The sequence below is a fragment of the Tsukamurella serpentis genome (genome assembly GCF_054780975.1).
On sequence record NZ_BAAGVH010000003.1, the window covers coordinates 676,699 to 734,369 of the forward strand.

At 68.5% G+C, this 57,671-nt stretch carries 52 protein-coding genes and 1 tRNA gene (2 of these 53 only partly in view); 34 read left to right on the forward strand and 19 right to left on the reverse strand.

Going from position 1 to position 57,671, the window contains the following annotated elements:
* The 8 genes from ACYVHG_RS11510 to ACYVHG_RS11545 all read left to right on the forward strand — a co-directional run.
* Positions 1 to 352, forward strand: the 3' portion of a protein-coding gene (locus tag ACYVHG_RS11510) for a YflT domain-containing protein (protein WP_461167568.1). Its footprint begins 167 nt before the window's first position; the window shows 352 of its 519 coding nt (coding positions 168-519); the start codon falls outside the window, past its left edge; its stop codon occupies positions 350 to 352.
* A gap of 118 nt (positions 353 to 470) precedes the next feature.
* The gene (locus ACYVHG_RS11515; RefSeq protein WP_461167569.1) at positions 471 to 1,919 is read left to right on the forward strand and encodes an extracellular solute-binding protein; all 1,449 of its coding nucleotides are present in this window, start codon (positions 471 to 473) and stop codon (positions 1,917 to 1,919) included.
* Positions 1,916 to 2,848: a carbohydrate ABC transporter permease gene (locus ACYVHG_RS11520; RefSeq protein ID WP_461167570.1), complete on the forward strand. Its 933-nt coding sequence runs from the start codon at positions 1,916 to 1,918 to the stop codon at positions 2,846 to 2,848. Before ACYVHG_RS11515 ends, ACYVHG_RS11520 begins: the two co-directional genes overlap by 4 nt.
* 9 nt (positions 2,849 to 2,857) lie before the next feature.
* On the forward strand, positions 2,858 to 3,691 hold the full coding sequence (locus ACYVHG_RS11525; RefSeq protein ID WP_461167571.1) for a carbohydrate ABC transporter permease: 834 nt from the start codon (positions 2,858 to 2,860) through the stop codon (positions 3,689 to 3,691).
* A gap of 28 nt (positions 3,692 to 3,719) precedes the next feature.
* Positions 3,720 to 4,901, forward strand: a complete 1,182-nt coding sequence (locus tag ACYVHG_RS11530) for an ABC transporter ATP-binding protein (RefSeq protein WP_461167572.1) — start codon at positions 3,720 to 3,722, stop codon at positions 4,899 to 4,901.
* Positions 4,902 to 4,911: 10 nt separating this feature from the next.
* Complete coding sequence (locus ACYVHG_RS11535; protein WP_461167573.1) at positions 4,912 to 5,595, forward strand: metallophosphoesterase family protein; 684 nt, start codon at positions 4,912 to 4,914, stop codon at positions 5,593 to 5,595.
* Complete coding sequence (locus tag ACYVHG_RS11540) at positions 5,585 to 6,451, forward strand: chromosome partitioning protein ParB (protein WP_461167574.1); 867 nt, start codon at positions 5,585 to 5,587, stop codon at positions 6,449 to 6,451. The genes ACYVHG_RS11535 and ACYVHG_RS11540 overlap by 11 nt, the downstream gene beginning before the upstream one ends.
* 15 nt (positions 6,452 to 6,466) lie before the next feature.
* Positions 6,467 to 7,084 (forward strand): suppressor of fused domain protein, encoded by a 618-nt coding sequence (locus tag ACYVHG_RS11545; RefSeq protein WP_461167575.1) that lies wholly within the window; start codon positions 6,467 to 6,469, stop codon positions 7,082 to 7,084.
* A 4-nt stretch (positions 7,085 to 7,088) separates the two neighbouring features.
* On the opposite strand, the gene corA is transcribed toward ACYVHG_RS11545, so the two are convergent.
* Positions 7,089 to 8,174 carry a magnesium/cobalt transporter CorA gene (corA, locus tag ACYVHG_RS11550; protein WP_461167576.1) on the reverse strand — a complete coding sequence of 362 codons (1,086 nt, stop codon included), beginning with the start codon at positions 8,172 to 8,174 and terminating at the stop codon, positions 7,089 to 7,091.
* 85 nt (positions 8,175 to 8,259) lie between these two features.
* Between corA and ACYVHG_RS11555 the strand changes: the two genes are divergently transcribed.
* Positions 8,260 to 9,213 carry a glycine betaine ABC transporter substrate-binding protein gene (locus ACYVHG_RS11555; RefSeq protein WP_461167577.1) on the forward strand — a complete coding sequence of 318 codons (954 nt, stop codon included), beginning with the start codon at positions 8,260 to 8,262 and terminating at the stop codon, positions 9,211 to 9,213.
* A 4-nt stretch (positions 9,214 to 9,217) separates the two neighbouring features.
* Here ACYVHG_RS11555 and ACYVHG_RS11560 read toward each other — a convergent pair whose 3' ends face one another.
* A complete protein-coding gene (locus tag ACYVHG_RS11560; RefSeq protein ID WP_461167578.1) occupies positions 9,218 to 10,048 on the reverse strand; it encodes an SDR family NAD(P)-dependent oxidoreductase in 831 nt (276 codons plus the stop codon).
* Between the two features lie 117 nt (positions 10,049 to 10,165).
* Here ACYVHG_RS11560 and ACYVHG_RS11565 point away from each other — a divergent pair, with 117 nt between their 5' ends.
* Entirely contained in the window at positions 10,166 to 10,813 is a 648-nt protein-coding gene (locus ACYVHG_RS11565) for a TetR/AcrR family transcriptional regulator (RefSeq protein WP_461167579.1), read from the forward strand.
* Between the two features lie 50 nt (positions 10,814 to 10,863).
* Here ACYVHG_RS11565 and ACYVHG_RS11570 read toward each other — a convergent pair whose 3' ends face one another.
* Both ACYVHG_RS11570 and ACYVHG_RS11575 read right to left on the reverse strand, forming a co-directional pair.
* Positions 10,864 to 14,646: a multifunctional oxoglutarate decarboxylase/oxoglutarate dehydrogenase thiamine pyrophosphate-binding subunit/dihydrolipoyllysine-residue succinyltransferase subunit gene (locus ACYVHG_RS11570; RefSeq protein ID WP_461167580.1), complete on the reverse strand. Its 3,783-nt coding sequence runs from the start codon at positions 14,644 to 14,646 to the stop codon at positions 10,864 to 10,866.
* 114 nt (positions 14,647 to 14,760) lie between these two features.
* Positions 14,761 to 15,528, reverse strand: a complete 768-nt coding sequence (locus ACYVHG_RS11575; protein ID WP_461167581.1) for a hypothetical protein — start codon at positions 15,526 to 15,528, stop codon at positions 14,761 to 14,763.
* A 132-nt stretch (positions 15,529 to 15,660) separates the two neighbouring features.
* Between ACYVHG_RS11575 and ACYVHG_RS11580 the strand changes: the two genes are divergently transcribed.
* From ACYVHG_RS11580 to ACYVHG_RS11605, 6 genes are all read left to right on the forward strand, one after another.
* Positions 15,661 to 16,089 carry an acyl-CoA thioesterase gene (locus tag ACYVHG_RS11580; protein ID WP_461167582.1) on the forward strand — a complete coding sequence of 143 codons (429 nt, stop codon included), beginning with the start codon at positions 15,661 to 15,663 and terminating at the stop codon, positions 16,087 to 16,089.
* 9 nt (positions 16,090 to 16,098) lie between these two features.
* Entirely contained in the window at positions 16,099 to 16,722 is a 624-nt protein-coding gene (locus ACYVHG_RS11585; protein WP_461167583.1) for a GNAT family N-acetyltransferase, read from the forward strand.
* A gap of 11 nt (positions 16,723 to 16,733) precedes the next feature.
* Positions 16,734 to 19,622 carry a DEAD/DEAH box helicase gene (locus tag ACYVHG_RS11590; protein WP_461167584.1) on the forward strand — a complete coding sequence of 963 codons (2,889 nt, stop codon included), beginning with the start codon at positions 16,734 to 16,736 and terminating at the stop codon, positions 19,620 to 19,622.
* The gene (locus ACYVHG_RS11595) at positions 19,623 to 20,420 is read left to right on the forward strand and encodes a hypothetical protein (RefSeq protein ID WP_461167585.1); all 798 of its coding nucleotides are present in this window, start codon (positions 19,623 to 19,625) and stop codon (positions 20,418 to 20,420) included. It begins immediately after the preceding gene.
* Between the two features lie 103 nt (positions 20,421 to 20,523).
* The gene (locus tag ACYVHG_RS11600; protein WP_461167586.1) at positions 20,524 to 21,660 is read left to right on the forward strand and encodes a metallophosphoesterase family protein; all 1,137 of its coding nucleotides are present in this window, start codon (positions 20,524 to 20,526) and stop codon (positions 21,658 to 21,660) included.
* A complete protein-coding gene (locus ACYVHG_RS11605; protein WP_461167587.1) occupies positions 21,657 to 24,290 on the forward strand; it encodes an AAA family ATPase in 2,634 nt (877 codons plus the stop codon). Before ACYVHG_RS11600 ends, ACYVHG_RS11605 begins: the two co-directional genes overlap by 4 nt.
* A 25-nt stretch (positions 24,291 to 24,315) precedes the next feature.
* Here ACYVHG_RS11605 and ACYVHG_RS11610 read toward each other — a convergent pair whose 3' ends face one another.
* The 4 genes from ACYVHG_RS11610 to ACYVHG_RS11625 all read right to left on the reverse strand — a co-directional run bounded on the left by ACYVHG_RS11610 (position 24,316) and on the right by ACYVHG_RS11625 (position 26,970).
* On the reverse strand, positions 24,316 to 24,903 hold the full coding sequence (locus ACYVHG_RS11610) for a DUF3558 family protein (protein WP_461167588.1): 588 nt from the start codon (positions 24,901 to 24,903) through the stop codon (positions 24,316 to 24,318).
* Complete coding sequence (locus tag ACYVHG_RS11615; RefSeq protein WP_461167589.1) at positions 24,900 to 25,277, reverse strand: hypothetical protein; 378 nt, start codon at positions 25,275 to 25,277, stop codon at positions 24,900 to 24,902. The genes ACYVHG_RS11610 and ACYVHG_RS11615 overlap by 4 nt, the downstream gene beginning before the upstream one ends.
* A 70-nt stretch (positions 25,278 to 25,347) precedes the next feature.
* Positions 25,348 to 25,809, reverse strand: a complete 462-nt coding sequence (locus ACYVHG_RS11620; protein WP_461167590.1) for an SRPBCC family protein — start codon at positions 25,807 to 25,809, stop codon at positions 25,348 to 25,350.
* A 15-nt stretch (positions 25,810 to 25,824) separates the two neighbouring features.
* On the reverse strand, positions 25,825 to 26,970 hold the full coding sequence (locus tag ACYVHG_RS11625) for an MFS transporter (protein WP_461167591.1): 1,146 nt from the start codon (positions 26,968 to 26,970) through the stop codon (positions 25,825 to 25,827).
* Between the two features lie 66 nt (positions 26,971 to 27,036).
* On the opposite strand from ACYVHG_RS11625, the gene ACYVHG_RS11630 reads away from it, so the two are divergent.
* From ACYVHG_RS11630 to ACYVHG_RS11640, 3 genes are all read left to right on the forward strand, one after another.
* Positions 27,037 to 29,496, forward strand: a complete 2,460-nt coding sequence (locus ACYVHG_RS11630; protein ID WP_461167592.1) for an HAD-IC family P-type ATPase — start codon at positions 27,037 to 27,039, stop codon at positions 29,494 to 29,496.
* Positions 29,497 to 29,589: 93 nt separating this feature from the next.
* Positions 29,590 to 31,191, forward strand: a complete 1,602-nt coding sequence (locus ACYVHG_RS11635) for an HNH endonuclease signature motif containing protein (protein WP_461167593.1) — start codon at positions 29,590 to 29,592, stop codon at positions 31,189 to 31,191.
* A gap of 52 nt (positions 31,192 to 31,243) precedes the next feature.
* Positions 31,244 to 31,696 carry a hypothetical protein gene (locus ACYVHG_RS11640; RefSeq protein WP_461167594.1) on the forward strand — a complete coding sequence of 151 codons (453 nt, stop codon included), beginning with the start codon at positions 31,244 to 31,246 and terminating at the stop codon, positions 31,694 to 31,696.
* A gap of 23 nt (positions 31,697 to 31,719) precedes the next feature.
* Here ACYVHG_RS11640 and ACYVHG_RS11645 read toward each other — a convergent pair.
* Positions 31,720 to 31,792: transfer RNA gene (locus ACYVHG_RS11645), tRNA-Arg, on the reverse strand.
* 77 nt (positions 31,793 to 31,869) lie between these two features.
* Here ACYVHG_RS11645 and argS point away from each other — a divergent pair.
* The 6 genes from argS (at position 31,870) to rho (ending at position 40,548) form a co-directional block, all read left to right on the forward strand.
* Positions 31,870 to 33,522 carry an arginine--tRNA ligase gene (argS, locus tag ACYVHG_RS11650; protein WP_461167595.1) on the forward strand — a complete coding sequence of 551 codons (1,653 nt, stop codon included), beginning with the start codon at positions 31,870 to 31,872 and terminating at the stop codon, positions 33,520 to 33,522.
* Positions 33,523 to 33,535: 13 nt separating this feature from the next.
* Complete coding sequence (lysA, locus tag ACYVHG_RS11655) at positions 33,536 to 34,897, forward strand: diaminopimelate decarboxylase (RefSeq protein WP_461167596.1); 1,362 nt, start codon at positions 33,536 to 33,538, stop codon at positions 34,895 to 34,897.
* A complete protein-coding gene (locus ACYVHG_RS11660) occupies positions 34,897 to 36,240 on the forward strand; it encodes a homoserine dehydrogenase (RefSeq protein ID WP_461167597.1) in 1,344 nt (447 codons plus the stop codon). Before lysA ends, ACYVHG_RS11660 begins: the two co-directional genes overlap by 1 nt.
* The gene (gene thrC, locus ACYVHG_RS11665; protein ID WP_461167598.1) at positions 36,233 to 37,330 is read left to right on the forward strand and encodes a threonine synthase; all 1,098 of its coding nucleotides are present in this window, start codon (positions 36,233 to 36,235) and stop codon (positions 37,328 to 37,330) included. The genes ACYVHG_RS11660 and thrC overlap by 8 nt, the downstream gene beginning before the upstream one ends.
* Positions 37,331 to 37,338: 8 nt before the next feature.
* On the forward strand, positions 37,339 to 38,340 hold the full coding sequence (gene thrB / locus ACYVHG_RS11670; protein WP_461167599.1) for a homoserine kinase: 1,002 nt from the start codon (positions 37,339 to 37,341) through the stop codon (positions 38,338 to 38,340).
* Positions 38,341 to 38,664: 324 nt separating this feature from the next.
* Entirely contained in the window at positions 38,665 to 40,548 is a 1,884-nt protein-coding gene (gene rho, locus ACYVHG_RS11675) for a transcription termination factor Rho (RefSeq protein ID WP_461167600.1), read from the forward strand.
* Between the two features lie 4 nt (positions 40,549 to 40,552).
* Here rho and ACYVHG_RS11680 read toward each other — a convergent pair whose 3' ends face one another.
* Entirely contained in the window at positions 40,553 to 42,100 is a 1,548-nt protein-coding gene (locus tag ACYVHG_RS11680; protein ID WP_461167601.1) for a serine/threonine-protein kinase, read from the reverse strand.
* A gap of 201 nt (positions 42,101 to 42,301) precedes the next feature.
* Here ACYVHG_RS11680 and rpmE point away from each other — a divergent pair, with 201 nt between their 5' ends.
* From rpmE to ACYVHG_RS11700, 4 genes are all read left to right on the forward strand, one after another.
* On the forward strand, positions 42,302 to 42,544 hold the full coding sequence (rpmE, locus tag ACYVHG_RS11685; protein WP_461167602.1) for a 50S ribosomal protein L31: 243 nt from the start codon (positions 42,302 to 42,304) through the stop codon (positions 42,542 to 42,544).
* Between the two features lie 88 nt (positions 42,545 to 42,632).
* Positions 42,633 to 43,721, forward strand: coding sequence for a peptide chain release factor 1 (prfA, locus tag ACYVHG_RS11690; protein WP_461167603.1), 1,089 nt, complete (start codon positions 42,633 to 42,635; stop codon positions 43,719 to 43,721).
* 2 nt (positions 43,722 to 43,723) lie between these two features.
* A complete protein-coding gene (gene prmC / locus ACYVHG_RS11695; protein ID WP_461167604.1) occupies positions 43,724 to 44,563 on the forward strand; it encodes a peptide chain release factor N(5)-glutamine methyltransferase in 840 nt (279 codons plus the stop codon).
* Positions 44,560 to 45,210 (forward strand): L-threonylcarbamoyladenylate synthase, encoded by a 651-nt coding sequence (locus tag ACYVHG_RS11700; protein WP_461167605.1) that lies wholly within the window; start codon positions 44,560 to 44,562, stop codon positions 45,208 to 45,210. The genes prmC and ACYVHG_RS11700 overlap by 4 nt, the downstream gene beginning before the upstream one ends.
* A gap of 45 nt (positions 45,211 to 45,255) precedes the next feature.
* On the opposite strand, the gene ACYVHG_RS11705 is transcribed toward ACYVHG_RS11700, so the two are convergent.
* From ACYVHG_RS11705 to ACYVHG_RS11745, 9 genes are read right to left on the reverse strand one after another with little or no spacing between them, the layout of a single operon-like run.
* On the reverse strand, positions 45,256 to 46,044 hold the full coding sequence (locus tag ACYVHG_RS11705; RefSeq protein ID WP_461167606.1) for a hypothetical protein: 789 nt from the start codon (positions 46,042 to 46,044) through the stop codon (positions 45,256 to 45,258).
* A 51-nt stretch (positions 46,045 to 46,095) separates the two neighbouring features.
* Positions 46,096 to 47,058 (reverse strand): MlaD family protein, encoded by a 963-nt coding sequence (locus ACYVHG_RS11710; RefSeq protein WP_461167607.1) that lies wholly within the window; start codon positions 47,056 to 47,058, stop codon positions 46,096 to 46,098.
* Positions 47,055 to 48,104 (reverse strand): MlaD family protein, encoded by a 1,050-nt coding sequence (locus tag ACYVHG_RS11715; protein ID WP_461167608.1) that lies wholly within the window; start codon positions 48,102 to 48,104, stop codon positions 47,055 to 47,057. Before ACYVHG_RS11715 ends, ACYVHG_RS11710 begins: the two co-directional genes overlap by 4 nt.
* Positions 48,104 to 49,177 carry an MlaD family protein gene (locus ACYVHG_RS11720; RefSeq protein WP_461167609.1) on the reverse strand — a complete coding sequence of 358 codons (1,074 nt, stop codon included), beginning with the start codon at positions 49,175 to 49,177 and terminating at the stop codon, positions 48,104 to 48,106. The genes ACYVHG_RS11715 and ACYVHG_RS11720 overlap by 1 nt, the downstream gene beginning before the upstream one ends.
* Positions 49,178 to 49,206: 29 nt before the next feature.
* Complete coding sequence (locus tag ACYVHG_RS11725) at positions 49,207 to 50,226, reverse strand: MlaD family protein (RefSeq protein ID WP_461167610.1); 1,020 nt, start codon at positions 50,224 to 50,226, stop codon at positions 49,207 to 49,209.
* Positions 50,211 to 51,239: an MCE family protein gene (locus tag ACYVHG_RS11730; RefSeq protein ID WP_461167611.1), complete on the reverse strand. Its 1,029-nt coding sequence runs from the start codon at positions 51,237 to 51,239 to the stop codon at positions 50,211 to 50,213. Before ACYVHG_RS11730 ends, ACYVHG_RS11725 begins: the two co-directional genes overlap by 16 nt.
* Positions 51,240 to 51,255: 16 nt before the next feature.
* Positions 51,256 to 52,473, reverse strand: coding sequence for an MlaD family protein (locus ACYVHG_RS11735; RefSeq protein ID WP_461167612.1), 1,218 nt, complete (start codon positions 52,471 to 52,473; stop codon positions 51,256 to 51,258).
* A 3-nt stretch (positions 52,474 to 52,476) separates the two neighbouring features.
* Positions 52,477 to 53,340, reverse strand: coding sequence for an ABC transporter permease (locus ACYVHG_RS11740; protein WP_461167613.1), 864 nt, complete (start codon positions 53,338 to 53,340; stop codon positions 52,477 to 52,479).
* A 5-nt stretch (positions 53,341 to 53,345) separates the two neighbouring features.
* Positions 53,346 to 54,203: an MlaE family ABC transporter permease gene (locus tag ACYVHG_RS11745; RefSeq protein ID WP_461167614.1), complete on the reverse strand. Its 858-nt coding sequence runs from the start codon at positions 54,201 to 54,203 to the stop codon at positions 53,346 to 53,348.
* 324 nt (positions 54,204 to 54,527) lie between these two features.
* Here ACYVHG_RS11745 and ACYVHG_RS11750 point away from each other — a divergent pair, with 324 nt between their 5' ends.
* The 5 genes from ACYVHG_RS11750 to ACYVHG_RS11770 all read left to right on the forward strand — a co-directional run.
* Positions 54,528 to 55,685 carry a glycosyltransferase family 4 protein gene (locus tag ACYVHG_RS11750; RefSeq protein WP_461167657.1) on the forward strand — a complete coding sequence of 386 codons (1,158 nt, stop codon included), beginning with the start codon at positions 54,528 to 54,530 and terminating at the stop codon, positions 55,683 to 55,685.
* 221 nt (positions 55,686 to 55,906) lie between these two features.
* Positions 55,907 to 56,320, forward strand: coding sequence for an ATP synthase subunit I (locus tag ACYVHG_RS11755; protein WP_461167615.1), 414 nt, complete (start codon positions 55,907 to 55,909; stop codon positions 56,318 to 56,320).
* Complete coding sequence (gene atpB / locus ACYVHG_RS11760) at positions 56,317 to 57,066, forward strand: F0F1 ATP synthase subunit A (protein ID WP_461167616.1); 750 nt, start codon at positions 56,317 to 56,319, stop codon at positions 57,064 to 57,066. The genes ACYVHG_RS11755 and atpB overlap by 4 nt, the downstream gene beginning before the upstream one ends.
* A 75-nt stretch (positions 57,067 to 57,141) precedes the next feature.
* Positions 57,142 to 57,387, forward strand: coding sequence for a F0F1 ATP synthase subunit C (locus ACYVHG_RS11765; RefSeq protein ID WP_220658371.1), 246 nt, complete (start codon positions 57,142 to 57,144; stop codon positions 57,385 to 57,387).
* 33 nt (positions 57,388 to 57,420) lie between these two features.
* On the forward strand, positions 57,421 to 57,671 hold the beginning of the coding sequence (locus tag ACYVHG_RS11770) for a F0F1 ATP synthase subunit B (RefSeq protein ID WP_461167617.1). 262 nt of this gene lie beyond the right edge of the window; 251 of the gene's 513 nt are visible here — the first part of the coding sequence; the start codon lies at positions 57,421 to 57,423; the stop codon falls past the right edge of the window.

Below are 57,671 nucleotides of genomic sequence, written 5' to 3' on the forward strand. Positions count from 1 at the left end.
GACCATCGTGGGAGTGGACCTGATGCAGGTCGAGCGGATCACCGGACGGCTCACCTGGGGCCGGGTGCTCAGTGCCGGCGCGGCTTCCGGTGCCTGGCTGGGCCTGTTCCTGGGTCTGCTGGTGGGCCTGTTCGTCAGCGGCGGAAGTGCGCTGCTGTCCACCGTGATCGCCGGTGTGATCGGCGGTGTGGTCTTCGGCCTGATCTCCGCGGCGGTGCCGTACTGGGCCTCCCGCGGCACCCGCGATTTCTCCTCGACCATGCAGCTGGTGGCCGGCCGCTACGACGTGCTCTGCGATCCGCAGGTCGCCGAGCGCGCCCGCGACATGCTCGCCCGCTTGAACATCCAGTAGCGGTTCCGAGAGACCGGTCTGGCACGATAATGCCGAATGTGGTTCACCTCACCGGTCGAGTCGGCTAACTTTGCGCGGAAGCCTCTCGGTCGAGGGCGGCGAAGGAGGCGGCGTGAGGATGCGACGGAGAACGCGGATCGGCACGGCTGGAAGCGTGCGCCGCGGCGCCGCACTGGGTCTGACGGCCACCATGGCGGCGACGGTGCTCGCCGGTTGCGGCACCGACTCCGGCGGCACCACGCTCAACGTGCACACCCCGGCCGACGGTGCCACCGTGGTCAAGGAGGTCGCGCAGCAGTGCTCGACCGACCGGTACAAGGTGGTCGGGCACGCCCTGCCCAAGCAGGCCGACGACCAGCGCCTGCAGATCGCGCGCCGCGCCAACGGCAACGACCGCACCATGGACATCGTCGGACTGGATGTGAACTGGACCGCGGAGTTCGCCGAGGCCGGGTGGATCCTGCCGCTACCGGCCGCGTTGTCCGACGGTGCCAAGAAGACGGTGCTGGCCGGTCCGCTCAAGACCGCGATGTGGAAGGACGTCCAGTACGCGGCACCGGCGTGGACCAACACCCAGTTGCTCTGGTACCGCAAGGACGCGCTGTCGAAGGTGCTCGGCCGGCCGATCGGTAACACCCCGCCGAGGCTCACCTGGGACCAGGTGGTGCAGTACGCGGTGAAGTCCGGTGAACTCGGCGGACCCACCCAGATCGAAGCGCAGGCCGCGCAGTACGAGGGTCTGGTGGTGTGGTTCAACACTCTGCTCGAGAGCGCCGGCGGTGCGATGGTCGCCGAGGACGGCAAGACCGTCACGCTCACCGACACCCCCGAGCACCGGGCGGCCACGGTCAAGGCGCTGTCGGTGATCAAGTCCGTCGCCACCGCACCGGGACGGGACCCGTCGTTCACCCAGCTCGATGAGGGCGCCTCCCGCCTGGGGATGGAGAAGGGCGATGCGATCTTCCAGGTCAATTGGCCCTTCGTGTTCGCCAGTGCGCAGAAGAACGGCGCCGCCGGCGACGTGCCGTACCTGACCGATCTCACCAAGTTCAAGGATCTGCTCAATCCGCCGAAGGACGCCGAGAACCCACCGGAGCCGACGGTCGGGCAGCTCAACGAGATCAACATGCTCACCCGGCAGAAGTTCGACTTCGCGCCGTATCCGTCGATCGTGCCCGGTAAGCCCGCCAAGACCACCGTCGGCGGAGTGAACTTCGCGGTCGCCAAGACCACTCGGTACGAGAAGCAGGCCTTCGAGGTACTGGCGTGCCTGACCAGTGAGTCCGCGGAACGCAAGTACGCGACCAAGGGTGGAACGCCACCGGTGCTGCCCAAGCTCTACGACGATCCCGAGTTCCGCAAGGCCTACCCGATGGCGTCGCTGATCCGGGATCAGTTGCAGGAGAACACCGCTGCGGTGCGTCCGATCACTCCGCAGTACCAGGCGATGTCGACACTGCTCGCGGCCACGCTCTCACCCGCCGGTTCGTGGGATCCGGAGAAGCTGGCCGACGATCTCACCGCGGCCGCGCAGAAGGCCATGGATGGAAAGGGGCTGGTGCCATGACGTCCACGGCCACGGTCGCCGTACCGGAGCCGCACACCGGAGGGGAGAGCGCGGGCCGGCGCGCCGAGCGCAAGCTGGGCCTGCTGCTGATCGCTCCGGCGGCGCTGGTGATGTTCGCCGTCACCGCGTACCCGATCCTGTACGCCTTCTGGCTGAGCCTGCACAAGTCGTCGCTGGCCGCCCCCGGTCAGGAGCAGTTCATCGGCCTGTCGAACTACGTGACCGTGCTCAAGGACGGTTACTGGTGGCAGTCGCTCGGCATGACCTCACTGATCACCGTGATCTCGGTGGCGATCGAATTCGTGCTGGGCCTGGCCATCGCGCTGGTCATGCACCGCACCCTGGTGGGGCGCGGCGTGGTGCGCACCCTGGTGCTGATCCCGTACGGCATCGTCACCGTGGTGGCCGCGTTCTCCTGGTACTACGCCTGGACTCCGAAGACCGGTTACCTGGTGGGGCTGCTGCCCGAGGGCAGTGCGCCGCTCACCGAGCAGTGGCCGTCGGTGGCGATCATCATCCTGGCCGAGGTGTGGAAGACGACGCCGTTCATGGCGCTGCTGCTGCTCTCCGGCCTGGCCCTGGTACCGGACGATCTGCTCAAGGCCGCCGCGCTCGACGGCGCCGGACCGTGGACCCGGCTGACCCGCATCATCATTCCGCTGATGAAGCCGGCGATCCTGGTGGCGCTGCTCTTCCGCACCCTGGACGCGTTCCGGATCTTCGACAACATCTACATCCTGACCAAGGGCAGCAACGGGACCGGGTCGGTGTCGATCCTCGGTTACGACAACCTGTTCAAGGCGTTCAACCTGGGGGTCGGTTCGGCGATCTCGGTGCTGATCTTCCTGTGCGTCGCGGTCATCGCGTTCATCTTCGTCAAAGCCTTCGGCACCTCCGTGCCCGGCTCCGACTCGACTGATCGACGGTAGGGGGACGGCATGGCTCAGGGTACTGCCGGTAAGAAGCTCGGCTGGAGCATCATCGATCTGCTGGTGATCTGCTACGCACTGATCCCGGTGCTGTGGATCGTCTCGCTCTCGCTCAAACCGGTCTCGTCGATCACCGACGGTAACTTCATCCCGCGCAGCTTCACGCTGGACAACTACACCGCGATCTTCGAGGGCGCAGGCTTCGTCCGCCCGCTGATCAACTCGATCGGCATCGCCCTGATCTCCACCGCGATCGCCGTGGTGATCGGCATGTTCGCGGCCTACGCGGTGGCCCGGCTGGACTTCCCGGGTAAGAAGCTGTTCGTGGGTGCGGCACTGCTGATCGCGATGTTCCCGCAGGTCTCGCTGATCACCCCGCTGTTCAACATCGAGCGCAAGGTGGGACTGTTCGACACCTGGCCCGGACTGATCCTGCCGTACATCACGTTCGCGCTGCCGCTGACGGTGTACACGCTCTCGGCGTTCTTCCGCGAGATCCCGTGGGAGCTGGAGAAGGCCGCCAAGATGGACGGTGCCACCCCGGCGCAGGCCTTCCGGCGGGTGATCGCTCCGCTGGCCGCGCCCGGTGTGGTGACCGCCGCGATCCTGGTGTTCATCTTCTGCTGGAACGACCTGTTGTTCGCGCTCACCCTCACCGCGACCGACGCCTCCACCACCGCACCGGTGGCGATCACCAACTTCACCGGCAGCTCCGAGTTCGAGGAGCCCACCGGATCGATCGCGGCGGCCGCCGTGATCGTGACCATTCCCATCATCGTGTTCGTGCTGATCTTCCAGCGACGGATCGTGGCCGGACTCACCTCCGGCGCGGTCAAGGGCTGACGCCGGAAAGTACTCGAGGAGCAATCACATGGCCGACATCGTCCTGGACCACGTACGCAAGACCTACCCCGACGGTTCCACCGCCGTCAGCGACATCGACCTCGAGATCGCCGACGGTGAATTCGTCATCCTGGTGGGGCCGTCGGGCTGCGGGAAGTCCACCACCTTGAACATGATCGCGGGGCTGGAGGACATCTCCGACGGTGAGCTGCGGATCGGCGGCGAGCGCGTCAACGAGAAGGCCCCCAAGGACCGCGACATCGCGATGGTCTTCCAGTCGTACGCGCTGTACCCGCACATGACGGTGCGCGAGAACATCGCCTTCCCGCTCAAGCTGGCGAAGATGTCCAAGTCCGACATCACCACCAAGGTCGAGGACGCCGCGCGCACCCTGGACCTCACTGCGCACCTGGACCGCCGGCCGAGCCAGCTCTCCGGTGGCCAGCGTCAGCGCGTCGCGATGGGCCGCGCCATCGTGCGTAGTCCCAAGGCATTCCTGATGGACGAGCCGCTGTCGAACCTCGACGCCAAACTACGGGTGCAGATGCGCACCGAGGTGAGCCGGCTGCAGAAGCGCCTGGGCACCACCATGGTGTACGTGACACACGATCAGACCGAGGCCATGACCCTCGGGGACCGGGTGGTGGTGCTCAAGAGCGGTGACGTGCAGCAGATCGGCGCCCCGCAGGACCTCTACGACCGGCCGTCGAACCTGTTCGTGGCGGGTTTCATCGGCTCGCCGGCGATGAACTTCGTACCCGGTCGCCTCACCTCCGTCGGAATCGCCACCGCGCTCGGTGAGATCCTGCTGCTGGATGCGCCGCAGCTGGCGGAGAAGGCCTCGGCCGCCGGTAACCGCAGCGGCGACGTGGTCGTGGGCATCCGCCCCGAGCACTTCGAGGACGCCCGGCTGCTCGACCCGAACCAGCGGCTGGGCGGACTGACCTTCACCGCCACCGTCGACGTGCTGGAGTCGATGGGCTCGGACAAGTTCGTGCACTTCTCGATCCCCGAGGAGGGGCCGCGCAGCGACGCCTTGGCCGATCTGGCGCCGGGGGAGCAGCAGGCACCGCTGGCCGGGGCCGACGAGATCGTGGCGCGACTGTCGGCCGACTCCACCGCCGCCCGCGGATCGAAGGTCGATCTCTACTACGACCCGGCGAAGATCGCCGTCTTCGACGCCTCCTCCGGCGTGAACCTGGCGCTCTGATCCCGCTGTCGTGCGGGTGCTCGCGGTCAGCGACGAACCGGTGCCGGGGCTGGCCCTGGCATCGTCGACGCTGGCACCGGAGCTGATCCTCGGTGCCGGTGATCTCCCCGGCGACTACCTGGAGGAACTGGTGGACCGGTACGGCGCACCCTGCGTCTTCGTGCCGGGCAATCACGATCCGGACTACTCGGGATACCGCCGCACCCGCGGCGGCTACGTGCGCGGCGGACTGCCCTGCGAGCCACCACGCCCGCGCGGTGGGGTCAACGCCGACGGCCGGGTGGTCACCGTCGCCGGACTGACGGTGGCCGGACTCGGCGGCAGCATCCGGTATCGGGGCGGCCCGAACCAGTGGACCCAGGCGCAGGCCGCGCGGCGCGGCTGGCGGGTCGCGCTGGCGGCCCGCAGCCGGGCGGTCGACATCGTGCTCGCGCACTCCCCGGCGGCCGGGGTCGGTGATCATGAGACGGGGCCGCACCGCGGCCTGCGGGCGGTGGGAACCCTGGTGCGGCAGGTTCGGCCGCAGGTCCTGGTGCACGGGCACGTCCATCCGTACGGGCGGCCCGGCCCCGATCTGGAACTCGCCGGGGTGCCGGTACTCAACACCGTGGGGTACACCTATTTCGAGATCAGTCCGCGTGGCTCCGGTACCGACGGGGCCCTGAGCATCCTGGAGCGACGACGTGGCGCGTGACACCGGCTTCCCCGACGAGGACGCCCGCTCGGACTTCGAGCGTTCGCGTCGCCGCGCGAACATCGCCCGACTCGCGTCCTGGGTGAGCCGCCGTCCCGACGACGTCAACGACGTGCTGCCCTACGACGAGGTGGTGGCCGCGCTCGGCCTGGTCCGGGAGCGGAACCTGGGGCTGCAGGTGATCGAGGTGAACCGGATCGTGGGCAGCGTCGACCGAACCCGCGATTTCGACCGGTACTTCCGGCCCCGCTCGCCGGCGCTCCGAGCCCGCTGGCAGCGGCTCGCAGCGGCGCAGCGGCGCGGTGAGGCGATGCCGCCGATCGAGGTCAAGCAGGTCGGCGACATGTACTTCGTGGTGGACGGGCATCACCGTGTGTCGATCGCCTTCGCCCGCGGCTTCGCCACCATCGACGCCTACGTCACCGAGGTGATCACCCGGGTCGGGGCGGGCGGTATCACGGTGCGCTCGGACCTGCTGATGAAGGATCACCGGCGATTGCTGCTGGAACGGGTACCGCTGACCGGGCGCGCCCGCGAGCGGATCTCCTTCGCCAACCCCTGGGACTACTCCCGTCTTGCGGAATCGGTGGAGGCCTGGGGTTTCCGGCTGGTACAGGACCTGGGGGAGTTCCTCTCGCGCGAACAGGTCGCGCAGCGCTGGTACCGCGACGAGTTCACGCCGGTGGTGGCGATGGCCCGCGACGCCGGGATCATGCAGAGCTCCTCCGATGCCGAGGTGTACCTGTTCGTCGCGTGCGAGCGGTACCGGTTGATCCGCCGGCACGACTGGAGCCCCGAGATCATCGGCGAGGTCTCCGAGCAGAACAAGCCCTGGCAGCCCGGCCGGTTCTTCTGAGTACCATCGATTCTCGTGGGTCCCGCGGTTGACGTTGTCCAGGCTGTCCAGGCGCACCTCGCCGAGCACTACGCCGGGCGTGGTTTCGCCCCTCCGGTGTCGGCGTCGGTCACCTTCCTGGGGCTGGAACCGATGACGGTGCAGCGCTGGGTGACCGACGAACTGGTGGTCTTCGCCTCCCTCGGTTGCTCGCGGCACCCGATGACCGACCCGAACGCTCTGGTCACCGTCGACGACGGGCCACGGGCCGAGGTCCTGATGGAACTCCGGCACGGCGCCGGCGGTCCCGGCGGGGCGCTCGACGGGGTGCACCGGTCGCTGGCGATCCTGGCCGCCACGCCCGCGGTCGAGGGCCTGGTGCTGGCGCCGGACGCCCTGGTCGATCTGGGGGCGCCGCTGTGGACCGGGGCGCCGTTCTCGGCGGTCCTGCTCGGGGCGTCGACGGTGCCGGACCTCGCGCGCGGCGCGGACGGTGGACCGTCCGAACCGGTGCGGTTCCTGCGAGCCGATCCGATCACCGCGAACGAGGCGGCGTGGGTGCGGCTCAAGGGTGCCGCAGCGTTGCGGGATGCCTGGTCCGAGGCCGGTATCGACCCCGCCGATCCGGCCCGCCCGGCCGCCCGAGAGGTCTAGCGGCTCACAGCCACTTGATCCTGCGGAAGGCGATGAACAGGCCGAAACAGACCCCCACCATGATCGCCAGCACCGCGTAGTAGCCGTACTTCCAGTGCAGTTCGGGCATGTTGTCGAAGTTCATGCCGTAGATCCCGGCGATCATGGTGGGCACCGCCACGAGGCCGATGATCGCGGACATCTTGCGCATGTCCTCGTTCTGCTGCATCCCGATCTTGGCGACGGCCGCGTCGATCAGCGAGCTCAGCACGTCGTTGTAGGTCTCCACGTGGTCGGCGACCATCGCCTGGTGGTCGAGCACGTCGGAGAAGTAGCGCTGGATCTCGTGCGGAATGATGTCCGCGAAATCGCAGGTCAGCCGCTTGAGTGCGTGTGAGAGCGGGTGGATGCCGCGGCGCAGCTCCACGATGTCGCGCTTGAGCTGGTAGATCTCGTCGACCTGGGTGCGGGTGCCGGCCCGGAAGACGTCCTCCTCGACCCGGTCGATGTCGTCCTCGAGCAGGTCCGAGACCGCCACGTAGGTGTCCACCACGTGGTCGGCCACCGCGTGCATCACCGCCGACGGGCCCAGCGTGAGCAGTGCCGGGTTCGACTCCAGGTTGCGCCGCACCCGCCGGAGGCTGCCGTGATCGCCGTGTCGCACCGTGATCACATGGTCCGGTCCGACCAGCACCATCACCTCTCCGGTCTCGACGATGCGGGCCATCGGATCGGTGCGGTCGTGGCCGACGTAATTGACCGTCTTGAGGATCAGGAACAGGGTGTCGTCGAACCGGTCGACCTTGGGCCGGGTGTGGGTGACCAGGGTGTCCTCGACGGTGAGCGGGTGCAGTCCGAAGACCCGTGCCACCTCGTCCATCTGGTGCTGGTCCGGGTCCAGCAGGCCCACCCAGACGTAGCCCTCGCCGCGCGAACGCACCTCCTCGATCGCCTCGGCGTAGCCGAACCGACCGGGCAGCCGCTCCCCGTCGACGTACACACCGCAGTCCACGACGGCCCGCGCCACCGGGACGGGGACGCGCGGGACCGCGGCGTCCTTCCCGTCGCGACGGATGGCACCGGGCCGGGGCATGGACGGCATCGACGGCATGGGGAAATGATATGTCGCCCGCGCCGGCGGGGCAGTGACCCGCGCCGTGCGCGGCCCGGGGACTGCGGCAGGGTAGAAAGTAGACGTGAGTCCGACCTTCTTCCGTGTGAGCGCGGCCGTGCTGGTGGCGGGCGCCGTGGCCGGCTGCTCGGGTCCCGGTGACGGTGCCGACACCGGTCCGCGCACCTCGCCGGGCACCGTCACCGTCGGGTCCTCCGACGATGCGGCCTCCCGGATCGAGGCGTTGATCTACGCGAACGCCCTGAGCGCAGCGGGGACGCCGGTGCGGACCCGGCTCGGGCTCGGGCCGGGGGATGCCGCGGTCGCCGCGGTCGAACGCGGCGACATCACGGTGGTGCCCGCGCTGACCGGCGCACTGTGGGAGCGGTACCGGCCCGGTGCCGCGCAGCCGTCCTCGGCGCGGCAGTCCACCTCGGCTCAGGGGTCCGCCGCGGCGCGGGCCGATCCACGCGAGCAGTGGGATGCACAGTTCGTCGCGCTCAGCGCGGTACTGCCGGAGGGGCTGGGCCTGGGGGATCCGACGCCGGCACTCGATCAGCCGATGCTCTTCGTGTCCAAGGACGCACCCCCGGCCACCCTGCGCGGCTGCGAGGGGGTCTCGGGCAGTGTCGCGGTTACAGCGGACTCGCAGCGCTCAGCGGGCGCGCCGCCCTCTCCGGCGGAACTGACGGCCCGCTACGGCTGCCCGGTCGGACCGGTGATCGTGGTGACCGATGAGGCTGCGGCCGCCGCCGCCGTGCAGGACGGACGCGCGCGGATCGCCCAGCTGGGCACGCTGTCGCCGGCGTCCCGCGATCTGACGCAGGTGGCCGACCCGGAGGAGACGGTGCCCGCCCGCGCGGTGGTGCCGCTGGTGCGACGGGACGGTTTGACGGTGGCGCAGACCCGCCGGCTCTCGGCGATCGCCGGTGAACTCACCACCACCGATCTGGCGGCGATGGTGGCGAAGGTCGCCGCCGGGGAGCGCACGCCCGAGCAGGTGACCGCGGACTGGGCCGCGGAGCACCCGCTGCGCTGATCGCTCAGCCCAGGCGCTTGGCCACCTGGGTGTCGATGATCGCGTTGACCCGCTGGTAGGCGGAGCCGCCGAGGCGCACCAGCACGTCGATGATCTTGGCGTCGGCGCCGATCAGCACTCGGCCGCGGTTGCGCTTGACCCCGCCCAGGATGGTGCGCGCAGCATCGTCTGCCTCGGTGCGCGCGAGGTGCTTGTCGAACAGGGTCGCGAAGCCGGCCTGGTCCTTGCCGTCGGCGACGGTGGCGTTGCGGGCGATCGCGGTCTTGATCCCGCCGGGGTGCACGCAGGTCACGCCCACGTTGTGGCCGCTGGAGAGCATCTCGATGCGCAGCGCCTCGGTGAAGCCGCGGACCCCGAACTTCGAGGCGTTGTACGCGCTCTGGCCGCCGATGCCGAGCAGACCGAACAGCGAGCTGGTGTTGACGATGTGCGCATCGCCGGAGGCGATCAGGTGCGGCAGGAAGACCTTGGTGCCGTTGATGACGCCCCAGAAGTTGACGTCCATGATCCGGTCGTAGTCCTTGAAGGACGTGGTCTCCACCGGCTCGTGGTGCGCGATACCGGCATTGTTGAACAGCAGATTGACGGTGCCGTAGTGCTCGACGACGTCCTCGGCGTAGGCGATCAGCTGCTCGCGCTCACCGACGTTGACCACCTTGGTGTGCACCTGCGCACCGGCCGCGCGGGCGGCCTCGGCGGTCTGCTCCAGGCCGGCCGGATCGTAATCGCACAGGGACAGTTTGGCGCCCTCCTGCGCGAGTTGCAGGGCCAGTTCACGGCCCATGCCGGAGGCGGCTCCGGTGACGACGGCGACCTTTCCGCGGAAACTCTTCATCGATGTCAATCCTCACGCTGCGATTGCGGGAAACCGGACGCCGAACCGGCGCACTGCTTCCGACAGTAGGTTCGCGATGTGACCTATGTCAACGACGTATTGAGTAAGATTCAGTAGGTGACCAGAAAGTCCATGGCCGCTGCTGTGGGGCGCAAGCGCACCCGGCTCAGTCCCCAGGCGCGGCGCCAACAGTTCATCGATCTCGGCCTACAGAGCCTGCGACACCAGGCGCTCGAACAGGTGTCCATCGAGGAGATCGCCGGTCTCGCAGGCGTGTCCGCGGGACTGCTGTTCCACTACTTCGACTCCAAACTCGACTTCCAGGTGGCGCTGGTGGAGGAGCAGGCCCGCTTGGTCGGTGAAGTCGCGACGCCGGCGCGGACCCCGGAGGACATCACCGACGTGATGCCGATCCTGGTCGAGACGCTCGGCGGCTACGTCGACCACATCGTCGATCACCAGCATTCGTTGCTGCCCATGCTGGCCGGTGTCAGCTGGTCCGAGCCGCGGATCCGTGCGGCGGTCAAGTCGGTACGTGAGCAGATCGTCGACCGGTTCGTCGAACAGGCAGGACTCCTCGGCATCGAGCGGTCGCCGCAGTTCGTGTTGTCCGTGCACGGGTGGATCGCGGTGGTCGAGGAGACCCTGGTGCAGTGGCTCGACCAGAACGCCGGCTTCGCCGAGATGAGCCGGGATCAGATCGTCGATCACCTGGCCACCATGTTCGTCGCGATCGCTGCGGCCGTCGGCCTGGACCTGAGCTGACACGACAGCGGGCCGGCTCCGCAGAGCCGGCCCGCTGTCGTGTCGAGCGGTTACTGGACGAAGGCCTCGTCGATGATCTGAGCCTGTTCGACGGCGTGCACCTTCGACGAGCCCGAGCACGGCGCGGACATCGCACGCCGGGAGACGCGCTTGATCCCGACCAGACGCTCGTCCAGCTCGGGCAGTGCCAGACCGAAGAACGGCCATGCGCCCTGGTTGGCCGGCTCCTCCTGGACCCACCGCACGTCGGTCGCGTTCGGGTACTTGTCCAGCGTGGCCGGCAGCCGCCGCGAGGGGAGCGGGTAGAGCTGCTCGAGGCGGATGATGGCGATGTCGTCCCGGCCGTCCTTCTTGCGGCGCGCCTCGAGCTCGTAGTAGAGCTTGCCCGAGACCAGCAGCAGCTTGGTCACCCGATCGCGGTCACCGCCGTCGACCTCGAAGGCCGGATCGTCGATCACCGAGCGGAACTTGCCCGAGGTGAAGTCCTCCAGCGGGCTCACCGCGGCCTTGTTGCGCAGCATCGACTTCGGTGTCGCGACCACCATCGGGCGGCGCACGCCGTCGAGTGCGTGGCGGCGCAGCAGGTGGAAGTACGACGCCGGGGTCGACGGCATGGCGACCGTCATCGAGCCCTCCGCGCACAGCTGCAGGAAGCGCTCGATCCGGGCCGAGGTGTGGTCCGGTCCCTGACCCTCGTGGCCGTGCGGCAGCAGTAGCGTCACGCCCGAGGTCTGGCCCCACTTGGCCTCACCGGAGCTGATGAACTCGTCGATGATCGACTGCGCGCCGTTGACGAAGTCGCCGAACTGCGCCTCCCAGCACACCAGCGCGGACTCGTCGGCCACCGAGTAGCCGTACTCGAAGCCCAGGCCGGCGAACTCGGTGAGTGCCGAGTCGTAGACCATGAACCGGCCGGGCGAAGCGGCCCCGTCCTCACCGAGGTGATCGAGCGGGGTGTACTCGGCCCCGGTCTGCCGGTCGATCAGCACCGCGTGGCGCTGGGTGAAGGTACCGCGGCGACTGTCCTGGCCGGCCAGGCGGACGGTGCGGCCCTCCTCCAGCAGGGTGCCGAAGGCGAGTAGCTCGCCGAAGGCCCAGTCGATGCCGCCCTCACGCGACATCTCGAAGCGGCGCTTGACCACGGGGGCCACCCGCGGGTGCACGGTGAATCCCTCCGGAACGTTGGCGTAGGCGTCGCCGACGCGCTGCAGCTGCTCCAGTGGAACAGCGGTGACCAGCGAGCTGGGCAGCGGCTGATCGGCGATGATCGACGGCGCAGGCTCGGCCTGGAACTTCTCGAGTTCCTTGACCTCGTTGAACACCCGCTCCAACTGGCCCTGGTAGTCGCGCAGGGCGTCCTCGGCCTCCTTGGTGGAGATGTCACCACGACCGATCAGGGCCTCGGTGTACGACTTGCGGACACCGCGCTTGGTGTCGATCACGTCGTACATGCCGGGCTGCGTCATCGACGGGTCGTCGCCCTCGTTGTGGCCGCGGCGGCGGTAGCAGACCAGGTCGATCACGACGTCCTTGTCGAACTGCTCGCGGAAGTCGACGGCCAGCTTGGCCACCCACACGCAGGCCTCCGGGTCGTCGCCGTTGACGTGGAAGATCGGCGCGCCGATCATCTTCGCGACGTCGGTGCTGTACTGCGAGCTGCGCGAGTGCTCCGGCGAGGTGGTGAAGCCCACCTGGTTGTTGACCACGATGTGCACCGTGCCGCCGTTGGAGAAACCCTTGAGGTTCGCCATGTTCAGCGTCTCGGCCACCACGCCCTGGCCGGCGAAGGCCGCATCGCCGTGCAGCATCAGCGGCAGCACCGGGTGTTCGCCCTCGGGCGGATTGAGCATGTCCTGCTTGGCGTGCACGATGCCCTCGAGCACCGGGTCCACCGCCTCCAGGTGCGAGGGGTTCGCCACCAGCGAGACGGTGATCTCGTTCTCACCGAACATCTGGTAGTACTTGCCCTCTGCGCCGAGGTGGTACTTCACATCGCCCGAGCCGTGCGCCTGCGCCGGGTTCAGGTTGCCCTCGAACTCGGTGAAGATCTTGCTGTAGGGCTTGCCGACGATGTTCGCCAGCACGTTGAGCCGGCCGCGGTGCGGCATACCGATGACGACCTCGTCGAGGCTGTGCTCGGCGGCCTGGTCCAGGACGGCGTCCATCATCGGGATGACCGACTCGGCGCCCTCCAGCGAGAACCGCTTCTGGCCGACGTACTTGGTCTGCAGGAAGGTCTCGAAGGCCTCGGCGGCGTTGAGCTTGGAGAGGATGTACTTCTGCTCGGCGACGCTCGGCTTGATGTCCTTGGTCTCGACCCGCTCCTGCAGCCACTTCTGCTGCTCCGGTTCGAGGATGTGGGTGTACTCGATGCCCACGTGCCGGCAGTAGGCGTCGCGCAGCACCGAGAGCACCTTGCGCAGCTTGAGCCGGTCCGCGCCGTGGAAGCCGCCGACGTTGAAGGTGCGGTCCAGATCCCACAGCGTCAGCTCGTAGGTGAGCACGTTGAGGTCGGGGTGCGATTCGAGGCTGTCGTTGTTGTAGCGCAGCGGATCGATGTCGGCCATCAGGTGTCCGCGAGCCCGGTACGCCGCGATCAACTCCAGGACGCGTGCGTCCTTGTCGATACCGTGCGGCGGGATGTCCTGCCGCCAGCGGATCGGCTCGTAGGGCACGTGCATCGTGCGGAAGATGTCGTCCCAGAAGGCGTCGCTGAGGGTCAGCTCGTGCACGTAGCGCAGGAAATCGCCGGACTCGGCGCCCTGGATGATCCGGTGGTCGTAGGTCGAGGTCAGCGTGGTCAGCTTGCCGACCGCGAGCTCGGCGATCTTCTCGTCGCTGGCGCCCTGGAACTCGGCCGGGTACTCCATCGCGCCGACGCCGATGATCGCTCCCTGGCCGGTCATCAGGCGGGGCACCGAGTGCACCGTGCCGATGCCGCCCGGGTTGGTCAGCGAGATGGTGACGCCGGCGAAGTCCTCGGCGGTCAGTTTGCCCTGCCGGGCGCGGCGGACGATGTCCTCGTAGGCGGCCACGAACTGGCCGAAGTCCATGGTCTCGGTGTTCTTGACCGCCGCCACCACCAGGCTGCGGCTGCCGTTCTTACCGACCAGGTCGATCGCGATGCCGAGATTGATGTGCGGCGGGGTGACGGCATTGGGCTTGCCGTCGACCTCGGCGAAGTGCCGGTTCATGTTCGGGAACGCCTTGACGCCCTGAACCAGGGCGTAACCCAGGATGTGGGTGAAGCTGATCTTGCCGCCGCGGGTGCGCGCGAGGTGGTTGTTGATCACCACGCGGTTGTCGAACATGACCTTCACCGGCATCGAGCGCACCGACGTCGCGGTCGGGACCTCCAGGCTGGCGTTCATGTTCTTGACCACGGCGTTCGCGGCGCCACGCAGTACCGTGCGCTCCTCCTCGGCCGGGAACTCGGCGGAGGCGGGTGCCTTGGGGGCGGGCGCCGGCTTCGCGGGCGACGACGGTGCCGGGGTCACCGGCGACGTCGGAGCGGGCGTGAGCGTGGTGTCGGCGATCTTCGAGGTGCCGGGCTTGACCGTTTGCGCGGAGGCGGGCTTGGCAGCAGCGGGCTTCGGAGCAGCGGGCTGTGCGGCGGTCGGGGCGGGGGCCTTCGCCGCGGGCTGGGCGGAGGAACCGCCCGCGGGAGCGGACTCGGCCGCCGTACCGTTACTCGCCGCAGCTCCCGGGGTGTAGTTCGTGAGGAGTTCGTGCCAGCTCGGGTCGACCGACGCGGGGTCGGCCTTGAACCGCTCGTACATCTCCTCGACCAGCCACTCGTTTTGGCCGAAATCCGATACAGAACTGCTGCTCACGGCAGGTCCTCGCCTCGCTTCATCTTCGTCGTATCATGCGCGCGCCGCACTGGGTCACAGACGGCGCAGGTCCGCGCGGTCCAGGGTAGTCCACTGCCCGAACCGTGCGCCGCCTTACTCGGGTAACGCGCTCGGCGGGGTACCGGGCTGCGATCCGTCGATCACCCGCAGCGCCGGCGCCGGCCAGGTGGCCGGGATCGGCCCGAAGGCCTCGCGCGCGTTCTTGATCACGCCGCGGCCCAGTGCCCGGTTGCCGCCGGCGCCCACTACCAGCCCGATCCCGGCGGGCAGCAGTTTGCCCAGCAGCAGCGGTGCCCGCTTCGCCAGGAACCGGCGGGTGAACATCTTCATCAGCTGCTTGTTCAACCCGCCGAGACCCGGAATCATGCTCGGGTTCTTCTTCAGGTTCAGCAGCGTCGCGTTCTTCGCGCCGAAGGTCGCGCGCAGTGCGCCCAGTCCGGAATCACCGAGCACCGCGGTGAGCACCAGCGCGCGGCGCAGCTCCCGGTTCTCGATCGGGATGCCGTAGACCTCGGCCACAGCCAATGTGTACAGCGCGGAGGCCTCCATGAAGACCACGGTCTCGGCGCCGACCGCGCCGAGCGCCGCGATGGTGCCCAGGCCCGGAACCGCCGCGGTCGCACCGACGGCGCCGCCGCTGCCGGTCACGGCGAGCAGGTAGCGCTTCTCGAGTCGTTCGATGATCTGGGCCGGGGTGGCGGCGGGGTCGTCGGCGCGCAGTCCGGCGACGTACTTGGCCACGGCGGGTGCCTGCACCCGTGCGGCGCGATCGATGACGGCGCCGATGCCGCCGCCACCGTCGTGCTTGAGCACCGGTGCGGCGGGCTGATCGGGTGGAATCGGTGCGGGCTGTTTCGCCATGGTGCAGACCTCCGAGCTCGTAGTCCCTGCGGGACGTGTCATTTCCTTGTTACCACCGCCGGGTGACATTCATTCCCGGTCCGTCCGCGCAGCGCGCTCCCGCGGGGCACCGCCCGGCGTAGTGTCAGCGGCGTGCCGACGATCGACGAACAGCCGTACGCCCTGGTCATCCCCACTCGGTGGAAGGACAACGATGTCTACGGACACGTCAACAACGTCGAGTACTACAGCTACTTCGACACCGTCATCAACACCTATCTGATCCGCGAGGGCGGCCTGGACATCCACAACGGATCCGAGATCGGCCTGTGTGTGGAATCTCACTGTCGGTACGACGCACCGCTGGCCTTCCCGGAGACCGTCACCGCCGGTCTCGCCGTCACCGTCCTGGGTAATTCCAGCGTCAAGTACGCAGTCACGCTGTTCGACGGTGCCGGTGCCCCGGCCGCACAGGGTGGTTTCGTGCACGTCTTCGTCGACCGGGCCACCCGACGGCCCACGCCGATCCCGGGCCACCTGCGCAGTGCGCTCGAGAAGCTACTTGTCACCCCTGCCGCGTAGCCTGCGCGCATGGCGTTCCTGACACCGCCCGGCCCGGTCACGCTGGCCGGTCACCTGGTCACCCTCGAGCCGCTGCGGCCCGAGCACCACGACGGCTTGATCGACGCGCTCGGCGACGGCCGGATGTGGGACCGCTGGTACACCTCGGTACCCAGCCCGCAGACCCTGCGCGCCGAGATCGACCGTCGCCTCGAACTGCAGGACCGCGGCGAGATGATCCCGTTCACCGCGGTCGACGCCCACGGCCGGGTCCTGGGCATGACCACGTACTACGACCTCGACCCGTCGGTTCCCCGGCTGGAGATCGGATACACCTGGAACCGGGTGTCGGCGCACGGCACCGGAACCAACCCCGAGTCCAAACTGCTTCTGCTCGATCACGCTTTCGGGACCCTCGGATGCGAATGCGTGGGCCTGCGCACCCAGTGGGCGAACGCGCAGTCCCGGGAGGCCATCGCGCGGCTCGGGGCCAAGCAGGACGGCGTGCTGCGCAGTTTCCGCCGCTACACCAACGGTGCCCTGCAGGACGTGGTCATGTTCTCCGTCCTCGCGCACGAGTGGCCGGCGGTCCGGGCCACGCTGCGGCACCGCTTACGGTACCGGCATCGGGCGTACCGGCCCGAGTCGGAGTAGGGGGAGCGCACATGCCACGCCCTCAGGCCGCGGCGCACGGGTTGTGGCGGCCCGGTCTCGGTCTCGCGCTGTGGTTCACCGACGAGGCCGGTGCGCCGACCGCTGACCCGGCCCCGCGCACTGTCGCGGCGCCGATCGCGGAGATCCTCGCCGGCCGGCGGCCGCGCCGGAGCATCACCATCGCCGGTCCGCAGGGCCGTCAGGTGGTGCCGGCGCTCACCCTGGGGCCGGAGCGGGCGGCCACCGTCCTGGATGCGCTGACCCCGTCCGACGGCGCCGGTGACCTGCGCTTCCTGCGGTGGGTCGCGGAGTCGGTGCAGCGCTTCGTCGCCGCCGGTGCGATCGGCCCGGTGCTGCGCGACGACGACGGTGACTGGTCGGTGCGGTGGGCCCCGATCGAATCGGTGCAGTGGCGTACCTGGGTGCAATCCGCTGCCGCGGCGATGCCGCCGGTGCTGCGCGGCACCGGCGATCTGGCCGCCGTGCTGGACATGAGTGCCGAGTTCACCGACCGGTACGCCCGCCGACGCCTGGGTGAGGGGCCCTGGACGTGGGTGGCGGCTCCGGTGCTGCGTTCGCTGGTGGAGGGGGAGCCGTTGCCGGAGCGGGCCGTCGCGGACGCCGGGGCGCCGGCGGCGTGGACCGAATGGGCGGGCAGCATCCGCTCGGCCGAGACCCTGCTGGTGCTGCGCCTGATCGAGCCGGACGGCCGTGGCCCGAAGGGCGGCCCGCCGGACCGGTCGCCGCTGTGGCGGGTCGAGGTGTGCCGGCGCGTCCCGGGGGCCGCGCCGGAGCGGGTGGACCCGGTCCGGATGAACCCGGTCGACCTCGACGATCTCGCCGGAGAACTGGCACGCGCGCTGGCGGTCTACCCGCCGCTCAAACGGGTCCGCCAGGATCAGAGCTCGCTGGACTTCCTGTTGACCACCACGGAGGCCGAGGCACTGTTCGTGGAGGGCGCGCCGGGACTGACGAAGGCCGGGTACGAGGTCCTGCTGCCCGCGTCGATCGCCACGGTGCGCCCCGCACTGCGGTTGCACGGACGCGAGCAGCCCGGCGGCACCGCGCTGACGGTGCAGGCCGGACTCGCGGAGATCACCGACTTCGTCTGGCAACTCGCGATCGGCGACACCGTGCTCACCGCCAGTGAACTCGCCGGTCTGGCGAACTCGGTGTCCGGTCTGGTCGAGGTGCGCGGACGCTGGGTACGCGCCGATCGTCGCACTCTCGCGCAGGCGGCCCGGTTCGTCGCCGAGCAGCGGACCGCTGCACAGTCGGGAACCGATCTCGGTGACCTGCTGGGCATGATCGCAGATCCGGCGGCACTGCCGGTGCCGATCGCCGCGGTGCACGGGCTCGGCTGGCTCGATGCGGTGTACCGGGGCGGGACCATCGAACCGGTGACGGTGCCGCCACCGTCGACCTTGACCGCGCAGCTGCGTGATTATCAGCAGCGGGGACTGTCCTGGCTCGCGACGCTCTCGGGGTCGGGGATCGGCGCGGTGCTGGCCGACGACATGGGACTGGGCAAGACGATCCAGGTGCTGGCCCTGCTGTGCCACGAACGCGAGAACGCCGAACCCGAGAACGCCGAGCGGGGGACCGCCCCGACGCTGCTGGTGTGCCCGATGTCGGTGGTCGGCAACTGGGTCGCGGAGGCGCGCCGGTTCGCCCCGGGCCTGCGGGTGCACGTGCACCACGGCTCCGACCGGCCCACCGGAGACGAGTTCGGCCGCGCGGCCGCGGCCTCCGATCTGGTGGTCACCACCTTCGCCCTGGCCGCGCGGGACCGTGAGTTGCTGGCCGGGCACGACTGGGGCCGGATCGTGGTCGACGAGGCCCAGCACGTCAAGAACGTCAACACCGCCGCCGCGAAGGCCCTGCGGGCGATACCGGCCGGGCACCGGGTGGCACTGACCGGAACCCCGGTGGAGAACCGGCTCGAAGACCTGCGCGCGGTGATCGATCTGGTCAACCCGGGGCTCCTGGGATCGGCCCGGACCTTCCGCAATCGTTACGCGCTGCCCATCGAGCGAGAGCAGGACAGCGCGGCGGTGCGCCGGCTCACCACGCTCACCTCGCCGTTCATCCTCCGCCGGGAGAAGACCGATCCGACGATCGCGCCCGAGCTGCCCGAGAAGGCCGAGTTCACGGTGCGCGCCTGTCTGACCCCCGAGCAGGCAGGTCTGTACCAGGCGGTGCTCAACCGTTTGGTCGAGGAACTCCACGAGGCCAAGGGGTCCGGTCGTCAGGTGCGCAACGGCCTGGTGCTCGCCTCGCTGACCAGGCTCAAACAGGTCTGTAACCACCCTGGGCACTACCTCGGCGACGGTTCTCCGCTTTTGCGCCGCGGCGAACACCGGTCCGGGAAGGTGGAACTGCTGGCCGACATCCTCACCACCGTCTCGGACGAGGGCGAACGCGCCCTGGTCTTCACCCAGTACGCCGAGTTCGCGCGGATGCTGCAGCCCTACCTCAGTGGGCTGCTCGGTGCGGACGTTCCGGTACTCGACGGTGAGGTGGATCGCCGGGACCGGGACGCGATGGTCGCGCGATTCCAGTCCGGCGACGGCCCTCCCGCCCTGGTGGCGACGGTGCAGTCCGGCGGAACCGGTCTGAACCTGACGGCGGCGAACCACGTGATCCACGTGGACCGCTGGTGGAATCCGGCGGTGGAGAACCAGGCCACCGACCGGGCCTTCAGGATCGGCCAGACCCGGGCGGTGCAGGTCCGCAAGTTCGTCTGTGCGGGCACCCTGGAGGAGCGGATCGACGCGGTGATCGCCGCCAAGAAGGAGCTGTCCGCGATGACGGTGCAGGTCGGCGAGACATGGCTGGGTGAACTCGACAACGACGAGCTCTACGAGCTGGTGCGGTTGCGTGAGGATTCGGTGGTCTAGGTGGCGCGCAGAACCCGGGACACCGCCCGTCCTATGGGACGCACCTGGTTCACCCGACGGCTGATCGCGCAGCGCGAGGATCTCACCGAGCGGCGCAAGGTGCAGTACGCGCGACGCCTGTACGCCGAGCATCAGGTCTACGCGATGGCCGTGGTGCCGGCCTCGGTCACGGCGACCGTCCAGGGCAGCCAACTCGATCCGTTCGGCGTCGCTCTCGCGCGGGTCCCAGCGGATCCGGCGGTGGTGGTCTCGCTGCTGGTGGGGCAGGGGGCGGCCGCGGAGCTGATGGCGGTGACGCGCGGTGATCTGGGGCGCACACTGGGAGAGCTGGTGCTACCCGAGACCGGTTCCGATGTGCTGGTGGACTGCGCCTGTCCGGACGAATCAGGTGCGTGCGTGCATGCTTTGGCGCTGACCTACGAGTTCTGCGCGGCAGCCGACACCGATCCGTCGCTGGTCCTCGACTTCGCCGGCGTGCCGCTGGCCGGTCTGCTGGCCAGGGTGACCAGCGCGGAGCACACGCAGACGGGGGCCGCCGGCGGTGGCGGTGCCGGCGTTGAGGATGCGGGGGCGAGCGTCCAGTCGGAGCAGGCGGGGGAGGCCGAACGGGCCGGCTTCTACGGCGATGGACTGGAGCTGCCTCCGCTGCCGGAACCGCAGCCCGTGGATCCGTTGACCCTGCTCGATCCGGCCTTGTTGCGGATGGCGCTGCGCCGCACGGGTACCAAGGCGGCCGATGTCGCTGAGGCCACCGACGAGCTCGCCGAGTTGTACGACAGGCTGCGCCAGCCGCGCTGATCTCGGCGGGATCGCGGCGCGCCGCAGCGCTGAGCGAACCTGTCGGTGGGAGTCATTACCCTGAGTGCGACGGCTCGGACCGACCGGCGAACAGGGGGTGGACATGCGATTCCTACACACGGCGGACTGGCAGCTGGGCATGACCCGCCACTTCCTCGACGCCGACGCCCAGGCCCGGTTCACCGACGCTCGGCTGGACTCGATCTCCCGGCTCGGCACCGTAGCCGCCGAGCACGAGGCTGAATTCGTGGTGGTCTGCGGTGATGTCTTCGAGGACAACCGGCTCGCGCCCGCTGTGATCGCCCGCAGCCTGGACCGGCTCGCCGCGATCGACCGCCCCGTCTACCTGCTTCCCGGCAACCACGACCCGCTCGACGCCGCCTCGGTGTACACCTCCGAGGTCTTCGCGCGGCACCGTCCGGAGAACGTCACGGTTCTCGGCGTGCCGGGGGTGCATCAGGTCCGCCCGGGGGTCGAACTGCTCGCCGCGCCCTGGTTCTCCAAGCACCCGTCCGCCGATCCGCTCACCGAAGCGGTCGCCGCGGTCGGGCCGCCGGATGCGGGTACCGTCCGGATCGCGGTCGGTCACGGCGGCACCCTGCCGGTCGGGGCGCAGGACCAGCGGTTGATCGATGTGGCCGCACTGTCCGAGCGGATCGCCGCCGGGCAGTTGCACTACGTGGCACTGGGCGATCGCCATTCGGTCACCGAGGTGGCGCCCGGCATCTGGTACTCGGGGGCACCCGAGGTCACCAACTTCGACCACAAGGAGTCCGGTTCCGGATCGGTGCTGGTGGTCGAGGTCTCACCGGATGCGCCGGCCGCGGTCTCCCCGGTCCGGGTGGGCAGCTGGCGGTTCGCGGCACGGGAGTTCCCGCTGTCTTCCGAGGCGGACGTGTCCGCTGCGGTCTCCGCGTTGTCGGCCCTACCGGAGAAAGACCGGACGGTGGTCAAGGTCGGCTTCACCGGAACCCTCGGTCTCGGCGCGAAGGCACAGCTCGACGACGAGATCGAGGCTCTGCGCGCCCGGTTCGCCGGGCTGGAACCGTGGCCGCGGAAGACCGATCTGGCCGTGCTCCCGGGGGAGGCGGAACTGGATTCGCTCGAACTGACCGGCCCCGCCGCCGACGCCGCGCAGGAACTGCTCGGGATCGCTCGCAGCGCAGGGGAGCGTGCAGCCGAGGCGTCGGGTGCGCTGGCACTGCTGTACCGGCTCACCCGGCAGGAGGCGTCACGATGAGGCTGCATCGCCTGGCCGTACGTGACTTCCGCGGCGTGCGCTCGCGGGAGATCGAATTCGCCGACACCGGCGTCACACTGCTGCACGGGCCGAACGAGGCCGGCAAGTCGTCGATGGTCGAAGCCCTGCAACTGCTCCTCGAAGTCAAGGCCACCTCGAAGGCGCAGCGGGTCGAGTCGGTCTGCCCGGCGGACCGGGACGCCGGCCCGTACGTCGAGGCGGAGCTCACCGTCGGCCCCTACCGGTTCGTCTACGCCAAGCAGTACCAGCGCCGCCCTGCGACCACCCTCACCGTCCTCTCCCCGGCGCCGCAACAGCTCACCGGGGGTAGCGCCGAATCGTGGGTGGCCGAACAGATGCGCGCCCATGTCGACGGTGACCTGCTCAGAGCGCTGACGGTCCTGCAGGGACCGGGCCCGGAGCAGCCATCGCTGCGCGACAGCGCAGCCTTCGCCAAGGCCTTGGACGCCGCCTCCGGCGGAGCCGGTGACGACGAGCCCGGTGCGGAGCGTCTGGCCGACGCGGTGCTCACCGAGCGGGCACGCTATTTCACCCCTACCGGGCGCCCGACCGGTGAACTGTCTGCCGCCCGTGCCCGGGAGGCTCATGCCCGTACCGCGCTCGACGGCGCCCGGGCTGCGCTGCACGAGGTCGACGAAGTGCTGGACCAACACGAACGCGCATCGGTGCGGCTGGCCGCGGCGTCGCAGCGGTGGCAGCGCGCCGCGGCTGACCTGGAAACGATCAGCGCCGATCAGCAGCGGATCACCCGCCTGCGGGACCGATTGGCGCAGGCCCGGTCGGCTGCGGAATCCGCGTCGCTGCGGGAGCAGAACGCCGGTGAGGCGGCCAACCGCCGCCGCCGCCTGGTGCAGCAGCACGCGGTGGCCACCGAGCGGGTCGCCCAGGTGCGGGTACTGCGCGACAAGGCACTCGCGGACCGCGATGCGCTCACCGCCGAGGCGTCTTGGCTGGAGACCACGGTGCACGAGCTGTCGGCGGTGGCCGCGGATCGGCGTGAGCGCAAGGCGCAGGCGCAGTACGCCGTCGATTACGCGCGCGAGTCCGTGGCACACCAACGGTTACTGGCCCGGATCGAGCAGGCGCAGTTGCTCGGTAAGGACGTCGAGGACGCCCGCAATCGGCTGGCGACCAATCCGGTCGATCGCCGCGCTCTGCAGAGCATCTCCATGGCGGAGCAGCGGCATCAGCGGGCAGAGGCCCGGTTCTCGGCGCTGGCGGCCACGCTGCGTCTGGAGCGGCTGGGTTTCTCGGACGTGGTGATCGATGGCCGCAACCTGGGCGCTGAGCCGGAGGAGATCGTGGCCGGTCACGGCACGGTGATCGAGGTTCCAGGGGCGGTGCGGATCGAGGTCGCGCAGCGGGGCGAGAGCGCCGATGCCGCGGCCGAGGTCAAGGCCGCGTACTCGGCTCTATTGGCCGCGTGCCGGGACGCGGGCGCGTCCGGGGTGGAAGAGGCCAAGGAGTTGCACGAGCAGCGTGAGGCCGTGGAGATCGAATTGCAGGAGGCGCGGATCGCGCTGGCGCGCGCACTCGGTGAGCACACCGTCGAGCAGTTGCGTGGGCTCGCGGACGAGGCCGCCGAGCGGATCGTCGCCCTGGAGGCGGCGGTGGATCCGGAGCTGCTCGCCGCGGATCCGGAGTCGGCGAAGCAGAACCTGATGGAGGCGACCGCCGCTGAGGTCGCCTCCCGCGGGGAGGAGAAACTGACCCGCGAGCAATTGGGGCAGAAGCAGCAGGAACTCCACCGCGCTGCCACGGATGCGCAGGTCGCGGCGGATCGGCTGCAGCATTTCGACCATGCCGCCACCGAGCTCGCGGGCGAGCTGGAACGTGCCCGTGCCGCCGCCCTCGACGACGCCCTGGACGCCGCAGCTGATGCCGCAGCGGCGGCGCGGGAGGCCGCGACCGGTGAGTTGGCCGCTCGGGAGCAGGCCGCTCGCGACGCCGACGTCGAAGGATTCGCGGCTCGGCTCGCGGCCGCGCAACAGGTCGCCGAGCAGGCTCGATCGACTGAGGCAGCGGCGCGGGAGGAAGTGGCCGAGCTGACCGGCAAACTGCAGCTGTTCCAGGCGGATGGTCGCCGTGACCGGCTGGACGTCGCCGAGGCCGAGCACCTGCATGCCGAGCGGGCATTGGCCTCGGTGGAGGAACGCGCGAGCGCGGCCTCGCTGCTGCACGAGACTCTCACCGCGCACCGTGATGCGCGCCGGGCTCGCGTGCAGGCGCCGTATCAGCGTGCCCTGGAGGAGCTGGGGCGCACTGTTTTCGGTGACCCACTGACCATCACCGTCGGTGACGATCTGACCATCGCTTCGCGAACCGCAGGCGGTGTCACCGTGCCCTTCGAGTCGTTGTCCGGCGGGGCGCAGGAGCAGTTGGGGGTCTTGAGCCGGCTTGCCTGCGCCCGTCTGGTCGACGGTGCCGACGGCGCCCCGGTGATCTTCGACGATGCCCTCGGGCACAGTGATCCGGCTCGGCTCGATGCGATGGCGGACGCCCTGGTCGCGGCGGGGCGAAATGCGCAGGTGATCGTGTTCAGCTGTGTGCCGGGCCGTTTCGAGGGTCTCCGTGGGCGGGACGGCGTCACCGAGGTCGCATTCGGTTAGTCGTGTTCATGGGTGCTTGCGAGGCTCAGGGGGCCTTCGTCGTGGCGAGCGTGGCGAAGGCGACCGCCATCTCGCACTCGGTCTTGAAGTCCGGTTCCGGAGTCCGCTTCGTCGACGACATTGTTGTTGTTACGACGATTCCTTGATCGGACATGAAAGCGGCGAAACACCCGAGTGGGGGATCGAGCGCGACTCCGACCGTGCGCTCGTTGACCGTCTGGTCGGGAAGCCAGACTCGGTCGCGCTGTTTCGTCTTGTAGGTCCTCAGGGACTCCTCATTTCCAACTATCTGGCTGAATCGCCATGAGTTGTCCGTGCCGGACCAGTGGCAGCCTCGGAAGTTGGGGGAATCCGTCTGGGCGGCATCGCTGACGGTCTCGGACTTCACTCGGACAGCCGACAGCTCTGCCGGTGAATAGGCTGTGCATGGTTCGAAGGTGCTTCCGTTGTTGCGTTCGTTGGTTCGCTGCCTGATACCGGGAGTAAAGGGCAGTGGTGGAGTGGGCAGGGCTTGCGAGGTGTCAGCGACCGGAACTCCACCGATGTGTACTGTGCACCCTGCGAGCCCTGCGACAATTAGCCACACGGTGAATGCTCGTCTTGTTCTTCTCACTGGGCAGCCTGCTTGATCGCAGCTTCGCTGCTGCTTTCAGCAGCTTTAAGAGCGGAGTCGATTTCTCGTAGTGCGGCCGCGATCGCCCGTGCTTGGTCGGCTTGGTGCTTGAGGGTGTTCACAACCGACTGGTCGTGGGTGTGCACTGCAACGCCGATGTTGTGGGTGGCCGCCAAACCCTCTGAGGTATTGCCGAGATGGTTGATCTTTCCGACGTCAGCGAGCTCCAGGCTGATCGAGTCCAGCCTTTCCGCGTGGCGTTCGTGGGCACGGGCCAACTCCTCGATGGGGTCACCGTCGAGCACCATGCTGGGGCGACCGGCGATGCGTCCGCGCGCTTCGTGCCGGATGCGGTCCTCGTCGGGGCTGCCCATATCGTCCTCCGCTCCTCACACATTGGACGCACCAGCCCACCGAACGGTTCCCACTCGGTACGGCCGACGGCTACTTGTTCTCCGAGCGGGCCTTGAGCGCGGCGAGCCCCTCCTCGAAGTTCTTGCCGAGGAACTTGTCCATAGGAATGACTTTGCCGATCAGCGCGAAGAATCCGGTGGTCACGCCGGTCATGGTCCAGGAGACCCGCACGTTCTCACCGCTGGGGACGATCTCGAACCGGACGTGATTGGTCGCGGGCATGGGCTTCTTGAATTCCAGATCGACATCGACCGATTCTCCTGGCACCGCGTGCGAAATGGTCATGCGGCCGGCCCCGGCCCTGCGGTTTCCGCTCCACGTGTACGTGGCACCCGGTCCGTCAGCGGGGCCCGTGTACTCCCGCTTCAGGTTCGGGTCGATGCCCTCCCACGGCGACCAGTGCCGCCATTCGTGGAAATTGTTGATCAACCCGAAAACGGTCTCGGCAGGCGCGGCGATCTCGATCGACCGGACGACGGTGAAGGCTCCCATGCGCAGAGCGTACGGCTAACGCAGTCGTAGCGCCGCGAACGCGACCACGACGGACACCGCCGCGAGACCGGCCAGCCCTGCGGTGAGTCCCGCGGTCGCCGCCACGGCGCCCACCAGCAGCGGGCCGCCCGCGTCACCGACCTCACGACCGATCTCCGCAGACCCCATGGTCTGCCCGAGGCGTTCCTTCGGAGCGTTCTGCGCCAGGTGCGCGAAGCCGATCGGGGTGACCACGCCGACACCGGTGCCGATCGCGATCGCCGCGATCACGACGCCGGTCGGCCCGGGTACTGCGACGGCGGCGAGTCCGAACGCCGCCACCCCGAGACCGGAGGCCAGGCCGGCCCGGTCGGACAGGCGTCCGGCGTCCCGGGCGCGTCCGGCGCGCGGCTGAACCACGGACGAGGTCAACGCCAGGACCGATACCACCGCACCGGTCAGCAGCGGCCCCATCCCGTGCTGCGCGCCGGCCACCGGCAGGAAGCCGACGCCGACGGCGAGGACAGCGGTGGCGGCGGCGAGCGCGGCGGTCGGAGTGAGGAACGAGCGCGATCGCAGGCGCCGGGCCAGGTCGAGCACGGTCTGGCGGGCGCGTGGCAGGGGCTCGAGAGCCGGCACGGCGACGGTGGCCCAGGCCGCGACGAGCGCCGCGACCAGACCGAGCACCAGGAACAGCAGGTTGTAGCCGCCGACCCAGATGAGCATCCCGCCGAGGACGGGGCCGAGGGTGTAACCGAGGCCCTTCCACGCACCGTACCCGCCGAATGCGCGACCCTGAGCGGACTCGGGGGTCAGCCGGGAGACCATGGCGCTGGCCGCGGGCGAGAAGGCAGCGGCGGCGGCGCCCTGAGCGAAGCGTGCCAGCGCGAGCCAGCCGGGGTCGCCCGCGAGCACGAACGCGGCGGACGCGCCGGCGAAGGCGGCCAGGCCACCCAGGAGTACCGGTCGTGGCCCGATCCGGTCGGCGAGGGTGCCGAAGACCGGCTTGAGTAGTACCTCGGCACCGTCGTACAGGGCCAGGAGGACGCCGAGCGCGAGGAGCTGGGACCCGATGGAACCGGTGAGCCCGCCTAGGCTCGCAGCGATACTGTGCGCACCGAACGCGGTGACGAAACCTGCTGCGTAGAGGGGGCGCAGCGCTCGGTTCGACGAGGCCTTCACAGTGTCGGAGCGTAGAGGAACACAGAGCGACGGCCCAGGGTGGCGGGCGACATTAGACTCTCCGGCATGACTGCGGCTCCCGACACCACGTCCGATCTGCCCGCGTCCGGTCTCACCGCCGCGCAGGTCGCGCAGCGGGTCGCGGACGGGAGGGTGAACAGGCTGCCGGACCGCTCCGGACGCAGCTCCTGGGACATCATCCGCGCCAACGTCTTCACTCGCATCAATGCGATGCTCGGTGTGCTTTTCGTTCTGGTCCTGTTCACCGGTTCGCTGATCAACGGAGCATTCGGCCTGTTGATCGTGTTCAACTCGGCGATCGGCATCATCCAGGAGCTTCGCGCGAAGAAGACGCTCGATTCCCTCGCGATCGTCGGGCAGGCGCATCCGGTGGTCCGGCGCGACGGTGTCGCCACCAAGGTCAGCCAGTCCGAGGTCGTGCTCGATGATGTCATCGAGGTCGGACCGGGCGATCAGATCGTGGTCGACGGTGCTGCGCTCGAGTCCGAAGCGCTGGAGATCGACGAGTCACTGCTCACCGGTGAGGCCGACCCCGTCGACAAGCAGCCCGGTGACGAGATCTTCTCCGGAAGTTTCGTGGTGGCGGGAGCGGGCGCCTACCGCGCGACGAAGGTCGGAGCGGACGCCTATGCCGCTCAACTCGCCGATCAGGCCAGCAAGTTCACCCTGGTCGATTCCGAGCTGCGCTCGGGTATCAACCGGATCCTGCAGGTGATCACCTGGCTCCTGGTTCCCGCTGGAATCCTCACCGTGTTCAACCAGTTGGTGATATCCAAACAGGCTCTGGACCAGGCGATCCTGGGAATGGTCGCGGCGCTGGTCCCGATGATCCCCGAGGGCCTGGTGCTGATGACCTCGATCGCGTTCGCGGTGGGTGTGGTGCGTCTGGGCAAGCGCAAATGCCTCGTCCAGGAGCTCCCGGCGATCGAGGGGCTGGCGCGGGTGAACGTGGTCTGCGCGGATAAGACCGGCACGCTCACCGAGAACGGGATGCGACTGTCCGAGCTCGACGTGCTCAGCGGCGACCGCGGCGAGATCGAACGTGCGCTCGCCGCCATCGCGGCGCTCGACCCGCGACCGAACGCCAGCGTGCAGGCGATCGCCGAGGCGTACCCCGTGTCCCCGGGGTGGCGTTCGACCGCGGTGGCGCCGTTCAGCTCGGCGAAGAAGTGGTCGGGAATATCTCTGGCCGAGGGGGATTCGGGATGCGGTAACTGGATCATCGGTGCCGCCGATGTTTTGCTCGATCCCGCGTCCGACGGTGCCCGTCGAGCCACCGAGCTCGGCTCGACGGGACTGCGGGTGCTGCTGGTCGCCACCACCGACGTTCCTGTCGACACCGAGGTCGAAGGGCTCGCCGCTCCGGGGAACCTCCTGCCGAGGGCTCTCATCGCGATCGAACAGCGGGTGCGCCCCGACGCGAAGACCACCTTGGACTACTTCGAGGAGCAGGGCGTCGCGGTGAAGGTGATCTCCGGTGATAACGCGGTCTCCGTCGGGGCGGTGGCTCACTCGCTCGGACTCGGTACCCCGGACTCGTCCGTGGACGCGCGGAAGTTGCCCACCGACAACGACGAACTGGGTGTCGTGGTGAGCGAGAACGTCACCTTCGGGCGGGTGCGACCGGACCAGAAGCGGGCGATGGTCAAGGCGCTGCAGTCGCGCAGCGACACCGTCGCCATGACCGGTGACGGCGTGAACGACGTGCTCGCACTCAAGGACGCCGACATCGGCGTCGCGATGGGCTCGGGTAGCTCCGCGGCGCGGTCCGTCGCTCAGATCGTGCTGCTGGACAACAAGTTCGCCACTCTACCGTACGTGGTGGGGGAGGGGCGGCGGGTGATCGGCAACATCGAGCGGGTCGCGAATCTGTTCCTCACCAAGACGGTGTACTCGGTGCTGCTCGCGTGGCTGGTCGGTCTGGCCGGGGTGGGGGCTGAGATCTTCGGCGCGACGCCGATCTCGTATCCCTTCCAGCCGATCCACGTGACCATCGCCGCATGGTTCACCATCGGCCTGCCCGCGTTCGTGATGTCCTTGGCGCCCAACAACGAACGGGCCAGGACCGGTTTCGTGGGTCGGGTGCTCAGGCTGGCGCTGCCCTCCGGCGTCGCGGTGGGATCGGCGACCTTCGTCTGCTACCTGGTGGTCAATCCGGGCGGATCGGGTGCGGCGCTCGGCGGTAAGGCGGCTGCGCTGAGCGCCGAGCAGATTCAGGCATCCACCGCGGCGCTGATCACCATGCTGGTGGGGTCGCTGTGGGTGCTCGGGCTGGTGGCGCGACCGTACACCTGGTGGAAGGTGGCGCTGGTCGGATTCTCGGTGCTGTTCTACGTGGTGCTGTTCTGCATTCCGCTGGCGCAGGAGAAGTTCTTCCTCGACATCAGTGATCCGGCGATGGTGGGCACCGGCTTCGCCTTCGGTGGGGGCGCGATCGTTCTGGTGGAGTTGCTGAGGAGGGTGGCGCCGCCGGTGTTCCGGGCGTTCGGTCACCACGGGGAGTGACGAGGCCCGATCAATCTCGAAGAAAGATTCGAATTGGTGGCATTTGTTCGAATCTGCGAGTAGGATGAAGGTGAGCCGCAGGAGGTGGTCACCGTGGATTCGTGCAGCGCACAGCAGTATCTCGAAGCGCTGGATCGGTTCGAACGTGCCGCTGAAGCGCTCGCCGATGCTGATCCGGTGATGCTGTCCTCCCAGCAGGTTCTTGAGAGTCTGCGCAGGCTCGAAACGGCGGCACGGAAGGTGCCGTACGGGCAGAATCTGCTCACCCAGGTCGCTGTCGAGCAGTACCTGCCCGGCGAGCTCGGCTATACCGGCGCCAAGGAACTCCTGGTCGATCAGCTGCGCCTGTCCGGTGTGGAAGCGCGGGACAGGATCCGTGGTGCACGGTCGAGGGTGCCGCGGCATCTGCGCGGCGTCGCCCCGGAACCTTCGTACCGCCTGATCTCCGCCGCGCAACGCGAGGGCCGGATCTCCGATCGTCACGCCGTCGTCATGGAACTGGTGCTCGACAAGTGTCGTCGACTCAGCACCACGCGGTTCGACGATCTCGAAGCCGTGCTGGTCCAGGCCGCGGCGGACGTTCCACCGGAAGACATCGCACTGATCGGCAAGCGCGCCCTCGCCCTCCTCGATCCCGACGGCTGCGAGCCCGATGCCGACCGGATCTCCCGGGCTCGCGAGCTCGTCGTGGCGGGTCAGGGTGACGATCTGATGTCCGGGTTCGGGGGAGCGTTGACGCCCGAGGGGCGCGCTCTACTCGACGTGGTGCTGGAGAAGTTCGCACGCCCCGGCGTCGGCAATCCCGACGATGCCGAGGCCCCGGTCGACCCGTCCGACGCAGATGCGGTGCGCCGCGCTGCGGAGCGGGACCAGCGCACCGCTGCGCAGCGCAACCATGACGCTTTACTGCACGCTCTGCGGGTGGCGATCGGTGCCGGGCTGGGAAGTCATCGAGGGTTGCCGTGCGTGCCGATCGTCACGCTGAACATCGATCAGCTCGAGTCGGAGACCGGAATCGCGACCACGGCCACCGGTGGCCGCCTACCCGTGGCAGATGCACTGCGCATGATGGGTGCGAATCCGCGGTACGTCCTACTACTCGATCTGCAGTCGCGGCCGTTGTTCCTCGGCCGGGAGAAGCGCCTTGCCGCCGCGGATCAGCGGATCGCGTTGTACGGCGCGGAGCAGGGATGCAGTGCGCCCGGCTGCGATGCGCCCGCGACCAGGTGCCAGGTCCATCATGTGACCGAGTGGGTCGACGGCGGTGCGACCGATGTCACGGCGCTCACCCTCGCGTGCGACGCGCACCACGGGAAAGTGGTCCCGGATCTGGCGGAGAATCCGCGAGGGTGGGAGACGATCACAGTGCCGGCCGAGCAGCGGTACGCGGGGCGGACGGCTTGGCGGCGGGGCGCCGATCCATCCGGTCGGTACCGCGTCAACCACCGTCATCACGCCGATGAGCTGTACCGCGAGGCCCTTGAGCTCTGGCGGCAGCGGCACGAGCGATTCCGCAGGCAATGGCTGCAGGAAGATCTGCGTCGTGAGTACGCGCAGGTCATCGGCGACACCTATGCCGAGATCGCGCGGATCCTCGACGGCCCGCACGGCCCTCCGCAGCTGGAGAGCCTGCTCGCCGAACACGACGCCGAGACCGGATGGTGTGAACCTCCGGGCGTGAGTACGGCTGCGTGAACAACACCTCCTGTGATCTTGGCGACGAGGGCGCGTGCATCTACGTGGTCGAATGGGCGGCATGAAAAGCGCACATGAGTCGGATTCATCGCAGACCCTCGATAACTTGGTCGTCGGGATGTTCCTGCTCTGCGGCCCGGTCTTGACGGCTGTGTTCCTCGCGGCGACGGCGCTCGATTCCCGGTATCTCTACAGTACACGCGACGTAGTCAATGGTGTGGCGGCGGTAGGAGCGGCAGTGGCCTTGGCGATACTTGCGCTGCTGGTGGCTCGGCAGCGGGTGCGTGGGAGCGGCTCCTATGTCGTCAACAGCGGTTCCGGTGTAATCCTCTTGCTTTCGGCCCTGTACTGCGGATTCTTCGGCTGGGGTTACCTAGGTGCCGGAGTGATCTGTACGCAAGGCGCGTGCATGTACGAACTGATGGTCGTTCCGTGGTGGGTGCTCTGGGGTGTGCACGCGATCGCGGTCCTCGTGATGTTCTTGCGCCGCGAGGTCCGGCGGTAGACAGGACGTTGTCCGAATGGAAGTGCCCCCGGCAGGATTCGAACCTGCGGCCTTTCGCTCCGGAGGCGAACGCTCTATCCCCTGAGCTACGGGGGCGCAGGGCGCTGCCAAGGTTAGCGTATGAGGCGCCCCCGGCGGAAACCGGGCGGTCAGGCGCACCTTACGATGGACCAGTGACTCCCGCTGACCTCTCGGAACTCCTGCACGCCACCGCGACGACGGTGCTCGTCGAGCGCGGTCTCGACGCCGCGGTGCTGCCCGAACGTGTCATCGTCGAGCGGCCCCGCAATCCCGAGCACGGCGATTACGCCACCAACCTGGCCATGCAGGTCGCCAAGAAGGCCGGCGCCAACCCTCGCGACCTCGCGACCTGGCTCGCTGACGCCCTCACCTCCGCCGACGGCATCGACGAGGCCACCGTCGCCGGCCCCGGCTTCCTCAACATCCGGCTCGCCGCCGACGCCCAGAACCGGCTCATCGCCTCCATCCTGGAAACCGGGACCGGCTTCGGACACGGCACCGACCTCGCTGACCAGGTGATCAACCTCGAGTTCGTTTCGGCCAACCCCACCGGTCCCGTGCACCTGGGCGGGGCGCGCTGGGCCGCAGTCGGAGACAGCTTGGGCCGTGTCCTCGAAGCCGCCGGTGCGAAGGTCACGCGCGAGTACTACTTCAACGATCACGGCGCACAGATCGACCGCTTCGCGCGTTCCCTCGCTGCGGCCGCGCAGGGGGAGCCCACGCCCGAGGACGGGTACGCCGGCGACTACATCGGCGAGATCGCCGCCACCGTGGTCAGCGGTCGCCCCGGTATTGTCGAGCTCCCCGATCCCGAACGCGTCGAGGCCTTCCGCGCCGACGGCGTGGCTCTGATGTTCGAGCACATCAAGCGGACCCTGCACGAGTTCGGCACCGACTTCGACGTCTTCACGCACGAGGACGAGATGTTCACCTCGGGCCTGGTGAGCAGCAGCATCGAGCAGCTCAAGGCGAACGGCAACCTCTACGAGAACGACGGCGCCTGGTGGCTCAAGGCCACCGACTACGGCGACGACAAGGACCGCGTCGTCATCAAGTCCGACGGTGAGAGTGCCTACATCGCCGGCGACATCGCCTACATCAAGCACAAGTTCGACCGCGGCTTCACTCTCGCGATCTACATGCTCGGAGCCGACCACCACGGCTACATCGGCCGGCTGCGCGCATCCGCCGCCGCTCTCGGCTACGACCCCGACCGGATCGAGGTGCTGATCGGCCAGCTGGTGAACCTGGTGCGCGAGGGCAAGCCGGTGCGCATGAGCAAGCGAGCCGGCACCGTCATCACCCTCGACGACCTGGTCGACGCGGTCGGAGTGGATGCCGCCCGGTACTCGCTGGTGCGCAGCTCCGTGGACACCTCGATCGACCTCGACCTCGACCTGCTCGCCCAGGCCAGCAACGAGAATCCGGTGTACTACGTGCAGTACGCGCACGCCCGGCTGGCCGCGATCGCCCGCTCGGCCGCCGACCAGGGTATCGAGCCGTCCACCGAGCACCTGGGTCTGCTCGACAACCCCCGTGAGGGTGATCTGGTGCGCACCCTGGGCGAGTTCCCCGCGGTCGCCGCCGGTGCTGCGAAGCTGCGCGAGCCGCACCGCATCGCTCGCTACCTCGAGGAACTCGCGGGCGCCTACCACCGGTTCTACGGCGAATGTCGAGTACTGCCGCTCGGTGACGAGCAACCCACCGACCTGCACCGGGCGCGCATCGCCCTGTGCGCCGCCACCCGCCAGGTGCTCGCCAACGGCCTGACCCTCGTCGGCGTCTCGGCGCCGGACCGGATGTGAAAGGCCTTCGACGGTGAGTGAACTTCATGCGGCCGTGTGGCCGGCGCACGCCTCCCGGCGGGCCGACGGTGCGATGGACCTCGCGGGTGTCCCGATCGCCGATCTGGCCGCCGAGTACGGCACCCCGTTGCTGGTGATCGACGAGGACGATTTCCGTTCCCGCTGCCGCGGTATGCGGGAGGCCTTCGGCGACGGTGCCGCGGTGCATTACGCCTCCAAGGCCTTCCTGTCCATGGAGATCGCACGCTGGGTCCGTGACGAGGGTCTGAGCCTGGACGTGTGCAGCGGCGGTGAGCTCGCGGTGGCGCTGCGCGCGGACTTCCCGGCCGAACGGATCGCACTGCACGGCAACAACAAGTCGGTCGCCGAACTGGAGTTCGCGGTGGACTCCGGCATCGGTCACGTGGTGGTGGACTCGCTCTCGGAGATCGCCCGCCTGGACCGCATCGCCGGCCAGCGCAACACCGTGCAGGAGGTGCTGATCCGGCTCACCCCGGGTGTCGAGGCGCACACCCACGAGTTCATCTCCACCGCCCACGAGGATCAGAAGTTCGGCTTCTCCCTCGCCGGTGCTGGTGCCGATTCTCCTGCTATGCAGGCGGTCTCAGCGGTCTTCGCAGCCGACAACATCCGCCTGGTGGGTCTGCACAGCCACATCGGCTCACAGATCTTCGACGTCGACGGGTTCGAGGTCGCTGCCCGCCGCGTGCTGGAACTGTTGCGCGACATCGTCGCCCGGTTCGGCGCCGAGCGCACCGCACAGCTGCGCACGATCGACCTCGGCGGCGGCCTGGGGATCGCGTACACCGCGCACGACGATCCGCCGCCGGTCGGCGAACTCGCCGCCAAACTGCGGCACATCGTCGAGACCGAATCCGCCGCACTGGGACTGGCTGCGCCGCACATCGCGGTGGAGCCCGGGCGCGCCATCGCAGGCCCACCCGGAATCACTGTGTACCAGGTGGGCACCATCAAGGACGTCACCGTGGACGCCGCTGACACCGGCGATCAGGGCTTCCGCCGCTACGTCTCGGTGGACGGTGGCATGAGCGACAACATCCGCACCGCGCTCTACGGGGCGGAGTACACCGCCGTGGTCGCCGATCGTGATCCGCAGGGCGAGCCGGTGCTCTCCCGCATCGTCGGTAAGCACTGCGAGACCGGCGATATCGTGGTCCGCGACACCCACACCCCGGACGATCTGGCGGAAGGTGATCTGATCGCCGTGGCCGCCACCGGGGCGTACTGCTATTGCATGTCCAGCCGCTACAACATGCAGCCGCGACCGGCTGTGGTGGCGGTCAAGGACGGTGCGGCGCGGTTGATCCTGCGCCGGGAGACCGTGGACGATCTGGTGAGCCTGGAGGTGCTCTGATGACTGAGAACACAAGCGAGCAGAGGGAACTGGGTATCGCCCTGCTCGGCATGGGCACCGTGGGCACCGAGGTGGCGCGGATCCTCACCGAGAACGCCGACGATCTCGCCGCGCGGGTCGGGGCGAAGCTGGTGATCCGCGGTATCACCGTGCGCGACACCACCAAGCCCCGCACGCTCGGACCGGGCGGTCCGGAGATCGAACCGGCGCTGCTGACCACCGATGCCGAGGCGCTGATCGACCGTGACGATGTGGACATCGTCGTGGAGGTGATGGGCGGGATCGAACCCACCCGCAGCCACATGCTGCGCGCTCTGCAGGCCGGGAAGTCCGTGGTCACCGCGAACAAGGCGCTCCTGGCCGAGTACACCGGCGAACTGGCCGATGCCGCCAACCGCGCCCGCGCCGACCTCTACTTCGAGGCCGCCGTGGCCGGAGCGATCCCGGTGATCCGCCCGTTGCAGCAGTCCCTAGCCGGTGACTCGGTGCAACTCGTGGCGGGAATCGTCAACGGCACCACCAACTTCATCCTCTCCAACATGGCCGAGAAGGGACAGGAGTACGAGACCGTCCTGGCCGAGGCCGGCCGGCTCGGATACGCCGAGGCCGATCCGACCGCCGACGTCGAGGGCTACGACGCCGCGGCCAAGGCCGCGATCCTCGCCTCCATCGCCTTCCACACCCGGGTCAAGGCCGACGACGTCCACCGGGAGGGGATCACCGCGGTCACCCCCGACGACATCGCCGCCGCGAAGGCCTTCGACTGCACCATCAAACTGCTCGCGATCTGCGAGCGGTTCACCGATGCCGGCGGCGCGCAGCGGGTTTCGGCCCGCGTCTACCCGGCGCTGGTGCCGCTCAAGCACCCGTTGGCCAGCGTCGACGATGCCTACAACGCCGTCTTCGTCGAGGCCGAGAACGCCGGCCGGCTGATGTTCTACGGCGCCGGCGCGGGCGGCGCTCCCACCGCCTCGGCAGTCATGGGTGATCTGGTCGCGGCCGCCCGCAACAAGGTCTTCTCCGGCCGAGGTCCCTTGGACTCGGTGTACGCGAACCTGTCCGTGGCGCCGATCGGGGAGGTGCTCACCCGGTACTACGTGGCGATGGATGTCACCGACCGGCCCGGTGTGCTCAGCGCGGTGGCCAACGAGTTCTCCGCCCGTAAGGTCTCCATCAGCACCGTCCGGCAGCAGGCCGACCTGCCCGGCAGCGGTGCCCGCCTGGTGATCCTGACCCACAAGGCGCCGGATGCGGCGCTCTCGGCCACCGTCGAGGCCTTGAAGAACCTGGACGTGGTGACCGCCGTGTCCTCCGTGCTCCGTCTGGAGGGAACCAGTGACTGAATCCGCTGCCGCCGTGTATGACCCGTGGCCCGGTCTGATCGAGGCGTACCGGCACCGGCTGCCGGTGTGCGATACCTGGGAGCCGGGCTGGAAGCCGGTGACGCTGCGCGAGGGCGCCACCCCGCTGCTCCCGGCCCGCGCCCTGTCCGAGCGCACCGGCTGCGAGGTGCATCTGAAGGTGGAGGGGCTCAACCCCACTGGCTCGTTCAAGGACCGCGGTATGACGATGGCCGTCACCGAGGCCAAGGCCACCGGCAAGAAGGGCGTGCTGTGCGCGTCCACCGGTAACACCTCCGCTTCGGCCGCCGCGTACGCCGCGATCGCCGGCATCGAGTGCGCGGTCCTGGTGCCCGCCGGGAAGATCGCCATGGGCAAGCTCGCTCAAGCGGTCATGTACGGCGCCAAGATCATCGAGGTCGACGGCAACTTCGACGACTGCCTCGAACTGGCCCGCAAGACCACCGCCACCTTCGACACCATCGCGCTGGTGAACTCGGTGAACCCGGTGCGGATCGAGGGCCAGAAGACCGCCGCCTTCGAGATCGTCGACGCGCTCGGCAAGGCGCCCGATGTGCATGCGCTGCCCGTGGGCAACGCCGGCAACATCACCGCCTATTGGAAGGGTTACGGCGAGTACTTCGCCGACGGTGTGATCGGCTCGCGCCCGCGGATGCTCGGCGTGCAGGCCGCCGGCGCCGCACCGCTGGTCGACGGGGCCCCGGTGAAGAACCCGGAGACCATCGCCACCGCGATCCGAATCGGAAGTCCCGCTTCGTGGAATCAGGCCGTCGCCGCCAAGGAGGAGTCGAACGGCCAGTTCCGCGCGGCCACCGATGAGAAGCTGCTCGAGGCGTACCGGCTGATCGCCCGCAGCGAGGGTGTCTTCGTCGAGCCCGCCTCCGCGGCCTCGGTGGCCGGGTTGCTCGCCGCTGTCGAGGACGGCTGGATCGAGAAGGGCTCCACCGTGGTGTGCACGGTGACCGGCAACGGCCTCAAGGATCCGGACACCGCCCTCAAGGGCGTGCCCGAGATCGCGCGGGTGGGTATCGATCCCGTCGCCGTGGCCGCCGCCATGGGCCTGACGGAGTAATCGCACTCGTGACTGCCGCGTCCAAGCCCCCGTTCCTGCTGCCCGTCGGCGTCAAGACGACGGTGACGGTGCCCGCCTCCAGCGCCAACCTCGGTCCCGGTTTCGACACCCTGGGCCTGGCCCTGGGGCTCTACGACGAGGTCACCGCCGAGACCATCGCCGACGGCGGGCTGGAGATCGTGGTCTCCGGGGAAGGGGAGGGCGAGGTGCCCACCGACGACCGGCATCTGGTTGTCGTCGCCCTGCGCCGCACGCTCGCGCACCTCGACGTCGCTGCTCCCGGGCTACGTCTGACCTGCGTGAACAGGATTCCGCACTCGCGCGGTCTGGGTTCGTCGTCGGCCGCCGCCGTGGCCGGGATCGCCGCCGCCGCAGCGCTGGCCGCCGCGGCCGATGCGCCGCGGGCGCTCACCACCGCCGAGATGGTGCAGCTGTCGTCGGAGTTCGAGGGGCACCCGGATAACGCGTCGGCCTGCGTGCTCGGTGGCGGCGTCGTGTCCTGGACGGTGCCCGCCGTTCCGGCACCCGATGTGGCCGGATACCGCGATCATGCGGCCGCAAGCGGGGCCCCGACGGCTCCGGTGCGCTACGGCGCCCGGCGGATGGATGTGCACCGCGACATCCGTGCGTACGTCTTCGTGCCGTCCGTGCAGTCATCGACCTCGGTCACCCGGGGGCTGCTGCCGCGCCTGGTGCCGCACGCCGACGCTGCGTTCAACGCCTCCCGGGCGGCACTGATGGTGCTCGCCCTGACCGAGCATCCCGACCTGCTGCTGGAGGCCACCGAGGACCGGCTGCACCAGCGGTACCGTGCGGCATCGATGAAGGAGTCGTCCGAGTTGGTCGATGCGCTGCGTGGCGCAGGTGTGGCCGCGGCGATCTCCGGTGCGGGTCCCACCGTGCTGGCGCTGACCACCGAACCGCTTCCGGTCAGGCTCTCCGACGCCGCAGTGGACGCCGGTTTCACCGTGCGGGAGCTGCCGATCGCCGACGGCGTGTCGCTGGCCTGACCGGCGCGACCAGGCGGTGACCGGGGTGGTGATTGCCCGGGGTCGACTCGGGCGCTATCATGACAAAGTGTCCGATGAATACCCGGACGCTACTTCGGCACCCGCCATTCCACGCCCAGCAATCCAGCCTCGGACGGGTCGGCGCGCCGGTCTCCACATCAGGCCGAGACATCTTCGCCCCCGCCGGACCGCGGGGCCCGGCAGCCGAAGCGCAACGCACCTCGTCATTCGTGTGTCGCTGATGAAAACTCCTGTGTGACAACGGGAGAAGTGGCGAACGATAGACCCCGTCCCCGCGTGATGCGGGGAATTGAAAGGAACTCCGTGACCGAAACGGACGTGACCACCACCTCGGAGGCGACCACCGCCTCGGCCGGCCGCAGGCGCGCAGACGAGCGCCGCCGCCCCGGCCTCAACGGCATGGTGCTGGCAGAACTGCGCGGTATCGCGAGCGAACTGGGGATCAAGGGGATCTCCGGTATGCGCAAGGGCGATCTGATCGCCGCGATCAATGCGCAGCAGGGCGGCGGCTCGCCGTCCGCCCCCAAGAGCGAGGCCCCCAAGAGCGAGGCGCCCGCGACGCGGGCACCGAAGCAGGCTCCGAAGGGCGATGCTCCCAGGAGCGACACGCCTAAGGCCGATGCGCCCAAGGCTGAGGTGCCCAAGACTGAGGCGCCCAAGGCTGATGCGCCCAAGGCTGAGGCGCCCAAGGCTGAGGCGCCCAAGGCTGAGGCGCCCAAGGGTGACGCTGCGCAGGCCCCGAAAGCGGAGGCGCCGAAGGGCGACAAGGCCGACGGTGAGCAGAACCAGCAGCAGAGCGGCGGTCGTCGCGAGCGCAACCAGCGCCGCGGCAACCAGAATCAGAACCAGGACGGCGACAGCCGCCAGGACCGCCAGCAGGGCCAGCGCGGTAACCAGAACAACCAGAACAACGGCCCGGACGAGGGCGAGGGCCAGGGGCGGCGCGGACGGCGATTCCGGGAGCGCCGCCGTGGACGTGACCGCGGCGGTAACGATGCCGAACCGCAGGTCAGCGAGGACGACGTCCTGCAGCCGGTGGCCGGCATCCTGGACGTACTGGACAACTACGCCTTCGTGCGGACCTCCGGTTACATCGCAGGCCCGAACGACGTCTACGTCTCGATGAACATGATCCGCCGCAACGGCCTGCGCCGCGGCGACGCGATCACCGGTGCGGTGAAGATGCCCCGTGACGGCGAGAACAACTCCGGTGGCGGACAGGGCGGCGGCAACCGCCAGAAGTTCAACCCGCTGGTGCGCCTGGACACCGTCAACGGCCAGGACGTGGAATCGGCCAAGGGACGCCCCGAGTTCAACAAGCTCACGCCGCTCTACCCGAATCAGCGGCTGCGCCTGGAGACCGCGCAGAACATCCTCACCACTCGTGTGATCGACCTGATCATGCCGATCGGCAAGGGCCAGCGCGCGCTGATCTCCGCCCCGCCGAAGGCCGGTAAGACCACCGTCCTGCAGGACATCGCCAACGCGATCGCCACCAACAACCCGGAGTGCTACCTGATGGTGGTGCTGGTGGACGAGCGGCCCGAGGAGGTCACCGACATGCAGCGCAGCGTGCGCGGCGAGGTGATCAGCTCCACCTTCGATCGGCCCCCGTCGGATCACACCTCGGTCGCCGAACTCGCCATCGAGCGGGCCAAGCGCCTGGTCGAGGGCGGTAAGGACGTCGTGGTGCTGCTCGACTCGATCACCCGCCTGGGTCGTGCCTACAACAACTCCAGCCCGGCATCGGGCCGCATCCTCTCCGGCGGTATCGACTCGACGGCGCTGTACCCGCCCAAGCGCTTCCTCGGCGCCGCCCGCAACATCGAGAACGGCGGCTCGCTGACGATCATCGCCACCGCGCTGGTCGAGACCGGCTCCACCGGCGACACCGTGATCTTCGAGGAGTTCAAGGGCACCGGTAACGCCGAATTGAAGCTGGACCGCAAGATCTCCGAGCGGCGGGTCTTCCCGGCCGTGGACGTCGCGGCGTCCAACACCCGCAAGGACGAGCTGATCATGGCTCCCGACGAGGCGGCCGTGGTGAACAAGCTCCGCCGGCTGCTCGCGGCGCTGGACAGCCAGCAGGCCATCGACCTGCTGATCAGCCAGCTCAAGAAGACGCAGAACAACATCGAGTTCCTGATGACGGTGCAGAAGAACAGCGGTTTCGGCGACAACGACTGAATCGCTACTGCGGCAGGGAGGCGTTGATCGCCGCGGCGATCTCCGCGCCCCTGCCGCAGTCTCTACCGCCCACCTTCTGCATGCCGATGTACAGCACTCCGTTCGTCAGTGACTTGTACGCGGTGACGCAGAAGTCCGGAGCGTTGGCGGTGGTGCTGGGCACGGTGAAACTGCGCCACCGGTCCGAGCCCGGAACACTCACCGGGGTTCCGGTGTCCCAGGCCGAGGATGAGACGAAGGTCGCGAACTTCACGCTCGCGTTGGCCGCCCGGGCATCGACGCCCTTGCAGGCGAATCTCACGCCGGCGGTATTGCGTTGAGTCGGATCGTCGACCAGAGGGCTGATCCCGAGCGAGGCGATGACCGGAGCCGGCAACAGGCACGGATCGATGAAGCCGTCCCGCAGCGTGGAGGTGTTGTTCACCGGCGCCGCTGAGGTGGCGGCCGGGGAACTGCTCGCCGCACCGGGAGCGCCGGCGCTGCTGGAGGCGGCGCCGTCGGCCGGTGCGGCGTCCGCAGAGCTGCCCGCCCCGGAGGCCAGCACCAGCGCCGCGACCGCCGAGACCGCCACCACCGTGACCGCCGCGACGGCGCCGATGAGCACGCCCCGGCGCGGCCCGGAACCCGATCCCTGCGCCGCGACCGGCATCACCGCCGCCATCACCGACGGGTCCGTCGGCGGATACACCGGAGCGCAGGCAGTGCGCAGCGCCTGCGCGAACTCGCGGCAGGACGCGAACCGGTGCTGCGGCGACTTGGCCATCGCCCGGGCGATCACCGAGTCGATCGCGGGCGGCAGATCCGGCCGCAGCCGGGACGGGGCCGGTGGGGGAGCGAGCAGGTGGTCGCGGATCACCGCGGTTCCGCTGCTCGCGCCGTAGGGCTTGCTGCCGGTGAGCAATTGCACCGTCGTTCCGGCAAGACTGTACTGGTCGCTGCGGCCGTCCACCGGATTGCCGCTGAGCTGTTCCGGTGAGGCGTAGTCGACTGTGCCCACCACCATCCCCACCGAGGTCAGGTCACTGCGCTCATGCTGTTCGCGGGCGATACCGAAGTCGCTGAGCATCACCCGCGGGATGATCCCGGTGGTGTCGATCAGGATGTTCCCGGGTTTGACGTCGCGGTGCAGCAGCCCCGCGCCGTGAGCATGATCGAGCGCTGCGGCCACCGCGTCGACGATGCCCAGCACCTGATCGAGCGGCAGCCCGCGCGGGCGCCCGGTGAGCACCTGCGCCGCGTCCGGACCGGGGACCAGCTTCATCGACATCCACAGCCGACCGTCGTCGGTGCCGCGGTCGTACACCGGGACGATGTTCTGATGATCGAGGCGAGCCGCCAGCGCGGCCTCCCGTTCGAAACGGGCCCGGTAGGCCGGATCGTCGGAGACCGCCGTCGGGAGCACCTTCACCGCGTCCACCCGCGGCAGCCGCGGATGCCGCGCCGCGTACACCGCGCCCATCCCGCCCGCGCCGAGCAGCCGCTCGATCACGTATCCGCCGATCACACTGCCGGGAGCCTCGGTTCCCGCCGGTCCTCCACCTGACTCACTCACCTTCGACCACTCCCGACTCGTCCCGACTACGCCATCGAGCCAATACCGGCCCGCTTGCGGTGCGCCTGCCGATCGCTAAAGACGGAATTTCTCCGGAGCAGGTGCGTTCTGGCATACTGGAACGTCGGTATGGGTTCCGGTTCACGGTCCTGGCGTCGGCCAGGGTCGACCCGGCGACCACGAACGAGAAGGACGGCAGAGATGAAGCAGGGGATCCACCCCGATTACGTGGCCACCACCGTCGTGTGCGGTTGCGGTAACACGTTCGAGACGCACAGCACCAAGGCCGACGGCCGGATCAACGTCGAGGTGTGCTCGCAGTGCCACCCGTTCTACACGGGCAAGCAGAAGATCCTCGACACCGGCGGCCGCGTGGCCCGGTTCGAGAAGCGCTACGGCAAGCGCGCCGGCAAGGCCTCCGAGGCCGCAGCCGACTCGAAGTAGCTTTCCCACCGACGCCCGTCCTGCCCTGCAGGGCGGGCGTCGGTGCTTTCCCGGGCCCCTCCTCACACGTGCGAAAGGCATCCTCACCATGAGCGCCTCGTCCCCGTCCGCGATCGACGACATCCTGGCCGAGTACTCCGGCCTGGAACAACAGATGTCCGATCCGGCGCTGCACAACGACGCCTCCGCCGCACGCAAGGTGGGTAAGCGCTTCGCCGAGCTCGCTCCGATCATGGCCACGCACCGCAAGCTCGAGGCCGCCAAGGACGATCTGGCCGCTGCCCGCGAGCTCGCCGACGACGACTCCTCGTTCGCCGACGAGGTCACCGTGCTCACCGAGCAGGTGCAGACCCTCGAACAACACCTGACCGACCTGCTGGCCCCGCGCGATCCGCACGACGGCGACGACGTGGTGCTCGAGGTCAAGTCCGGTGAGGGCGGTGAGGAATCGGCCCTGTTCGCCGGTGACCTGGCCCGCATGTACCTGCGCTACGCCGAACAGCGCGGCTGGAAGGTCGAGACGCTCGGCGCCACCTACTCCGACCTCGGCGGCCTCAAGGACGCCACGTTCGCGATCAAGTCGAGGGGCCCCGGTGCGGACGGCACCATCGACGGGGTCTGGGCCCGGCTGAAGTTCGAGGGCGGCGTACACCGCGTGCAGCGCGTGCCCGCCACCGAGAGTCAGGGCCGCATCCACACCTCCGCCGCGGGCGTACTGGTCTACCCCGAACCGGACGAGGTCGAAGAGGTACAGATCGACGAGTCCGATCTGCGCATCGACGTCTACCGCAGCTCCGGTAAGGGCGGGCAGGGCGTCAACACCACCGACTCCGCGGTGCGTATCACGCACCTGCCCACCAATATCGTCGTCACCTGCCAGAACGAGCGCTCGCAGCTGCAGAACAAGGCTCGTGCCATGCAGGTGCTCGCCGCGCGGCTGCAGGCCCTGCTGGAGGAACAGGCGCTGGAGGCGGCGTCCGACTCGCGGGCCGCGCAGATCCGCACCGTCGACCGGTCCGAGCGGATCCGGACCTACAACTTCCCGGAGAACCGGATCGCCGACCACCGGATCGGTTTCAAATCGCACAACCTGGATCAGGTGCTCGACGGTGACCTCGACGCCGTCCTCGACGCGTTGCAGGCGGCGGACCGTCAGGCCCGGCTGGAGGCCGAGTAGGCGTGCAGCGCCCGTCGGCCCTGCTCGCCGCGGCGTCGATCACGCTCGCCGAGGCCGGCGTACCGTCGCCGCGGGTGGACGCCGAGCTGCTGCTCGCCGCGGTCCTGGGCGTCGACCGCGGCCGCCTGCCGATCGCCGACGCCGCCACCGCGGAGCAGATCACGCAGTACCGCACCCTGATCACCCGCCGCAGCGCCCGGGAGCCGCTGCAGCACATCCTCGGTACCGCCGACTTCGGCCCGCTGACGCTCGCCGTCGGACCAGGGGTCTTCGTGCCCCGCCCGGAGACCGAACTGCTCGCCGACTGGGCAGCGACCACCGCCGGGCCGGGCGCCGCGATCGTCGACCTGTGCGCCGGATCCGGCGCACTCGGGCTCTACCTCGCGGCCACGGTGCCCGGCGCCCGGGTGGTCCTGGTGGAGCGGGATCCGGCGGCCCTGGTGTACCTGCGCCGCAACGCCGCCGGCAGCGTAGCGACGGTCCTGGCCGCCGACGTACGGGAACCGGATCTGCCGCAGCGGATCGAGGACGTCTTGAGCGGTGTCGACGTGGTGGTGTGCAATCCGCCCTACGTGCCCACCGGTGCCGTACTCGATCGTGAGGCCGCCGCCGACCCCGAACTCGCGCTGTTCTCCGGTGCCGACGGACTGGACCTGATCCGCGACCTGGCTCCGCTCACCGCGCGACTGCTGCGCCGCGGGGGAGCAGCCGGGATCGAACACGACGACGGCAACGGCGCCGGCACCGCGCAGCTCCTGCGCGAGGCGGGCCTGACCGAGGTGCGAGAGCACCGCGACCTCGCGGACCGGCCCCGGTTCGTCACTGGCAGGATGGAACCGTGAGCATCGCCTACGACTGCACCGACCCCGAATCCCGCGCCGCGGGCATCACCGCCGCGCGGTCCGCGCTCAAGGGCGGTCGCCTCGTGGTCATGCCCACCGACACCGTGTACGGCATCGGCTGCGACGCCTTCGACAACCGGGCGGTCGAGGCCCTGCTGGCGGCCAAGCATCGCGGGCCGGACATGCCGGTCGGTGTCCTGGTCGGATCGTGGAACACCATCGACGGGCTGGTCGGGCGGGTCAGCGACGCCGCCCGCGAGCTGACCCGTGCGTTCTGGCCCGGTGCGGTGTCCCTGGTCGTGGAGCAGGCGCCGAGCCTGGCGTGGAACCTCGGTGACACCCGGGGCACCGTGATGCTGCGGATGCCGCTGCACCCGATCGCCATCGAACTGCTGCGCGAGGTCGGCCCGATGGCCGTGTCCAGCGCGAACGTCTCCGGCAAGCCGCCCGCGGCCACCATGGACGAGGCCCGCGACCAACTCGGTGACAGCGTCGAGGTGTACCTCGACGGCGGCCCGTCCGAGCACGCCGCACCGTCGAGCATCGTCGACCTGTCCGGACCGGCGCCGCGGGTGTTGCGCGCGGGCGCGGTGAGCGCTGCGCGGATCGCCGAAGTGCTCGGGGTGAGCGAGGAATCACTGTCCTGACGGTCGGCCGGCAGCGAAGCCGGCCGTGCCGTCAGGAGCGTGTGGTCAGTTACCGGGGGCCGGGACCGGCGCCGCCGGGTTCTCCGTGGGGGCCGGGGCCACCGGAGCCGCAGGGCTCTCCGCAGGGGCCGAAGCCGCCGGAGCAGGGGCCGCAGGCACCTGACCGGACGACGCGGGATCGCCGACCGGCCCGCCGACGTCGGTGATCTGCCAGTCCTTGTCCTTGTCCAGGGTCACGTTGTAGACGGTGACCACCTCGCGGCCGCTGGCCGCCTGGACGTTGGTGGTCTGCACCCGCACGTAGGCGTTGACCTTGTAGACCGACCCCGACTCCGAGTTCACCACCGCGTCCATTGCGGTGGCCTTGGACACCCACTGCAGCGGCTGCAACAGCTGGTTCAGGGCCCCGGCGGTGGCGTCGAGACGGTTCTTCAGGTCCGGGGAGACCCCCTTGACCAGGTTCGCGCGCCACGGCGCGAGATCGCGGTAGTCGAAGGTCGCGGCTCCCGAGGCGTAGTCCAAGGCCACCTTCTCGGCCTTGGCCTTATCCGCGGCGGCGTCGCGGACGTCGCTGAGCTCACTCTTCTTCATCGACCAGAGCACGCCGAACAGGATCGCCGTGGCGAGCAGTGCGATGATCACCACGGTGATCACCACCGTGGTCAGCGTGGCCTTCGCGGTCGCGGCCTGCGCCCCGGCGCGCTCGGCGGCGGGCCGACGGGGCCGCGGCGCGCGGCCGGTGGCGGCCGCAGGTTCATCGACGGCGTCCTGCGCGGTCTCCTCGGTCGTCGCGTCCTCGGTGAGGTTCTTGTCGTCCGGGGTGGAATCAGTCACTTGTCGCGTAGCCAATCGTTTCGTGGTGAGTCGGTGTCCTGCTCGTGTGCACTACTTCTTCGGCGGGATGACCACCGTGAGGTTCGCGGCACCGTCGGAACCGACCGTGTTCAACGCCTGCGAGAGTAGCGCGCCCATGTCGATCTGTGGCATGACATCGGTCAGTGCCTGTACGACGGGGACCAGCGGCTCGTTGATCGGACCCAGGTTGGCCAGCAGCTTGCTGGTGTCCGGGGCGATCTTGAGCAGGTTCGGATTGATCGTCTTGGTCAGCGAGTCCGGGGCGTTCGAACCCGCCATCAGGATCTCCAGTGCCCGGATCACCTCCACGTCTTTGCGTATGAAATCACGATTCGCCGAACCGAAGTCGGCGATCGCCCCGGGCAGCCAGTTCATATCGGCCTGGTACTTCTGGGTGTTCTCCATCATCCGGCGGATGTTCGGCATCCGGGAGGTGACGGTGCGGGCCAGTAGGTCACCGGCTTGCGACAGGTTGGGCAGCGAGGCCTGGGTGTTGCTGGTCGCATCCGCCAGGGTCTCGGTGATCCCACCGAGGTCGGTGGCGGTGATGCTACTGGTCAGCCGGGAGATCAGCTTGAAGGTCTCCGGTAGCGACAGCGGCTCCTTGACCTTCGCGGTGTCGATGGTGGAACCGTCGGCGAGGTACGGGCCGTTCATCGAATCGGGCCGGAAGTCGATGTACGGCTCGCCAACCGCGGAGAGCTGCTCGATCCGCAGACCGGTGTTCTGCGGGATCTTGTACTTGCCGTCGTAGCGGAACTTCACCACGACCTTGCCGCTCTCGCGGTGGATCGTCTCGACGTTGCCCACCTTGACGCCGCGCAGCAGCACCGAGGAATCGGGCAGCAGCTGGTTCGCGTTGTCGAGTTTCATGGTCACGCTGCGGTAGTCCGCGAAGGGCTTCCAGTTGAGGATTCCCAGTGCGATGTAGCCGATGCCGAAGACCAGCACCACCGCGAACGTCAGGAGACTGAAGAAGGTGCTCTTTTTCACGGAACCGCTCCCAACATGCGCAGATTGTTGACCACCTGGCGGGCGGCCTCGGCGTTGGGCACACCACCGTTGGTGCCCAGTTCCTTGACGTTGACCTTGGCCCCGCTCGCCAGGAACGGGAGCACCTTGTTCTTGAGCAGGTCCTCCAGGTTCGCCAGGTTCGCCTGCCGGCCGTTCATGTTCGGCCAGCCGGGGAACATCAGCGGCTTGATCACCGTCGCCACGGTCGCCGTCGAGGCGTCCAGCAGGGGAGCGGTGAAGACCAGCGGTGCCAGCGCATCGGAGACCCGGCTGAGCACCTGGACCGAGCCGGCGGTGATCTCCAGCGAGTCCGGGAACCAGTTTCCTGTCGGCTCGAGCAGGGCTAGCAGGATCGCGTCGTTCTGATTGACCGTGGTGACCAGGCTGCCCACCGAGGTGATCGCCTGGCTCACGTTGTTGTTCTGCGCGCCCAGATCGATCACGGTCTGCGACATCGTCTTCACCAGGCCGGAGAGCTTCTGCGGATCCGCAGGAAGGTTGCCGTTGATCCGGGAGAAGGTGTCCTGCAGCTGCATCAGCGAGCCGCTGCCGAGGAAGTTCGCCAGATCGGCGAGGATGTCCTCGATCTGCGTGGGCGGCTTGGTCTGCGAGGTGGGCACGGTGTCACCCGCCTTGAGCGGTGTCCCCGACTTGCCCGGCGTCGACTTCAGCGCCACGTAGGTATCACCGAGGATGGTGTCCTGTTGCAGCGTCGCGGTCACGGTGTTCGGGACCTTCACCCCGTCGTTGATCTTGACGTCGACGACGGCCTTGCCGTCGGCCAGGGTGACCTTCTGCAGCCGGCCCGAGACCACACCGTCGAAGACGACCCGCGCGCGGTCCGGCAGGTTCAGCACGTTGGTGAAGTCCAGGTGGACCACGTACCCCGATCCGCCACCGGGCTGGCCCGGCGCGGGGATCGAGGACGGGTTGAATCCGAGGGAGGAGCAACCCGCAAGCAGGCTGGTCGCCGCGACCGCGGCCGCAGCGGCCTTGAGCACTCGTCTGATCAGTGGATTGCGCATCAGTACGCCGCTCCCGTCGCGCGCAGGACGGTGGAGATCAGCTCCACGTTGACGTGACCCGCGTCGGCGACCTTGCACTGCCCCGGCGCGAACCGGTTCAGGTTGTTGCAGGTCTGTGCGGGGTTCTTCGAGGGCACCAGGGCCGACGGGGGCCGGTAGGTGATCTTGGTGGCCAGCGTCCGCTGGTCGACGCTCACCTGGAAGGCCCGGATCAGCGGCGGCAGGATGTTGAGCAGGTCGCCGAACTGCTTGGTGGTTGCCGCCATCAGCGTGGTCGCCGGCACCGTCACCTGCAGCAGCGGGGCGATGAACGCACCGTACTTGTCGAACACCGTCGCCAGGGTCTTCAGCAGCGGCACCATCTGCGGGAAGGCACCGATACCGGTGTCCATCAGCGGCTCGGCCACGTTCTTGATCCGGAAGGCGTAGGTGGTGAGGAAGGCGCGCATCTCGTCCCAGTTCTGCACCAGACCGTCCGAGGCGGGGGCGAACGAGTCCAGGATCGCCGCGACGTCGCCCATGCCCGGGCCGGGATTGCGCATCAGCTCACCGAGCCGGTTGGTGATCTGCGAGACCTCGGGGCCGGTTCCGCGGGTGGCGCGGTTGAGTGCCGGGATCGAGGCCATCGCCCGGCGGAACTCGTCCTCACCGCCGGCCGCGGCCAGATCGTCGACCACCTTCGAGACCGCCTGCAGCGACTCGGTGATCGACAGCGGCGTCTTGGCGTTGGTGATGCACTTGCCGGGATCCCAGGTCGGGCCGCCCTTGTACGGCTGGAGCAATTCGATCCGGCGCTGCGCGACCAGGGAGTCCGCTACCGCCACCGCACCGACGTTCGTCGGCAGCTTGCGGTCCGAGGGGATCTTGAAGTCGACCCGGGTGGTCGCCCCGTTCGGGGTGATCTCGGTGATCTCGCCGATCGGATAGCCGAACTGCGCCACCTTGCTGCCGGTGAACAGGCCGACCGAGTTGTCCAACTGCACGCAGTACGAGGTCATCTTCTCGGTCAGTCCCTTGAACGCCACACCGCCGAGGACCAGACCGACCGCGACGATCACCACGAACGCGGACATCGCGCCACGGGAAGCGAGGAATCTACGCATCAGCAGGTCACCCCCGGGCTAGGAATGCAGACATTGGTGGCGAGGAAGGTCTTCTCGGACTGGTTCAGCTGGATCGTGCCGTCGGGTGCGATCGTCTTCTGCAGCCCCGCCAGCATCTCCTTGGCGGAGGCGATGGCCGGCTCGGCCTGCTTGACCAGCTCGCGCGCCTTCACCAGCAGCGCATCGAAGCGACTGGTCAACGGATCGATGTTGTTGAGGTACACGTTCAGTAGGGGAGCGACGCGCTGCACGATCTGGGTGGTGTTGCTCAGGTAGCTCTTGAACCCCGCGAGGTTGACCTCGGCGGCGGAGAAGAACGTGCTCATGTTGCGCATCAGTGACAGCAGTAGCTCACCGTTGTTGTTGACGGTGGTCGAGTACTCGGACATCACCTTGACGAAGTCGCCCGCCTGATCCTGCTGCCGCAGGATGTTCTCGAGCATCTTGTTGAAGGTGGTCACCGTGTTGCGGATCGACTCCGGCTGGCTCTCCAGGGCGTCGTTGAGTTGCGCCATGGACTGCCGGATCGGCGTCGCCTGGACCTTCTCGACCTTCGGCGTCGCCTGCTGGAAGGTCTCCATCAGGCTGTACGGCATGGAGACCCGCTCCGGCGGGATCGGCTTGTCACCGAGGTCGGTCGATCCCATCGGGGTCAGTGCCATGTAGTAGCCGCCGACGGTGGTGAGCATCTTCATCGTCACCGTCGTCGCATCGCCGACGAAGACGTCGTTCTCGACCCGGAACTTCACCCGGACCCGGTCGTCGAGCAGCTCGACGCCGGAGACCGAGCCCACGCTGATCCCGGCGACCCGGACATCGATGCCGGACTGCACGGCCTGCGCCTCGCGGAAGTCGGCCGAGTACTCCTTGGTACCCGGTTTGAAGACGAACAGGTAACCGCAGACGGCGAGGACGATCACACCGATCAGGGCACCGAAGATGCCCCAGTTGAGTTGGCTCCGGCGATCCTGTGCGGCCGTGGGCATCGGCCGGTTGAACAGCTTCACTTTGGATTGCATATCGTCACCTTCTGCCCTGCCACGAACAGGTTCATCATCCCGGGGAGCTTCGCCTCGCCCCTGCTGCAGTTCAGCGCGACGTCGTTGCCGGCCTGGGGCTTGGTGCCCTCGTTGAGCAGTTGCACGATGCCGGGCAGCGTCGACAGTGCGCCGACCAGTTGCTCGGCGATCGGCATGGCGTTGGCGACGATCGCATCCAGCGGAGGGTTCTCGTTCGGAGTCAGGCCCAGCGCCGCGAGCAGCGCGTTCGTCCGGCTGACCACGCCCGAGGTCTTGTCGGACCATTCACGGATCGAGTCGACGTTGCTCGCGAGTGAGCGGGCGAAGACGTCGAGCTGCTTGAGCACCGTGGTCAGCCCGGGGGAGGCGCCACCGATCGATTGGGAGACCGAGCCCAGGTTCGTGATCAGCTGGGTCAGTACCCGCTGCCGGTCGTCGCTCACCGCCATCAGCTTGTCCAGGGACTCGAGCAGGGGACCGAGTCCCTGGCCGTTGCCCTGGATCACCGCGAGCACCGACTGGCTCAGGTGATTGATGTCGTCGGCGTTGAGCGTCGAGAGCACCGGCTTGAGCCCGACGAAGACGGTGGTGATGTCGAACGAGGACTGGGTGCGGTTCTCCTCGATCGTGCTACCGGGTTTGACCTGCGGTGCGGACCCTCGCTGAGGGTTCGGCTGCACCTCGAGGAACCGGGTGCCGGTCAGGTTCTGGTACCGGATGGCCACGGTGTCGTCGGTGCGGAACTTGCGCTCGCGCTGCAGGGTGAAGGTCACCGCCGCGTTGGACAGGCGGTGGTCCGAGGACTGTTGCACCTCGATGTTGCGGACCTTGCCCACCTGCACACCGAGCATGCGTACGTCGTCGCCGACCTTCAGGCCCGAGACGTCCTTGAACTTGGCATGGAAGGTATCGACGTCACCCTGCGTCGGCCGAGTGAGCGCCTGCATCACCAGCACCAGCAGCAGGACCATCACCGCCGCGAAGACCACGATCTTGACCGCGGTCATCTTCATTGACTTCATCGTGGCTTCAGCTCCCAGGCTTCGGGGTCGGGGTGCTCGTCGGAACGGTACCGGTGCCCGCGGTGGCCGGCTTGGACGCCGCTGCCGGGCCCGGTGAGACCGGGACGCCCGCGGACGGTGCGGCCACGGCCGGGGGCGCCGAGGGAGTGCCCGCGGGCCGCTCGCCCGGCTTGGGCGGTACGTACTCGAAGGTGGGCAGTGGCGGCAGCGCAGCGGCGACCGCCGGGAAGTCCACCGACAGGCGCACGTTCAGCATCGGGCCGTTCGGAGTGTTCGGCATGGCCTTGCGCACGTTGTCGATCAGTTGGCCGATCTGGATGCCGACGGTGCCCGCACTGCCGTTCGGGAAGGCCGTCAACAGCGGCTTCATCAGGTTCACCAGCATGGGGGTGCTCACCTGAAGTCCCTGGAGCGCCTCCGGGGTGAGGATCTTCTGGAGGGCGGCGGTGAGGCTGTCGTTGTTGTTGGTCAGCGCGTCCAGGGACGCCTTGGCCCGGTCCGTCCACTGCTTGTCCTGCAGCGGCTGGTAGGCGTAGAGCGCCTTGATCGCCGGAATGACGGCGGTGGCCGCCGAATCGGCTCGCTGTATCGCCTGCGTGACCTGCGGGAAGGTCTGTGCGGTCGAGAGCTTCTGGGTGTCCTGGACCGCTTGGGCGATGCTGCCGAGCGTGGTGAACAGCGGCAGCATGGCCTTCGAGGAGGCGTCGAAGTTCAGCAGGATCTGGCTCATGTGCGGGCGCAGCGCCTCGCTGTTGACGTCACCGATGGTGGCGATCATGTTCGAGACGGTGTTGTCGGTGATCGGCTTGGTCGGTGCGATCTCGGCCCCGTCGCGCAGCTCACCGCCGCCCTCGTGCGGAGTGAGGATGACTTCCGTGACGCCGAACAGGTTGCCCGCCGAGTACGCGGCTTCGAGGTTGTTGGTCAGCGACCGGCCGTCGGCGGACTTCATCGTCAGGGTGACGCCCTGTTGCCCGTTGCCGAGCGCGCGGATGCCGGTCACGGTGCCCACCTGGACGCCCTGGATCCGCACCGGGGCACCGTCGACCACGCCGGCCGCCACCGAGGGGGAGCGCAGCGTGAACGAGAACTCGTCCTTGGGCCAGATGCTCTTGACCAGCCAACCCACCAGGATCAGCACCAGGATCACCGCGACGGTGATCAGGCCCCGCCGGCGCAGTACCGAGCGTTCGAGTGAGAGACCGGGTACGGATACGACTCCCATTGGTTACCCCTTGAAGTAGACCGGGGAGGTGAAGCCCCACAGCGTGACGGTCATGATCAGGTCGAGGACGATCACGGCGACCAGGCTGGCGCGGATCGCGCGCCCCGATGCCGTGCCCACGCCCTCCGGGCCGCCGGAGGCGAAGAAACCCTGGTAGCAGTGGATGACGATGACCGCGGTGAGGAACACCGCGACCTTGATCACGGAGAAGAATATGTCTGTGCCGCTGACGAATTGACTGAAGTAGTGCTCGTAGGTGCCCGACGGCATCCCGTACACGGATTTGACCACCCAGGCGCAGGCCAGCCAGGACAGGATCAGGGTGATCAGGTACACCGGGACCACCGCGATCAGGCCGGCGAGCACGCGGGTGGTGACCACGAACGAGACCGAACGCAGACCCAGGGACTCCAGGGCGTCGATCTCCTCGTTGATCCGCATGGAGCCGATCTCGGCGGTCATGCGGCATCCGGCCTGCGCGGCGAAGCCGACACCGGCCAGGATCGGGGCGAACTCACGGGTGTTGGCGAAACTCGCCACCACCGCGGTCAGCGGGCCCATGCCGAGCATGTTGAGGATCGCGAAACCCTGCACCGCGACGATGCCGCCGACGGTGATACCGAGGACCGCGAGCACCGGGGCGGTACCGCCGCCGACGATCAGGGCGCCGCGGCCCCAGGTGATGTCGGTGAGGATGTACATGATCTGCGACCGGTAGTGCTTGATCGCGTGCGGCACGGTGCGGATCACCTCGGCCACGAACGAGACGACGTGCCCCAGGGTGTCGAAGACGCCCCAGGCCGAGCCCGAGCCGCCGAAGATCCGGAAGAACCAGCGTGTGCCCCGAGGGCGGTAGACGGTTGCCATGTTTCCTAACCCACCTGCATCGGGAAGAACATCGTCGTGACCTGCGTGATCAGCAGGTTCAGCGCGAAGATGACCACGAACGCCAGGACTACGGTGGCATTGACCGCGTCGGCCACGCCGCGTGAGCCGCCGCGGGCCTCCAGGCCGCGCTGGCACCCGATGATCGCGATGACGGTGCCGAAGATCAGGGACTTGATCAGGGAGATCCACACGTCGACGGGCTTGGCGAAGGAACCGAACGAGAGCCAGTACGCACCGGGCGTGACGCCCTGCCCACCGACCGCGACCAGGTAACCGGCGATGGTGCCGACCGCGATGATCAGGATGTTCAGCAGTGGGGAGACGATCCACGCGGCCAGCAGGCGGGGAACGACCAGGCGGTTGAGCGGGTTGATGCCCATCACCCGCATGGCGTCGGTCTCCTCGCGGATGGTGCGCGCCCCGAGGTCGGCGGCGATGGCCGAAGCGCCGGCGCCGGCGAGCAGCAGGCCGGTGGCGATCGGCGCGCCCTGGGTGATCACGGCCAGGCCGCCCGCGGCACCGGACAGTGAGGCCGCGCCGAGCTGACTGATGATGTTCCCCACCTGGATGGAGATGACGATGCCGAACGGGATCGCGATCAGGATTCCGGGAACGGTGGTGACACCGATCATGTACCAGACCTGGTTGAGCGCTTCCTTCCACTGCAGGCGCCCGCGCACGGTGTCGGTGACCATGGCGACCAGCGTCATGATCAGCATCCGGACGCTGCGGCCGATGGTGCGGAACGAGTCAACGACGGTCGACGAGAAGTTCTTGCTGATGATCGACCAGTAAGACGGTCGTTTGGCTGTTCTCGCGCCCTGTGCAACGGTCTCCGTCACCCGAACGCCTCCTCTCGACAGTGGCTACACCGATCCGCACGCCTGCGTTTTCCGGGGTATGACCGAGGACACTATAACGGTCCCGAGTGTGATGTGCGCCATTGGCCCGCTTCGCTGAGGCGGGTGAGCGACTCGTCAGTAACATTCCTGCAGTTCGGTGGCGGCGTGGGTATCGCCTCAGTTCAGAACGGGTGGGCTCGAACCGATTCCGGTCGTCGTCGGCCTGCCGTACCAGGCTGCCGTGGGTGGGCGAGTACATTCGCACGCGTGCACATTCAGGCGTCGGGCGGCGCGGTCATCGGGGCCGGTGCCGCAGGTGTACCGATGCGAGAATTGCTGGTAGTAGGACTGACAGCTGCAGTTGTCGCATTTTTTGCGACCTCACTCGTCCGGGTGGTCGCCACCCGGTTCGGCGCGGTCGCCGTGCCGCGCGCCCGGGACGTGCACGAGGTCCCCACGCCGCGCCTCGGTGGCGTGGGCATCTATGCGGGCATGGTCGGCGGCATCTTCCTCGCCGCCCAATTGCCGGCGCTGACCCGCGGGTTCACCTATTCCAACGATGCGATCGCGGTCCTCATCGCGGGCGGGGTGATCGTCACCGTAGGGATGATCGACGACCGGTGGGGGATCGACGCGCTCACCAAACTGGTCGGTCAGATCTTCGCCTCCGCCCTGCTGGTGGTGATGGGGGTGGCCTGGAACGTGGTCTACGTGCCGGGCATCAACACCACCGTCGTGCTCGACCAGCTGCAGGCCGGGCTGCTGACGGTGCTGGTGGCGGTCGCCACGGTGAACGCCATGAACTTCATCGACGGGCTCGACGGTCTGCTCGCCGGTGTCGCCGCGCTGGCGGCGCTGGCGATCCTGATCTTCTCCATGGGGCTGATGTTCGACTCCGGGGGCGATGCCCCCTCGTACCCCCCGGCGCTGATCGCCGCGGCCCTGTTCGGCGCCTGCGTGGGCTTCCTGCCGCACAACTTCCAGCCCGCACGCATCTTCATGGGGGACTCCGGCTCCATGCTGCTGGGCCTGACCCTGGCCGCTGCGTCCACCTCGGCGTCCGGACGGATCTCGCAGAACGCCTACGGCGCCACCGACATCTTCGCGCTGCTGCTGCCGCTCCTGCTCGCGGTGGCGGTGATGTTCGTGCCCATGCTGGACCTGCTGCTCGCGGTGGTGCGGCGCACCCGGGCCGGGGTGCACCCGTTCACCGCCGACAAGATGCACCTGCACCACCGCCTGCTCGGGCTCGGGCACAGTCAGCGCCGGGTGGTGCTGGTGATCTATCTGTGGGTGGGTGTGCTGAGCCTGAGCGCGGCCGCGTCCACGATGCTCCCGCCGACGCTGATCGCGCCGCTCTTCGGCGCCGGGCTGTTGTGTGCTCTCGTGGTCACCGTGGTCCCGCGGATCGTGCCGCGGCTGCGCGAACGTTACGGCGAAAAGCCGAGGTCGCGGGCGGCGAGCGGGTCGCGGTCACGGTGACCGTGGGCGGCCGTCGCGGTTGTACTATCGTGTGTAGTCGATCGGTGAGATCACGACGGAAGTCGGGCCGAACCCCGATGTGGGGAGCGTCCTGACTTCTTGGTAGAGTCTCAGCCAATCACAAAGAATCCGCGATGTGACCCATGTCCCGGATTCGGCAGACGCCGCCCAGTCGCTACGGAGCGCAATCCGTACGCGGCCCCGACCCCGAAGGAGGGGACATGACGACGCCGGCCCCCTCAGTCGATGGTGCGCTCACCCGCGGTGTTGTGACTTTCACCAATCCCTTCGTGATCCTGGCCGGACTGTCCGTCGTCGTCGCCGGAGTCTCCGTCGCGTTCGGTCACACCTTCCTCGGTATCTGGTTCTTCGTCGGCGGGCTGCTCGCTCTGCTGAACGCGAAGCTCGCCGTCATCAAGGTCGCCACCGTCACCGCGGAGGACGAGCCCCGTAAGGCCCCCGTCGCGGTGAACTCGATGGTCCGGCTGGGTGCGGTCTCGGTGATCGCGATCGTCATCGCCTACTTCTTCCGGCCCGATGGCCTGGGTGTGATCTTCGGTCTTGCGGCCGGCCAGGTCATCCTCGTCCTCAACACCGTCATTCCCGTTCTGAAAGGGCTTCGCCAGCAGCCATGAACACGACTCTGTACGCCGCCGAGGCCTCGATCAAGGTCGCCCATTACAAGTCTTTCGAGTTGTGGGGCCTGACCTTCCACTGGGACACGATCCTGGCCACGTCCATCGCCGCGGTGATCGTGCTGACGCTGGCGTTCATCCTGCGGGCCAAGGTCACCTCGACCGGTGTGCCCAGCGGTGTGCAGTTGTTCTGGGAGGCCCTGACCATCCAGATGCGTCAGCAGATCGAGTCCGCCATCGGGATGCGGGTGGCGCCCTTCGTGCTGCCGCTCGCCGTCGGGCTGTTCGTGTTCATCCTGTCCGCGAACTGGCTGGCCGTGCTGCCCCTGCAGTACGGGACCAGCGAGGGGCCCGCTGAGATCTTCATGCCGCCGGCCGCCGACGTCAGCTTCGTCTTCGCGATGACGCTCGTGGTGTTCATCTGGTACCACGCCGCCGGCATCAAGACCCACGGTGTGCTGGGCTACCCGGTCAAGCTCGTCAAGGGCCACGCCGTGGGACTGGCGCCGATCAACATCATCGAGGAGCTGGCCAAGCCGGTCTCGCTCTCGCTGCGACTGTTCGGCAACCTGTTCGCGGGCACCGTCATGGTGGCCCTGATCGCGCTGCTGCCGGCCTACGTGCTGTGGCTGCCGAACTCGCTGTGGAAGATGTTCGACCTGTTCGTCGGTCTGATCCAGGCGTTCATCTACTCACTGCTCACGATCCTGTACTTCTCCATGTCCATGGAGAAGACGGACCACTGACCGCCACGGCCCGAACGGGCCGCGGACTGTAGACCCTGGTAGGCCGACTACCAGAAACCGAAAGGGAAAAGATAAATGGATCCGAACATCGCTCAGGGTGCCCTCATCGGCGGCGGCCTGATCATGGGTGGCGGCGCCATCGGCGCCGGTATCGGCAACGGTCTCGCCGGTTCCCAGCTCGTCGCCGGCATCGCGCGGCAGCCGGAGGCCCAGGGCCGCCTGATGACCCCGTTCTTCATCACCGTCGGTCTGGTCGAGGCCGCGTACTTCATCAACCTGGCCTTCATGGCCCTGTTCGTGTTCGCGAACCCGCTCGGCTGATCCACCTCCTGAACAGAAACGGGAACTGACGTCATGCAGCTCGCTGAGGGGAACTTCCTCCTTCCCACCGCTGGAACCTTCATCACGTGCCTGATCATCTTCTTGATCGTGCTCTCGGTGATCTGGTTCTTCGTGGTGCCGCCGATCCGCAAGGTCCTGGACGAACGCGAAGCGATGCTCGCCCAGACCGCAACGGACGGCCGCGAGGCCGCCAAGGGGTTCGAGGACGCCGAGTCCGAGTACCGCGACGGCGTGACCTCCGCTCGTGCCGAGGCGGGCTCCAT

Coding starts and splice junctions, on each gene's coding strand:
- atpB (WP_461167616.1), top strand. CDS start 56,317: ATGAACACGACTCTGTACGCCGCCGAGGCCTCGATCAAGGTCGCCCAT.
- ACYVHG_RS11755 (WP_461167615.1), top strand. CDS start 55,907: ATGACGACGCCGGCCCCCTCAGTCGATGGTGCGCTCACCCGCGGTGTT.
- ACYVHG_RS11525 (WP_461167571.1), top strand. CDS start 2,858: ATGGCTCAGGGTACTGCCGGTAAGAAGCTCGGCTGGAGCATCATCGAT.
- ACYVHG_RS11735 (WP_461167612.1), bottom strand. CDS start 52,473: ATGGGAGTCGTATCCGTACCCGGTCTCTCACTCGAACGCTCGGTACTG.
- ACYVHG_RS11725 (WP_461167610.1), bottom strand. CDS start 50,226: ATGCAATCCAAAGTGAAGCTGTTCAACCGGCCGATGCCCACGGCCGCA.
- ACYVHG_RS11590 (WP_461167584.1), top strand. CDS start 16,734: ATGCCACGCCCTCAGGCCGCGGCGCACGGGTTGTGGCGGCCCGGTCTC.
- ACYVHG_RS11530 (WP_461167572.1), top strand. CDS start 3,720: ATGGCCGACATCGTCCTGGACCACGTACGCAAGACCTACCCCGACGGT.
- ACYVHG_RS11515 (WP_461167569.1), top strand. CDS start 471: ATGCGACGGAGAACGCGGATCGGCACGGCTGGAAGCGTGCGCCGCGGC.
- ACYVHG_RS11585 (WP_461167583.1), top strand. CDS start 16,099: ATGGCGTTCCTGACACCGCCCGGCCCGGTCACGCTGGCCGGTCACCTG.
- ACYVHG_RS11605 (WP_461167587.1), top strand. CDS start 21,657: ATGAGGCTGCATCGCCTGGCCGTACGTGACTTCCGCGGCGTGCGCTCG.
- ACYVHG_RS11660 (WP_461167597.1), top strand. CDS start 34,897: ATGACTGAGAACACAAGCGAGCAGAGGGAACTGGGTATCGCCCTGCTC.
- ACYVHG_RS11765 (WP_220658371.1), top strand. CDS start 57,142: ATGGATCCGAACATCGCTCAGGGTGCCCTCATCGGCGGCGGCCTGATC.
- ACYVHG_RS11730 (WP_461167611.1), bottom strand. CDS start 51,239: ATGAAGATGACCGCGGTCAAGATCGTGGTCTTCGCGGCGGTGATGGTC.
- ACYVHG_RS11600 (WP_461167586.1), top strand. CDS start 20,524: ATGCGATTCCTACACACGGCGGACTGGCAGCTGGGCATGACCCGCCAC.
- ACYVHG_RS11630 (WP_461167592.1), top strand. CDS start 27,037: ATGACTGCGGCTCCCGACACCACGTCCGATCTGCCCGCGTCCGGTCTC.
- ACYVHG_RS11560 (WP_461167578.1), bottom strand. CDS start 10,048: ATGAAGAGTTTCCGCGGAAAGGTCGCCGTCGTCACCGGAGCCGCCTCC.
- ACYVHG_RS11615 (WP_461167589.1), bottom strand. CDS start 25,277: ATGGGCAGCCCCGACGAGGACCGCATCCGGCACGAAGCGCGCGGACGC.
- ACYVHG_RS11640 (WP_461167594.1), top strand. CDS start 31,244: ATGGGCGGCATGAAAAGCGCACATGAGTCGGATTCATCGCAGACCCTC.
- ACYVHG_RS11620 (WP_461167590.1), bottom strand. CDS start 25,809: ATGGGAGCCTTCACCGTCGTCCGGTCGATCGAGATCGCCGCGCCTGCC.
- ACYVHG_RS11575 (WP_461167581.1), bottom strand. CDS start 15,528: ATGGCGAAACAGCCCGCACCGATTCCACCCGATCAGCCCGCCGCACCG.
- ACYVHG_RS11720 (WP_461167609.1), bottom strand. CDS start 49,177: ATGTCCGCGTTCGTGGTGATCGTCGCGGTCGGTCTGGTCCTCGGCGGT.
- ACYVHG_RS11740 (WP_461167613.1), bottom strand. CDS start 53,340: ATGGCAACCGTCTACCGCCCTCGGGGCACACGCTGGTTCTTCCGGATC.
- ACYVHG_RS11520 (WP_461167570.1), top strand. CDS start 1,916: ATGACGTCCACGGCCACGGTCGCCGTACCGGAGCCGCACACCGGAGGG.
- ACYVHG_RS11750 (WP_461167657.1), top strand. CDS start 54,528: ATGCGAGAATTGCTGGTAGTAGGACTGACAGCTGCAGTTGTCGCATTT.
- ACYVHG_RS11715 (WP_461167608.1), bottom strand. CDS start 48,104: ATGCGCAATCCACTGATCAGACGAGTGCTCAAGGCCGCTGCGGCCGCG.
- corA (WP_461167576.1), bottom strand. CDS start 8,174: ATGCCGTCGATGCCGTCCATGCCCCGGCCCGGTGCCATCCGTCGCGAC.
- rpmE (WP_461167602.1), top strand. CDS start 42,302: ATGAAGCAGGGGATCCACCCCGATTACGTGGCCACCACCGTCGTGTGC.
- prfA (WP_461167603.1), top strand. CDS start 42,633: ATGAGCGCCTCGTCCCCGTCCGCGATCGACGACATCCTGGCCGAGTAC.